Here is a 56,267-nt window from a genome sequence, read left to right as displayed (position 1 = left end):
TGCCGCTCGGCGTCGGTGAGCGCCCCGAGCGCCGCCGCGTAGCGCCGCAGCGACTCGTCGGGCCCGACCCCGCTCGCTCGCATCCCGGCCTCCAGGTCGGACATCAGTACGGACTCATTCCGTACGTAGCCGCCCACCAGCATCAGCACGGAGAGCTTCTCCTCCTCGCGCAACCCGGTGCCGTCCAGGCCCGCCAGCGCCGCTTCCATCCAGGCCAGGGAGTTGGGGCCGATGGGCGGTCCCGAGGTCGGGATGCGCAGCAGCCACAGGTTCTGCCGGAAGACCGCCCGCTGTGCCCGCGCCCACCACGCGAGGTACTCGCGCCACCCGGTACCGGCTGCCGGCGCCTCGGGCGGCGCGCCCACGGCCGCTTCCTGCATCAGCACATAGAGCTCGTCCTTGGCATCGACATAGCGGTAGAGCGACATGGGCGAGACGCCGAGCTCCTTGGCGACCCGCCCCATGGACACCGCGCCGAGCCCCTCGGCGGCCGCGACCCGGACGGCCGTGTCGACGATCCGGTCGAGGCTCAGTCCGGGCCGCGGCCCCTTCGCGGGGCGTTCGCGCAGCCCCCAGGCCACTTCGAGGCTGGCGGGCAGCCCCGTCCCGCTCTCCGTGTCTGCCACGTACGCCTCCCTCGCAGCCCCGGCCGGCACCCGGTCTCCCTCCCGGGCTTGACGCACATCCTATTTCTGCGTAACCCTTACACAGTAAAGCGTAAGGGTTACGCAGTTGATGAACGGAGATGAGGGGCGATGCCAGAGCACCCGTCCGCCGTGCCCCCGGCCATCGAGGCCACCGGCCTGGTCAAGTCCTACGGCGACCTACAGGTCCTGCGCGGTGTGGACCTCACTGTTCCGCGTGGCGCCGTACACGCGCTGCTCGGACCCAACGGCGCGGGCAAGACCACCGCCGTACGCATCCTGGCCACGCTCACGACCGCCGACGCGGGCACGGCCCGGGTGGCAGGCCACGACATCCGCACCGCGCGCTCCCTGGTCCGCCGGGCGATCAGCCTGACCGGCCAGTTCGCGGCGGTCGACGAGATGCAGACGGGTGCCGAGAACCTGCGCATGATGGCCCGCCTGGCGCGCCACGGCCGCGCGGCCGCACGCGTCAGAGCGGCGGAACTCCTCGACCGCTTCGACCTCACCGATGCGGCCGACCGCCTGGCGAAGACGTACTCCGGAGGCATGCGCCGCCGCCTGGACCTGGCCGCCTCCCTGGTCGGCGACCCCGAGGTGATCTTCCTCGACGAGCCGACCACGGGCCTGGACCCCCGCAGCCGCGCCGCCCTCTGGGACGTCGTACGCGAACTGTCCGCCCAAGGCGCCACGGTCTTCCTGACCACCCAGTACCTGGAAGAAGCCGACCGGTTGGCGGACCGCATCGCGGTACTGGACAAGGGCGCCCTGGTGGCCGAAGGCACCTCGGCCGAGCTGAAACGACGCGTCGCGGGCCACCGCCTCGATCTGGTCCTCGCCGACTCGGTGAGCTATCTGCGCCTGGTGCCCCGGGCGATCTGCGCCGACCCCGACACCCGCACCCTGGGCATCCCCACCGACGGCTCGGCCGCCCACATCCGCGCCCTGCTGGACGAGTTGGACCCCACCCGCACCACCATCTCGAGCTTCTCCGTCCACACGGCGACCCTCGACGACGTCTTCCTCGAGCTCACCCGATCCCCCGCCGCGGAGCCCACCCATGTCTGACGCCCTGATCATGACCGGCCGCTCACTGCGCCTGAGCCGCCGCAACGTCGACGCGCTCATCACCTCGCTGGCTCTTCCGGTGATGATCCTGCTGATCTTCGTCTACTTCTTCGGCGGCGCGATCGACACCGGGACCCAGTACGTCACTTACGTGGTCCCCGGCGTCCTCCTCCTCTGCGCGGGCTTCGGCTCGGCCAACACGGCGATGGCGGTGGCGGAGGACCTCAAGGGCGGCATCATCGACCGCTTCCGCTCCCTGGACATCGGCGGCACCCCGATCCTCACCAGCCACGTCCTGGCCTCGGCGGCCCGCAACTTGCTGGCCACCGTCCTGGTCCTCTGCCTCGCCTTCGCCATCGGCTTCCGTCCCTCGGCCACCCCCTCGGGCTGGCTGGCGGCAACCGCCGTCCTGCTGATCTACATCCTCGCCCTGTCCTGGTTCTCGGCCGCGATCGGCCTCTTCGTCAAGTCTCCCGAAGCGGCAGGCGGCTTCACCTTCTTCGTCAGCTTCCTCCCCTACCCCAGCAGTGCCTTCGTCCCCACCGGCACGATGCCCGGCTGGCTCCAGGGCTTCGCGGCCCATCAACCGGTGACCAAGGTGATCGAGGCGCTTCGAGGGCTACTGCTCGGGCAGCCGGTGGGAGCCACTCCGTGGGTGGCGCTGGCTTGGTGTGCGGGGATCCTGGTGGTTTCGGTGGGGGCTTCGGGAGTTCTGTTCCGGAGGCGGACGGTGTGAGAGGCGACACCTGCCGTGTGGCCGGGCGGATCCTGCCCAAGGGCTGACGCCCGACACAATGGCTGCCGTGAGCGATGTGAGACATGTGCTGGTGCTGCCCGACCGTGAGGCCGCGGAGGAGGTGGCGGAGGCGCTCGGGGAGAGCTTCGGTGTCGACGAGGAGCCGCGGCTCGTCCGGGACGCGCTGGCCGGTGAGGACGACGCCGAGGACGCCCAGTGGCTCGTCGTCCTGCGGGACGAGGGGCAGCGGCTGGACCCCGGTGAACTGGACGAGTTCGCAGCCCGGTGGGACGGCTGGCGGGAGGAGCCCTGACCCGGCGGCACCGTGATGCCGGGAACCGTCGCTGTCGGTGGTGCGTGGGATGCTTGTCGCGATGGCCAGGAAGACAGCTCAAGACGACCCTCTCGTCCCGGTGACGCTCGCCGTGGGCCAGGAGGACCTCCTGCTCGACCGTGCCGTGCGGGAGGTGGTGGCCGCCGCGAAGGCCGCCGACGCCGACACGGACGTACGGGACCTCACCCCGGACCAGCTCCAGCCCGGCACCCTCGCCGAGCTGACCAGTCCGTCGCTCTTCGCCGAGCGCAAGGTCGTGGTCGTACGCAACGCGCAGGACCTGTCGGCCGACACCGTCAAGGACGTGAAGGCGTATCTCGGGGCGCCCGCCGAGGAGATCACCCTGGTCCTGCTGCACGCGGGTGGTGCCAAGGGCAAGGGGCTGCTCGACGCGGCGCGCAAGGCGGGGGCGCGGGAGGTGGCCTGCCCGAAGATGACGAAGCCGGCCGACCGGCTGGCCTTCGTGCGGGGCGAGTTCCGGGCCGCCGGGAGATCGGCCACACCGGAGGCGTGCCAGTCGCTGGTCGACGCCATCGGCAGCGATCTGCGGGAACTGGCCTCGGCGGTGTCCCAGCTGACGGCGGACATCGAGGGGACGATCGACGAGGCGGTCGTCGGCCGGTACTACACCGGGCGGGCCGAGGCGTCGAGCTTCACGGTCGCCGACCGCGCGGTGGAGGGACGGGCGACGGAGGCGCTGGAGGCGCTGCGCTGGTCGCTGGCGACGGGGGTGGCGCCGGTGCTGATCACCAGCGCGCTGGCCCAGGGCGTGCGGGCGATCGGAAAGCTGTTGTCGGCGCGCGGCGGCAGACCGGCCGATCTGGCGCGGGAGCTGGGCATGCCGCCGTGGAAGATCGACCGGGTGCGGCAGCAGATGCGGGGCTGGACCCCTGACGGCGTGTCCGTCGCGCTGCGGGCCGTGGCCGAGGCGGACGCCGGGGTCAAGGGCGGCGGGGACGACCCGGAGTACGCCCTGGAGAAGGCGGTCGTCACCATCGCGCGCGCGGCGCGGTCGCGGGGACGGGCGTAGGGGGGCCCGCTGCCCCCGCCGGGAGCCCGGCCGTACAAGCCGAGGACCCCGTCCGTCCCCCGGGGAAGGGGGACGGACGGGGTCCTCGGTCGAAGCACGGAGCTCGTACCCGCGTGGCGAACGCAGGCCGCGTACGAGCTCGGGGTGCCGGTCGGGGGCGGAGAGAGAGGGCCCGCCCGGGTCCTTCCGGCGATCAGATCAAAGAGTGGTTCAGCCCTTGAGGGAAGCGACCTTCAGCGCCAGCGCCGACTTCTTGTTGGCGGCCTGGTTCTTGTGGATGACGCCCTTGGAGACGGCCTTGTCGAGCTGACGCGCGGCGACGCGCTGGTACTCGGTGGCCTTCTCGGCGTCACCCGCGGCGACGGCCTCGCGGGTCTTGCGGATCGCGGTCTTCAGAGAGGACTTGACGGCCTTGTTGCGCAGCCGGGCCTTCTCGTTGGTCTTGTTCCGCTTGATCTGGGACTTGATGTTCGCCACGAATGAGCCTCTACAGGTTCTGGCACGGGCCGCAGGGGTCCCGCACCGGTGATTGCTTTCCGACGTGCCCCGTACCGAGAGGGCAAGAGACACAACCCCCCACACTACCAGCGGCCCGATCAGCGGCCCAAACCCGTCCCGCGGACCCACCCGGAGGACGCCGCCCGGGGGAGCTCACCCCGCACCCGTGGGACGATGGAAGCTACGTAACGATCCGACCCGAGACCGCAGACACTGCGGACGCCTCAAGAATCAGGACCCTGCGTGCCCGCGACCCCCAGCCACGTGCCCGAGCCGAGCCGTACCGACCCGGCTCTGATCCGCAACTTCTGCATCATCGCGCACATCGACCACGGCAAGTCCACGCTCGCCGACCGGATGCTCCAGCTGACCGGTGTGGTCGAGCAGCGGCAGATGCGTGCCCAGTACCTCGACCGCATGGACATCGAGCGTGAGCGCGGCATCACGATCAAGTCCCAGGCGGTGAGGCTGCCGTGGGCGCCCACCGACGACAAGGGCAGCACGCACATCCTCAACATGATCGACACGCCGGGGCACGTCGACTTCACCTATGAGGTGTCGCGGTCGCTCGCCGCCTGCGAGGGCACGGTCCTGCTGGTGGACGCCGCCCAGGGCATCGAGGCGCAGACCCTCGCCAACCTGTACCTGGCGATGGAGAACGACCTCACGATCATCCCGGTGCTCAACAAGATCGACCTGCCGGCCGCGCAGCCCGAGAAGTTCGCCGAGGAGCTCGCCAACCTGGTCGGCTGCGAGCCCGACGACGTGCTGAAGGTGTCCGCCAAGACCGGGCTCGGCGTCGAGGCGCTGCTCGACCGGGTGGTCGCCGACATCCCCGCCCCGGTCGGCGTCAAGGACGCCCCGGCCCGCGCGATGATCTTCGACTCGGTGTACGACTCGTACCGCGGTGTGGTGACGTACGTCCGGGTCATCGACGGCCAGCTCAACAAGCGTGAGCGCATCCGGATGATGTCCACGGGCGCGACGCACGAGCTGCTGGAGATCGGTACGAACTCGCCGGAGATGCTGTCCTCCGACGGCCTCGGCGTCGGCGAGGTGGGCTACCTCATCACCGGCGTGAAGGACGTCCGTCAGTCCAAGGTCGGTGACACCGTCACCAGCCAGCACGGGGGAGCCGAGGAGGCGCTGGGCGGCTACAAGGAGCCCAAGCCCATGGTCTTCTCCGGCCTGTACCCGCTGGACGGCTCCGACTACCCCGAGCTGCGCGAGGCGCTGGACAAGCTCCAGCTCAACGACGCGGCCCTGGTCTACGAGCCGGAGACGTCCGCAGCCCTCGGATTCGGCTTCCGCGTCGGCTTCCTGGGCCTGCTGCACCTCGACGTGATCCGCGAGCGGCTGGAGCGCGAGTTCGGGCTCGACCTGATCGCCACCGCACCCAACGTGGTGTACCGCGTGATCATGGAGGACGGCACCGAGCACACCGTCACCAACCCGAGCGAGTTCCCCGAGGGGAAGATCGACGAGGTCTTCGAGCCGGTGGTGCGGGCCACGATCCTCGCGCCCACCGAGTTCATCGGCGCGATCATGGAGCTGTGCCAGACCCGGCGCGGCACCCTGCTCGGCATGGACTACCTCTCCGAGGACCGGGTCGAGATCCGCTACACGCTGCCGCTCGCGGAGATCGTCTTCGACTTCTTCGACCAGCTGAAGTCCAAGACCCGCGGCTACGCCTCGCTCGACTACGAGCCCACCGGCGAGCAGAGCAGCTCCCTCGTCAAGGTCGACATCCTGCTGCACGGCGACAAGGTGGACGCCTTCTCGGTGATCACCCACAAGGACCAGGCGTACGCGTACGGCGTGCGGCTCGTCGCCAAGCTGCGGGAGCTGATCCCGCGGCAGAACTTCGAGGTGCCCGTTCAGGCCGCCATCGGTTCCCGGGTGATCGCCCGCGAGACCATCCGCGCCATCCGCAAGGACGTCCTCGCCAAGTGCTACGGCGGTGACATCTCGCGTAAGCGCAAGCTGCTGGAGAAGCAGAAGGAGGGCAAGAAGCGGATGAAGATGGTGGGTGCCGTGGAGGTCCCGCAGGAGGCCTTCATCGCCGTCCTCTCCAGCGACGACAGCGCGGGGTCGGGCAAGGGCAAGAAGTAACCGGGGTCACCGGGGGTTGCCGGGGGCCAGCCCGTGAGCCGGAGGGAGAGGGGCCCGACGCGCGCAGGCGCGTCGGGCCCCCACGCGTCGGTCGTCACAGTGGATCAAAACCGCGGATCAAAGGGGCCTCTGTGCGAAGTGACAGGCCGTGGCCCCTTACGAAGCTGACGGTCGGCCTCTACTCTGTCCCTGCCCGACGGTTACTCATGAGTTAAACAAGGCCATGCGAGCGTAACCAGTCGATCACCAGCCGAAACCGAGCCGATACCCGACCGATCACCAGCCGCACACCAGTCACATCTGAGCCAGCCGCACCGTCGCGGGCCCCGGAGGATGTCTTGAGCGACACACTGACTTTGATCGAGAACCGGCCGCCGAGCGTGGCGACCCTCTTCCTGGAGCGTGTCGCCGCCACACCGGACGCCGAGGCGTACCGCTATCCCGTCCCGTCCGCCACCGGTGAGGGCCCCGACGACTGGAAGTCGTTGACCTGGGCCGAGGCCGCCCGGCGGGTCAGTGCCATCGCGGCCGGGCTGATCGAGCTGGGCGTACAGCCGGAGGAGCGGGTCGCCCTCGCGTCCGCCACCCGGGTCGAATGGATCCTCGCCGACCTCGGCATCATGTGCGCGGGCGCCGCCACCACCACGGTCTACCCGCAGACGAACCTCGACGAGTCCGCGTACATCCTGTCGGACTCCGGCAGCCGGGTGCTGATCGCGGAGAACGCCGAGCAGGTGGCCAAGGCGGTCGCGAAGCGCGCCGAGCTGCCCCGGCTCGACCACGTCGTGGTCATCGACGCGACCGGCGTCGAGACCGATGACTGGGTGATCAGCCTCGCCGAGCTGGAGCGCCGCGGCGCGGCCCGGCTGGAGAAGGACGCCGGGCTGGTCAAGGAGCGGGTCGCCGCGATCACCAAGGACCAGCTGGCCACCCTCATCTACACCTCCGGCACCACCGGCCGCCCCAAGGGCGTGCGCCTGCCGCACGACAACTGGTCGTACCTGGCGAAGGCGATCGCCGCCACCGGCCTGCTCGACGGCGACGACGTGCAGTACCTGTGGCTGCCGCTCGCGCACGTCTTCGGCAAGGTGCTGACCTCCGGCCACATCGAGGTCGGCCACATCACCGCGGTCGACGGCCGGGTCGACAAGATCATCGAGAACCTGCCGGTGGTGCGGCCGACCTACATGGCGGCCGTGCCCCGCATCTTCGAGAAGGTCTACAACGGGGTCGCCGCCAAGGCACGGGCGGGCGGCGGCGCCAAGTACAAGATCTTCCAGTGGGCCGCCGACGTCGCCCGCGAGTACGCCAAGGCCACGCAGGACAACTTCCGCCGCACCGGCACCGCCAGTGCCCCCTTCGGCCTCACCGCGAAGCACAACGTCGCCGACAAGCTGGTCTACGCCAAGATCCGCGAGGCATTCGGCGGCAACCTGCGCGCCTGCATCTCCGGTTCGGCGGCCCTGGCCCCGGACATCGGCTACTTCTTCGCCGGCGCCGGCATCCACATCCTGGAGGGCTACGGCCTCACCGAGTCCTCCGCGGCCTCCTTCGTCAACCCGGGCGAGGCCTACCGCACCGGCACCGTCGGCAAGCCGCTGCCCGGCACCGAGGTCCGCATCGCCGACGACGGCGAGATCCTGCTGCGCGGCCCCGGCATCATGGAGGGCTACCACGGGCTCCCCGAGAAGACCGCCGAGGTGCTGGAGTCCGACGGCTGGTTCCACACCGGCGACATCGGCGAGCTGTCGCCCGACGGCTATCTGCGCATCACCGACCGCAAGAAGGACCTCATCAAGACGTCCAGCGGCAAGTACATCGCGCCCGCCGAGGTCGAGGGACTGTTCAAGGCGGTGTGCCCGTACGTCTCCAACATCCTGGTGCACGGCGCCGACCGGAACTACTGCACCGCCCTCATCGCCCTCGACGAGGCCGCGATCACGGCCTGGGCCGCCGAGAACGGCCTGGGCGGCAAGCCGTACGCGGACATCGTCGCGGCGCCCGCGACGGTCGAGATGGTCGACGGCTACGTCAAGCAGCTCAACGAGGGCCTGCAGCGCTGGCAGACCATCAAGAAGTTCCGCCTCCTGCCGCGCGACCTCGACATCGAGCACGGCGAGATCACCCCGAGCCTGAAGCTGAAGCGCCCGGTCGTGGAGCGCGAGTACAAGCACCTCATCAACGAGATGTACACGGGCGCGCGGGAGGCGTGACCCGCAGGGGGCGACCCGTGGGGCGTGAGCCCGGAGCCGGGGTCACCGGACCGAACCGGTCGGGTGGCCTCGGGGCGGTCACACTGTGCGTTGCCGGGGCAGTTCGGCTCGCCGCACCGGGCCGGAGGCCAGGGCGATGGCGACGCCCAAGCCGGCGAAGGCGCCGCAGCCGATGAACACCGGGGCGGTGCCCCAGGCTCCGACGGCGGCGCCGACCAGCGGGTAGCCGAGGGGTGCGAGACCGACCATGGTGAGCATGACGACGGAGGTGACCCGGCCGAGGTAGGCGGGGTCTGCCGCGGTCTGTGTGAGGGTGCTGGCCAGACTGCCGAAGACGCCCGCGCTCAGTCCGATGACCACCGCCAGCACCACGGCGGTCCAAAGGGCCGGGACCAAGGCGATGGTGGCCGCTCCCGTGCAGGCCACGAGCAGGGTCCCGGCCAGCATCAGGCCGGCGCGGGGCAGCCAGCCGACGATGGCGAGCAACGCGGCGCCGGCCGCCGCTCCCGCGCCGAAACCGCCGACGATCCAGCCGTAGCCGGAAGGGCCCCAGCCGCGCTCGGCGTTGAGGAGCACCATGCCGACGTTGAGAGTGCCGACCAGGCCCAGCTCGCAGACGGCGCCGGTGATGACGAGCGGGCCGATGAGGCGGTGGCGGCGGATGTAGCGCAGGCCGTCGAGAAGGTCCTTCCACGCCGTGCCGGGTTCCGGCTGTTCCTCGCCGTGCTCCGCGAGGGGCCGTATCCGTATCGTCAGCAGGAGCGGCAGGGACAACGCGAAGAGGAAGCCCGCGACGGTGAAGGCGGCCGCCGCGCCGCCGAGTCCCATGGCCAGGCCGCCGATGGGCGGGCCCGCGACCTGGCTGAGGCGCATGGACAGGGAGCGCATGCCGGTGACCCGGGCGAGCTGGTCGGCGCTGGTGATCCGCGGCGGGAGGGCCCCGATCGCGGGTACGAACAGCGCGTCCACGGCGCCGAAGACGAGTGCCACCGCGACCAGGAGCCACAGGGTCGGCGCGGTCAGTGCGATCGCGGCGGCCACCGAGAGGACGAGGAGACAGCGCAGTGCGTCGCTGCCGAGAAGGACGCGGCGCGGGTCGAGACGATCGGCCAGCACACCTCCGCCCAGCATCAGTAACGCCCGTGGCAGTGCCGCGGCGGCCATGACGAGGCCGACCTCGGTGGGGCCGGCGGCCTTCTGGGCGGACCAGCCGAGGGCGACGAAGTACACGCTGTCACCGGCGAGGGAAGCGGTGTGGGCGGTGAGCCAGCGCAGCACATTGCCGTCGCGATAGGCCGGTCTGGTGGCGTGTTCGGGCAGGGCTGTCTCTGCGGTGACCATGTCGGGCTCCAGGAGTCGGGGACGGCCGTGTCAGGGCCGGAACGGGAAGCCGTAGAGGTGCACGGACACGTGCTCGCGGTCAGCTGTGTCGCCGGCCGCCCCGGCGGCCTTGCCGCGCTCCCGCCAGCGGCGGGCCAGCGCCTCGAGCTCGGCGCTCATCTCGGCGAGTTCGGCGGGGGTCAGGTCGAGCATCCATTCGGAGCTGAACGCGGCGTCGGTCCACGCCTTGCCCCAGGCGGCCGTCTGGTCCAGGTACGCGCGGTACTGGGCGGTGCGGGTGTCGAGGATGCCGCGGGTCACCGCGCCGACGGCAGTGGCCCCTTCGGGCGTGTCCGCGAAGTCCGAGTTGCGGAAGCCCCAGCCCTCCTCCGACGCCACCTGCCACCACCGCTCACGGCCGTCGGTGCTCCGGCCGCTCGCCTCGGTCACGAAGCCGTGCTCGGCGAGCTTGCGCAGGTGGTAACTGACCAGCGACGGCGCCTGGTCGACCTGCTCGGCGAGCTGGGACGCGGTCGCGGTGCCCGCGGCGTACAGCAGCCGGTAGAGCTGCATCCGCAGGGGGTTGGTGAACGCCTTCAGCCGGGACAGGTCGGTGATCCGCTCGTACTCGTGCTTCGGTCGCATGCCCTCACCGTAAGTGTGAAGCATAATTTGCGCAATATATATTTCGGATCTGTGGCGACAGGAAGCCCGGCTCCGTAGGGGGACTCGCCGGGGCATGCAACTGCCCGTCCCGGTGGCGACTCCATGGTCGACTGGCGAGCGGCCGGGGCCCGTTTCTTGCCGATCGGGCAGGCGACACCCATGGGGCGATGGGTTTCGCTGAGACCGGCGGCCGCCCATGGTGTGTTCGGACTGCACTGCCGGCGTGGCCGGTTGGGAGAGCTGCGATGAAGGCCGTGGCCGACCGTGCCCGAGACCCTGGAGGCCGCCCGGGCCGAGGTCCACCTCGCCACGGCCCTGGTGCAGTGGTCCGTCTCCGGAGCCGTGGTCCACACCCCCTGAGTACGGACATGCATCCGGCCGACGGACCCACCACCGGGGCCGCAGGGGGATTTCTGAACTTTCTCGGTCTCAGGCTGGTAGGGGTCCGTGATCGAGTGACCTGATTTCCCTGGCGCCGGGTTGATCCAGATCACTTTGCGTCGTCGGTGAGGCCGAAGTCCCCGGCGAACGCGTCCAAGAACTCTCGCCGCTCTGCCGACGGCTCGGCTGCCGCCAACTGTCGGACCATCTGGGCGAGCGAGCATCGCTGATCAGGCGTCAGCTGGTCGAAGGTGCCATGGTTTCTTGAAGATCCTCTGGAGACTGACCTTCTCGACATGGCTCAACCCACTCGCCCGCTCCAGGTCATCACGCGGCTCGTAGACGGCAGCATGAACCGCTCCGGGATCGGTGGAGGTAGCCTTCGGAGCGCCCCTCGCAGCGAGCGGAAAACCGTTCGACCGGCCGGGACCGGAGTCGTCATGATCCGCACTTGTGACGACTCCACAGCAGCTCCTGGTCCAAGCCGCCGCCCGCAACAACGCCGAGTGGTGCGCAGCGATGAGCCGATCGCACGGCTTGGCGGGCGAGTTCGGGACACAAGCTTGGGCCGCTCCGTCTCGCACGCCGCTCTACTACCCCGACGCGGTGACGCTGGTGCCGGGCGCCGACCGGATCGCGCTGGCGGCCCGGATCGACACCACCGCACCCGGCGCCTCCGTCAAGGACAGCTTCGCCGACCTCGACCTGACAGAGGTCGGTTTCCAGGTGCTGTTCGAGGCGCAGTGGATCTACCGCCCGGCGAGTACGCCCGCCCCCGCGTCGGATCTCGTCCGGACCGTGGCGGGCGACCCAGAGACGCTGCGGGTCTGGGCGCTCGCCTGGGACGACGGGGACGGCAACGCGGACCTCTTCCGGCCCGAACTGCTCGACGACACCGCCACCTTCGTGCTCGCCGGACAGTCCACCGACGGCCGAGTGGTCGCCGGCGCGGTGGCGAGCCGCGGCCACCAAGTGGTCGGAATCTCCAATGTCTTCGCACTGGACGGCGGCCCTGACGCGGCCTGGCCGGTCGTACTGGACGCGGTGAACTGGCTGTCCCCCACCCTGCCGGTGGTCGGCTACGAGCAGGGCGAGGGCCTGGGGGCAGCCATCCGGCATGGCTTCGAGCCAGTCGGTCCGCTGCGGATCTGGGCGCACTGCCTGTAATCAGACCGCTCCAGGGCCGCCCGAGTCCCTTTCGCGACCACCATGCCCATGGGAAAGTCTGACCGCCGACACCACTTGACCTGACCCGGAAACCGCCACTTTCGGTGAGAATCCTGGACGCAGGCATCTCACCGTCCCGGTACAACCCAGCTCAGAACGCATCAGCGTCGTCATGATCGACGAGACGCGCGCCCGGCATCGCCGACACGACTGCTGAAGCGTACCGACAGGCCCGGCAGAAATCCCACCCCTACCTGTCATACCCCAGGTCAACGGCCCCGCTTCTGCAAGATCTAATGAGACGGGACAGTTCACGTCGTACCGCGGGCAGCGGCACTTCACAGGCTGGTACTGGGCGGCGACGACGGAGTCGTTACTGGGGTTCGAGCCGTGGCTGGAGCGGGACCGGGTCATGCTCCTCGATCGCGACCGGAGGGTGGTGGGGCTGGCCTCGCAGCCGTTCCGGGTGACATGGCAGGGGGCGACGCGCCGGATCTCGCATACGCCGGACTACTTCGCGCGGCTGGAGGACGGCTCGGGCCTGGTCGTCGATGTCCGGCCGGCGGATCGGGTGGGGCCGGAGGACGCAATGAAGTTCTCGGGGACCAAGGCAATGTGCCAGGCGACGGACTGCCGGTCGTATGCGCTGGTGCACGAGCCGGAACTGGTGGAGATGACTAACGTCCGCTGAACGTCGGGCTATCGACATCCGCGCAACCGGGTCGACAACGCCGTGGGTCGGCTTACCGGGTTCCTTGCAGAAAGCCCCGGCGTTCACGCCGGGGATGAATGCATCTCAAGAGTGCTTTGACGCGCACTTCAGAGTGGACGTTTCTGCTGCTCGATGTACTGACGGACGATCGCCAACGGCGCCCCGCCGCACGACGCGGAGAAGTAGGAGGGTGACCACAGGTGTCCGTGCATGATGGCGCGGTTGATCCGACCGGTGAATTCCTGCCGTATCCGGCGAGCGGAGACGCCCTTGAGGCTGTTGACCAGCTTGGAGACGGCGACCTTCGGCGGGTAGTGCACCAGGAGGTGGACGTGATCGCGTTCGCCGTTGAACTCCTTCAGCTCCGCTTCGAAGTCCTCGCACACCTTGCGCATGATCTCTTCGCAGCGCGTCAGCATCTCGTCGTCGAACACTCCGCGCCGGTAATTTGTCAAGAAGACCAAGTGCACGTGCATCGCCGAAACTACGTGTCTGCCACGCCTGTATTCGTTCTGCTCATCCATGAGACCAATCGTAGTAGGATCCCGGTCATGCAGCTCCGCTACAACTACCGCGCCTACCCCGATACCGCCCAGCGCGGTGCGCTGGCGCGGGCCTTCGGGTGCGCCCGGGTGGTGTGGAACGACTGCCTGCGCGACCGCAAGGAGGCACACGCGGCGGGGCTGCCGTACGTGACGTCGGCGGAGCTGTCCCGGCTGCGCATCACGCAGGCCAAGCGCACCACGGAACGTGCCTGGCTCGCCGACGTCTCTGCGGTCGTCCTGCAGCAGTCCCTTCGGGACCTCGACACCGCCTACAAGAACTTCTTCGACTCGATCAAGGGCAGGCGGCAGGGCCGCAAGGCCGGCCCGCCCCGGTACAAGTCGAAGAAGGACACCCGGCAGTCGATCCGCCTCACCACCAACGCCTTCTCCCTGCAGGAGAACGGCACGGTATATGTGGCCAAGGTCGGAAACCTCAAGGTCAAATGGTCGCGCCGGCTGCCGGCCGCGCCCACGTCCCTGACCGTCACCCAGGACAGTGCGGGCCGGTACTTCCTCAGCTTCGTGGTGGACACCGAACCGGACCTCCTGCCCGAGGCGGGGACCGACACCGGGATCGACCTGGGCCTGTCCGCCTTCGCCGTCCTGTCCGACGGCCACAAGATCAACAGCCCGCGCTTCCTGCGCCGGGCGGAGAAGAAGCTCAAACGCCTTCAGCGGGAGTTGTCCCGCAAGGCCAAGGGATCGAAGAACCGGGCCAAGGCCCGCAGCAAGGTCGCACGCCGGCACGCCAAGGTGGCGGACCGGCGCCGGGACTTCCACCACAAGGCATCCACACAGATCATCCGCGACAACCAAGCGGTGTACGTGGAGGACCTCGCGGTGTCCGGTCTCGGCCGCACCCGGCTCGCCAAGTCCGTGCACGACGCGGGATGGTCCGTGTTCGTCGGAATGCTGCAGTACAAGGCGGCCCGGCACGGCCGCACCTTCGCCAGGGTGGGCCGGGCCTTCCCGTCCTCCCAGCTCTGCTCGGCCTGCGGATTCAGGGACGGACCGAAGCCTCTGCACGTCCGGGAATGGACGTGCGGGGCGTGCGGGACGGTGCACGACCGCGACCACAACGCGGCCCGCAACGTCCTGGTCGAGGGACGTCGTATCGTCGCCGCCGGACGGGCGGAGACGCAAAACGCCTGTGGAGCGCCGGTAAGACGGGCACACATGCCCGCGCAGCGCGGTGAAGCAGGAAGCCCCCGGAAGGGTCGGACGGCCCAGGCCGGAATCCCTGGACTTTAGGCCAGGGAGCACGTCAATCCCGTCAGTACGGACACGCAACCGTCAGCGGCGGTACCGGCGGCTGCCGTACCGATGGTTCCTCTGGTCAGCGTACGACCATTCGGACACGCTCTGTCACATGAAGTGTGAAATCGGTGACCGTCAGCTCGCGTTCCCCGCCACTTCCCCTCCCGCGCACTTCAGCCGGCAGCTCAGCTCGACGCGACGCGGGGCGCGCCTCGCACGCCTGCTCGCGGTCCAGCGGTTGGCGGACTGGGGGTGGGACAGGGGCAGCGAACCTCTGGAGTCCGCCGCGCTGGTCGTCGCCGAACTCGCCGCGAACGCGGTCACACACGGTGTCGTACCCGGGCGGGACTTCCTGCTCACGATGACCCTCACCCCGCTCCCGGGAAACTGCGTGGGCACCCTGCGGGTCGAGGTCGCCGACTGCCGGGGCGAGCGGCTGCCCGCCCCGGTGGAGACCTCGTGTCCGACCAGCGAGCACGGTCGGGGGCTGCTCCTCGTGAACGCACTCGCTGCCCGGTGGGGCGTCATGCCCCGCCTTCCCTCCGGCAAGACCATCTGGGCCGAACTGCAAGGCCCCGCCAGAGCGGACACCGCGCGAGCCCTGCCACCCCGAGCCTGATCCGTGCGCCTCGGCCCGGACGGCTACGCCGCCTCGTACGCCGACGACTGCACCGTCGCCACGAGTAACGCGGCAATCGAGTGCCCGGGTAATTCGACGGCGCGCGTCGCACGGGTTCCGCCCGCTGGCACCGTGGGAGAACTCAAGCACCGGATCCGCGCCCACTTCACCGACTCCACGGTCGTCGTCCACCAGGCGTACCCACCGGAGATCGGCCTGCCCACAGCCCGGGATGGCCGCTTCCCGGCGGCCTGGAAGCGGGACCGGATGACGTGGGTCATCAAGGCGTGTTCACAGACCTCATCCGTGCTGCTCGCATGACCGAGAGCGGCCGCCAGCGTGTACCTCGCCTCGCGGGTGGGACGGTCAGCAGCCCTGCGGTGGGAGCTTGTCCTCCGTTCCGGCGAGCCTGTGCTGCCATGTGCCCCCTGGGCGATGCCGGCCTCCCCCCTGCCCGGATTGCTGGTCAGGGACACAGGTGGGCCAGCAGTTCTTCGCTGGCGGGATATCTCTGTTCCCGGGGAAGCAGTCGTGTCGCGGAGGCCGTATCACCGCGACTGACGAGCGTGCGGATTTCGCGGGCGAGTGGTGTCACGTTCCTGATGGACAGGGTCCACTCGTCCGCGTAACGCGTCGCTGCCTCGCCCGAGAGACCGAGTTGCAGCGAGCGGTACGACAGGGGACGCAGGTTCAGGTCGCGTTCAGGATCCCATTGGACACGGGCCGGGGCGCGCTTGAGGTCGCGCTGCCAGGTGCTTCGATCAGCGTGCAGCCCGCGGACGTAGCTCGACAGACAGGCGTGGCGCAGCGCCCAGTCGAAGCCGTCGCGCGCGATCTCCACGGCAAGAACGGTCTCCTGTCCGGTGCTCGTGCCCCAGTTGGAGCGGTACATCATCCACAGGAAGCTGGGCTTGATCCACGTCATGCGATTTCGCAGCCACGCGGACGGAAAGCGGCCGTCGCGGGCGGCAGGCAGTCCGATTTCAGGGGCGTACGCCTGGTAGACGGTGATCGTGGATGCCGTGTGGAGCGCGCGGATCCCGCGGTGCGGTTCTTCCATGGCGTACAGCGTGGGGTCGACCAGCTCAGATGGCCACCGATTTTCGACCACTGCTCGCTGCAACGGAGCACGCCAGCCGCAGCACCGTGCGAGTTGCCGGTCTCAGAGGGCACGGCGGCAAAGCAGGAGCAGCCGGTGCGGCAGGGATGACGTCAGCCGTCGGCTGCCGACCCGGCTCCGACCGACTCCCGGCGGCGTGAGCACCGCCCGGGAATGGGAGAGCTGGGAGGGCAGCCTACGACGGTGTCACCAGGTGGGCCAGGGCTCGAGCGGAGCCTTCAGGGAAGGCGGCGCCCCATCTTTGCCGACTGCCGATTGTGGCCCTTCGTGTCCCACCACTCCTCCAGCAACGCACGCACGATGTGCACAAGTTGCTCAAGCCGGTCGGAGTCCGGGGCCGATGAGACGAGGACGTCAGTGAAGGAGCTGTCGTCCCAGAGAAGTGTGACCGCCCAGCGTTCGTCCTGTCGTCCCGGGCGTTCCACCGTGATCCGGTATTCCAGCACGGCGACACCGCCCGGACGGTGCTCCACCGACAGATCGGCGATATCGAACCTCACACTGCCGTCACCGGCCGTGTACGAACGGGCGAGTGCCTGTTCGGCTGGTGTCCTGGCCGTCACGCTCACTCCCTTCCCTTCCCTGCGCCGCGTGTATGGGATTCGACCCAGGATTCAGCACTTGGGGTCGACTACCGCCATGCTGGTTGCGTCGACCTTGTACGCCGTCAGCAGATCGGTCTTCCCGGCAGGGGTGCCGATGATGGTCCGGAACTTCTCGATGCGCGGACAGGACTTCGTGTAGGTGGAGTATCCACCCCGGCCGTTGGGGTCACCGGACCAGATGGCCGTGCTTATCTTTTTGTCCATGCTCGCGTTCCAGCCGTGGCGGGGAGATGTGCAAGGTCTTTGAACCCGGCTTGACGTGGATCAAGCCGTCCTTCCTCTGGATGATGTACCGCTGCGGGCGGGGGCCGAGGAAGGGCAGGAGGTCGTCCTCGCGGTCGAGATCACCCGCGAGGGCTTCGAGTGGGCGCTGGAGCACGCCTGCCTGTCGCACCACGAGCGCGGACTGCACGCCGGCCGGGCCACCTGGAAGCGGCAGGTGAAGCGGGCCCCGGCGCGGGTCCAGTGGGACTTCGAGCGCGATGTGCAGCTGCGGCCGCTCGCCCACCGCTCGCTGCGGCTCGGGCTCGCCGGTGAGGCGGCACGCCGTTACGCGGACGAGTGGACGGTCTCCGTCGCCGACGCCACCGCTCTGGCGCACGAGATCCACGGGCAGGTGCGGGGCGGCGGCCTGGAGGCCGCCCGGCGGCTTCTTCCCCACGAGCCGCCCCACCCCGCTCCCGACGGGCTCCTGGATCACCTGCGCCCATGAGGCATGAAGGCCGGGGCGTGCGCCGTGGCCCGGAGTCAAGGTGGCGTCGTGGGAACACCCGGGGGCGGGCCGGCGACTCCTTCGAGCTCGTTACGTCCGGCGCCACGGGGTACTCGTGGGGCGCTGCCGGTGGATGTGCGCGCAGCGGGCCACCTGTCCCCGATGTCGGAGCGATCGTGAAAGCACTCGTCGTCAACTGCACTCTCAAGCGGTCCCCCGAGCATTCCAACACCGAGGCGCTGGCCTCCGTGGTCGCGGAGCGGCTCTCGGAACAGAACGTGCAGGTCACGTCCGTGCGGGCGGTCGACCTCGACATCGCCCCCGGCGTGGTCACCGACGCCGGCGACGGCGACGAGTGGCCCCGGGTCCACTCGAAACTCCTGGAGTCCGAGATCCTGATCATCGCCTCGCCCACCTGGCTGGGCCGGCCGTCCTCAGTGGCGCAGCGCGTCCTCGAACGCATGGACGCGATGATGTCCGAGACCGACGACGAGGACCGCCCCGTCGCCTACAACCGTGTGGCCGGCGTGGTGGTCACCGGGAACGAGGACGGCGCGCACCATGTGATCAGCGAGATCTCGGGGGGCCTCGCCGACATCGGCTACACGATCCCCGGCCAGGCCTGGACGTACTGGCACCTCGGCCCCGGTCCGGGGCCCGACTACCTGGACGAGCAGCGGGGCCGCGAGTGGGCGCACAGCACCGGTCACGCCATGGCCGACAACCTCCTCGGTGTCGCGCGGGCCCTGTCGGCGCTGCCCTTGCGGGCAGGTGGCTGAGAGAGGCGCCCATGACAGCCCCCCTGCCGACCTCCGAGCAGGCCGGATCCCTCACCGCCGCCCCCCGTCTCCGCTGCTGGGCCCCCCGGGGCGTGTACACCCCGCAGACCGACACCGGGCTCCTGAGGCGGGCGTTGCGTCGCGAGCGGATCACAGGAGAGACGGACGTACTGGACCTCGGCACCGGAAGCGGCCTGCTCGCGGTGGAGGCGGCCCGGCTCGGCGGCCGGGTCACCGCGGTCGACATCTCGTGGAGGGCGCTCGCCACCACCTGGTGGAACGCCCGGCTGAACGGGCAGTCCCTGCGGGTGCGCCACGGCGACCTGGCGACGGCCGTGCCCGGCCGCCGCTTCGACCTGGTGATCACCAACCCGCCCTATGTGCCCGCTCCGAGCACCGCGCCGCCGCGGGGCCCCGCCCGGGCCTGGGACGCCGGATCGGACGGCCGCCTGCTGATCGACCGCATCTGCGACAGCGCGCCGACGGTCCTGCGGCCGACGGGGACGCTCCTGATCGTGCACTCGCACCTGTGCGGCGTGGACGCCTCCCTGACCCGTCTGGAGGAAGCCGGTCTGCGCCCGGAGGTGGTCGACCGGGCCCGGCTGCCCTTCGGCCGGGTGCTGCGCTCCCGGCTCGCCTGGCTGCGCGAGCAGGGTCTGACGGCCGACGGAACGACGGAGGAGCTGGTGGTCATCCGTGCCGAACACGCCTGAACGTCCTCGCCGCGTCCGCGTCCAGCGCGACGGGCCGCTGCTCATCGAGGGGCCGGTCGAAGTGGTCGACGAGCACGGCGAGGTGATGGTCTCCCAGCGCTTCACCGTGGCCGTCTGCACCTGTCGCCGGAGCCGTATCTTCCCCTGGTGCGACACCAGCCATCGGCGCCGCTGCAAACCCTCCGGCCCGGGCTCCCGTGGCGAACGACCCGATACGGAACCGGATCGCGTGAAGGAGAGCGAGGCCCCATGACCGGCTCCGCCGCCCGACGCCGGCTCCGGCTGCTGTCTCCGCCGCTGCCCGAGCCGCGCGGCCCGCTCTCCGCCGCCGTGACGGCCCTGCTGCGGGGATCGGACCCCGCAAGCGCGGACGCCGGGAGTGTGCCGTCTCCCGAGCGGTGTTCCGCCTACGGCGACGATCTGCAACTCGCCCTCTACGTCCTCTACGAACTGCACTACCAGGGGTTCCAGGGTGTCCCCGACAGCCTCGAGTGGGACAGCGGCCTGCTGGCCCGTCGCGGTGTGCTCGAGCGTCGCTTCCTGAGCGCGCTGCGCGAGGACGTGCCGGTGGACGACACGGACACGGCCCGGCAGGCGCTGGACGAACTCCAGCTCGAACCGGTCGGCGACGACGGCAGCGGCGTCTCCCACTTCCTCCGCGACGAGGGCAGCCTCGACCACTTGCGTGAGTACGCCGCGCTGCGCTCGCTGTACCACCTCAAGGAGGCGGATCCGCACGCCTGGGTCCTCCCGCGGCTCCACGGACGGGCCAAGGCCGCCATGGTCGCCGTCGAGTTCGACGAGTTCGGTGCGGGCCGCGCCGACGAGATCCACGCGGAGCTGTTCGCCGACCTCATGGAGGACCTGCGACTGGACACGGCGTACGGCCACTACGTCGACGCCGCGCCGGCCGAGGCGCTCGCCACCGTCAACCTGATGTCCCTGTTCGGCCTGCACCGCGCCCTGCGTGCGGCGCTCGTCGGGCACTTCGCCGCCGTCGAGACGACCTCGTCCCCGGGTTCGCGCCGCCTCGCCGAGGCGCTGCGCCGCGTGGGCGCGGGCCCGGCGGCCGTACGGTTCTACGCCGAGCACGTGGAGGCGGACGCGGTGCACGAGCAGGTCGTACGCCACGACGTCGTCGGCGGGCTCCTGGAGGGCGAACCGCACCTGGATGCCGAGGTGGTGTTCGGGATCCGCGCGACCGCCCATCTCGAGGACCGCCTGGCGGCCAGGCTGCTCGGCGCCTGGCGCGGGGGTGCCACGGCGCTGCGCGGGGACAGACCGCTGGAAGTCGGCGTCCGCTCTTCGGCCTAGCGGCCCGGCCCCTGCCCCAGGCCCAAGCTCAGGCTCAGGCTCAGGCTCGGAAAGGCGGTTCCTCTGATGCCTCGCACTCCTTTCGACGCCTCCGGCTCCGTGGTCCCCGGCGCCGAGGCGGCCCGGCTGGCGACGGCGCTCGGCGAGGAGGTGGACGCCGAGGTCAGGTTCGACGCGGGCAGCAGAGGCGCGTACAGCACCGACGGTTCGAACTACCGTCAGGTGCCGATCGGTGTCGGCATCGGCAACTGCCGCAGCCACTCCGGCGGCGTCATGTGCCCCTCCTACCGGGCCACCAGGGAGGAGGAGCACTCCACCCGCGGTCGTGCCCGGCTGCTGTTCGAGATGCTCGACGGCCACGCCGACTCGGCCGTCACGGACGGCTGGCGCTCCACGGAGGTACGCGACGCGCTGGACCTGTGCCTGGCCTGCAAGGGCTGCAAGTCGGACTGTCCGACCGGTGTCGACATGGCCACCCTCAAGGCGGAGTTCCTCTCCCACCACTACGAGGGCCGGATGCGTCCCGCGGTCCACTACTCGATGGGCCGGCTGCCCGTGTGGGCGCGCCTGTCCCGCCTCGCCCCCTCGCTGGTCAACTCGGCGCTCCACGCGCCCGGTCTCGCCCGCGCGGGCAAGCGGCTGGCCGGCGTCGACGCGGCCCGCTCGGCACCCGTGTTCGCCGAGCGGTCCTTCCTGCAGTGGTGGCGGGACCGCGCCGGCGAGGAACCCGACCCGGCCGACCCGCGCACCGTCGTGCTGTGGCCCGACACGTTCAGCACCTACTTCCACCCCGCCGTCGCCGTCTCGGCCGTACGCGTCCTGGAGGACGCCGGCTTCCGCGTCACCGTGCCCACCGAGCCGGTGTGCTGCGGCCTGACCTGGATCTCCACCGGCCAGCTCCCCGTCGCGCGGAAGGTGCTGCGCCGCACCCTCGGCGTCCTGCGGCCCCACCTCGAGGCGGGCACCCCGGTCATCGGTCTCGAACCGTCCTGCACCGCCGTCCTCCGCTCCGACGCCACCGAGTTGATGCCCGCCGACCAGGACGTACGGCGGCTGGCCGGACAGGTCCGCACCTTCGCCGAACACCTCGTCCACCACGCGCCCGACGACTGGCGGCCGCCCGGGCTCGCACGGCACGCGACCGTGCAGACCCACTGCCACCAGCACGCGATCACGAAGTTCGACGCCGACCGGGAGCTGATGCGCCGCGCCCACCTGGACGCCGACGTCCTGGACGAGGGCTGCTGCGGACTGGCCGGCGACTTCGGCTTCACCCGCGGCCACCACGAGGTCTCCATGGCGGTCGCGGAGCAGGGCGTCCTGCCCGCCGTCCGCACGGCGGCACCCGACCGCCTGCTGCTCGCCGACGGCTTCAGCTGCCGTACCCAGATCGAACAGGGCGGCACCGGGCGGCGGGCCCTGCACCTGGCCGAGGTCCTGGCCCTCGGTCTGGAGGGCACCCTCCCGAGCGAGCACCCCGAACGCCTGGCCGTGCGCCCCGAACCGCCCTCCTGCGCGGCCCGGTGGGCGACCGCCGTGGGCGCCGCCGCCCTCACCTCGGCCGCCGCGACGACGGCCGGCCGGGCCGCCCTGCGCTCGCTGCGCCGCACTTAGTCCTGGGCCTGGTCCTGGACCCGGTCCCGGTCCCGCTCCCGGTCCCGCTCCACACGCACTACGGAAAGGTCTTCGAACATGTCGCAGAAGGTCTCCGACCACATCCTCGAGCGCCTGCGCGAGTGGGGAGTGGAGCATGTCTTCGCCTACGCCGGCGACGGCATCAACGGTCTGCTCGCGGCCTGGGGCCGCGCCGACGACGATCCCCGGTTCATCCAGGCCCGCCACGAGGAGATGGCCGCCTTCGAAGCCGTCGGCTACGCCAAGTTCTCCGGCCGGGTCGGTGTGTGCGCCGCCACCTCCGGGCCGGGCGCGATCCACCTCCTCAACGGCCTGTACGACGCGAAGCTGGACCACGTGCCCGTCGTCGCGATCGTCGGCCAGACCAACCGCAGCGCGATGGGCGGCTCCTACCAGCAGGAGGTCGACCTCCTCAGCCTCTACAAGGACGTCGCCTCCGACTTCTGCGAGATGGTCACCGTCCCCGAGCAACTGCCCAACGTGCTGGACCGGGCGATGCGCACCGCCGTCGCCCGGCGCTCGGTGACCGCCGTGATCATCCCGGCCGACGTGCAGGAGCTGGACTACTCGCCGCCCGGCCACGCCTTCAAGATGGTCCCCTCCAGCCTCGGCACACCGCACTACGCGCCGGTGCCGAGCGACGACGACCTGCGACGCGCCGCCGACGTCCTCAACGCGGGCGAGAAGGTGGCGGTCCTCGTCGGGCAGGGAGCCCGCGGGGCCCGTCAGGAGGTCATGACGCTCGCCGACCGGCTCCACGCCGGAGTGGCCAAGGCGCTGCTGGGCAAGGACGCCCTCGACGACGACCTGCCGTATGTCACCGGCTCCATCGGCCTGCTCGGCACCCGGCCGTCGTACGAGCTGATGACCGGCTGCGACACCCTCCTCGTCATCGGCTCGTCCTTCCCCTACACCCAGTTCCTGCCGGAGTTCGGGCAGGCCCGGGCCGTGCAGATCGACATCGACCCGCACATGGTCGGCCTGCGCTACCCGTTCGAGGTCAACCTGGTCGGCGACGCCCGCGAGACCCTGACCCGGCTGCTGCCGCTGCTCGACGCGTCGAAGCACCGCGGCTGGCGCAAGAAGATCGAGAAGGACACCGCCCGCTGGTGGCAGGTGATGGAACGGCGCGCCGCGGTCGACGCCGACCCGGTCAATCCCGAGTACGTCGTCCACGCGCTGAACGACCTGCTGCCGGAGAACGTGATCCTGTCCTCCGACTCCGGCTCGGCCGCCAACTGGTACGCCCGGCACCTGAAGCTGCGCGGCGCCATGCGCGGCTCGCTCTCCGGCACGCTCGCCACCATGGGCCCCGGAGTCCCGTACGCCATCGGCGCGAAGTTCGCACACGGCGACCGCCCGGCCATCGCGCTCGTCGGCGACGGGGCGATGCAGATGAACGGCATGGCGGAGCTGATCACCGCCGCCAAGTACTACCGGGAGTGGGCCGACCCCCGGCTCGTCGTGGCGGTGCTGAACAACCAGGACCTCAACCAGGTCACCTGGGAGATGCGCGCCATGTCGGGCGCCCCGCAGTTCCTGCCCTCCCAGTCGATCCCCGACCTCCCCTACGCCGACATCGCCCGCCTGATGGGCCTGGAGGGCCTACGGGTCGAGAAGCCGGGCGAGGTCGTGGGCGCCTGGGAGGCCGCGCTGGCCGCCGACCGGCCCTGCGTACTGGACTTCGTCACCGACCCCGCCGTGCCGCCCATCCCGCCGCACGCCACCCTCGACCAGATAGAGGCCGCCGCGACCTCCGTCCTCAAGGGCGACGTCGACCGCGCGGGCATGGTCCGCCAGGGCTTCAAGGCCAAGGTGCAGGAGTTCCTGCCCGGTCACCGGGACCGCGAGGACCGGCCCGGTGCGAAGGACACCACCTGAGCGAGACCCCGGCCACGGACCGGAGACCGGGCGTGCCTTGGAGCCGGTGCGGCGGCCGAGGCATCGCCTGGAGCGTTCAGCGGCGCGGGGGGAGGACGAGCCGCCGCCCGGGGCCGTCCGGTCACAGGCTCGTCAGGATCTGTGGGGCGAGGGTCTTGATCAGGGTGTTGGTCCAGCGCATCTGCCGCAGGGTCTGCGGATGGCACTCGGAGACCACGGCGAGCAGCCCCTCGTCCTTGGTGGCCTGCGCGAGCTGCGCGAGCATCTCCCAGTGCAGGGAGTTCTCCGCGGCGCCCAGGTGCAGATCCCGGAGGTCCCGCAGGAGCAGCAGAGCGGGCTCGGGTCGGTGCCCCACCGCTTCGGCCGTCTTCTCCCTGAGCGCCGACAGCAGCCCCGGGAAGGGGGCCTTCGGAGCATCACCGAGGTTCAGGCCGTGGTCGTGGCCGATGCCGGTCAGGCGCCGGGCGTGTTCGCGGGACCAGTGGGCGAGGTCGGTGGCGACGTGGTGGACCTCGTGTTCGGTGCGGTGGCGTTCGGCCACGGTCGTCAGCTGCCCGGCGAGGCGTCGCTCGCCGTGGTGGAGCGTGCGGAGGGTGAGGGTGAGACCGTTCACCGGGCATCCTCCTCACGGTCCGGAAAAGCGTCGCCCGACTGGGTGACGAGGGCGGGCGTTCCGCCGGTGGTGGGCGGTACGGCGTCGGCGCGGGAGGCGGCCGAGGCGGTGGTGGTCGGTGCGGGGGCATGGTGACCGTCCGCGCGTTCCACCAGGCGCAGCGCGGCCGCGGCGGTCTTGAACAACGGCTGCTTCGACGCGGGGTCCCAGTCGGTGACCGTCGTCTCGTTCGCGGCGCGCCCGGGTGTCCTGCCGTCCGGGCCGTGCCCGGCCTCGGTGTCCCAGTAGCCGTAGTGGAAGGGGACGAACAGCAGCCCCGTACGGATGTCGGTCACCCGGAGCCGGCCCCGCAGGGCGCCACGGGGTGTGGTGACCTCGACCAGATCGCCTTCGCCGAGTCCGAGCGCGGCCGCGTCGGAGACGGACGCCTCCACCCACACCTCGGGTGCGGCGGCGTTCAGCTGGGGCGCACGCGCGGTCTTCGTCCGCGTGTGGAAGTGGTAGACGGTGCGGCCGGTGGTCAGCTGGAACGGGTGGTCCTCGTCGGGCGCCTCGTGGGGCGGCAGGTAGCCGGCCGCCTTGATCACGGCCTTGCCGTCCGGGTTGAGGGAGCGGTATTCGACGGCTTCGGCGGTCGCGCCCGTCAGCAGGTCCTTGCCGTAGCTCTCGCAGACGTCGGGGTGTGCCCAGCTGATTCCGTCGGTGTAGAGCCGTTGCGTGCCGTCGGGGGCCTGTTCGTCGCACGGCCACTGGATGCCGCTTCGACCGCGCAGCTTGTCGTAGGTGAGGCCGGTGTAGTCGCACGGCCGGCCGGCGCTGCAGCGTTTCCACGCCTCGAACGCGGACTCCGGGTCGTGCCAGGTGATCAGCGGGCCGCCGTCCTTGTCGCGGAAGTCCATCCGGGCCGCGTAGTCGAGGAAGATGTCCAGGTCCGGCCTGGCCTCGCCGGGCGGTTCGACCGCCTTGTCGGACAGGTGCACGGTGCGGTCGGCGTTGGTGAATGTCCCGGTCTTCTCGCCCCAGGTCGCGGCGGGCAGGACCACGTCGGCCAGCTGCGCGGTCTCGGTCAGGAACAGGTCCTGCACGACCGTGAAGAGCCGCTCCTGCGCCAGGATCGAGCGGACCCGGGACAGCTCGGGCAGCGACACCGCCGGGTTGGTGCCGCTGATCCACAGCATGTGGATCGAGCCCTGCTCGGCGTAGCGGAACATCTGCATGGCGTGCGTGGGCGGGGCGTAGTGCGGGATGGCCGACGGCTCGACGTTCCACACCCTCGCCAGGTCGGCGACATGAGCGTCGTTCTGCCAGTTGCGGAATCCCGGCAGGTCGCCGTTGGCTCCGCACTCGCGGGTGTTCTGGGCGGTGGGCTGCCCGTTCATCTGCAGCACGCCGGCGCCGGGCCGCCCGAGCATGCCGCGGATCAGGTGCAGGTTGTTGACCTGCACCGCGGCGGCGGTGGCCTGGTGGGACTGGTAGACGCCCTGCAGGACCGTGGACAGCAGCCGGTCGGCCGTGCCGAGGAGCTCAGCCGCCTCGCCGATCCGCGCGGCCGGTACGTCGCAGATCCCCGCCGCCCACCGCGGGGTGCACTCCTCCACCCGGGACGCCAGCTCCTCGAAGCCGACCGTGTGCGCCGCGATGTAGTCGTGGTCGACGCGGTCGGCACGGATGATCTCGTGGAGCAGCGCGTTGAGCAGGGCCACGTTGGTGCCGATCCGCGGAGCCAGGTGCACGGCCGCCCGGCGGGCCGCCGGTGTGGGGCGCGGGTCGACGCAGACCAGGCGGGGCGGGTCGGCGCCCTCCAGCCGGTCGAGGACGCGCATCCACTGCACGGGCTGCGTCTCGGCGATGTTGTGCCCGAACAGCCCGATCACGTCCGCGTGGTCGATGTCGTCGTAACAGCCCGGCTGCCCGTCGCAGCCGAAGGACTCCTTCAGCGCCTCGGCGGCGGTGGACGTGCACAGGCGGGTGTTCCCGTCCAGGTGGTTGGTGCCGATCCCGGCCCGTGCCAGCACGGCGAGCGTGTAGTACTCCTCCAGGTACAGCTGCCCGGAGGTGTAGAAACCGAGCGCCCCCGGACCGCGTTCCTCGAGCAGCTCCCGCGAGCGGGCGACGATCCGGCCCATCGCGGTGTCCCAGTCGCACTCCACCAGGCGCCCGCCCTCGCGGACCAGCGGCAGGGTGAGCCGGTCCGGTGAGGCGTTCGCCTGCCAGCCGAAGAGATCCTTCGGTCCCAGACGGCCGCGGTTGACGCGGTCGTCCGCCCGCCCACGCACCCCCACCATGCGCCCGTCCACGACCGCGATGTCCATCGCGTCCCCGTCGGAGTGGAGGATCGACGAGGCCTGCACCCATCGTTGCACCCGGCTCGCCTCGACACCCGGTTCGAGATACGTGTCCACGCGTACGGGCCACGGCTCGTCCGCACCATGGGGGGTACGGCTGCCCCAGGGGTGGGCGATCCGGTCCACCGAAGCCTCTGCAGCCTCCATGTACGCCTCCCAGCACACACCGACGGCGTCCGCCGTCTCGTCGTCCTCGGTACCCCTCGCCCCACTCCTGTAACGCCGTCAGGGACGTCTCGGGCGCTTCCCGGCTTCCCGGCAGGCCCAGCGGCGGTGAGCGCACCGCCGAACGCGACCCCGAGTCGGCTCCCGGCGACGTCAGCGCCGCGAAGCCCCGCCAGGAGTGCCGCCTCATTCATAAAAAGGTGCCCGGCGAGGCGAGTGTGTTCCGCCCCCCGCCGGGAGCCCGAGGGCATGGGGCCGGGCCGCGGGAACCCGGCTCCCCGCACGCCGCGCCCGCGCGCTGTTAGGCCTCGTCCCACCGGGTACTCGGCGGTACGTCCCCGATCGCCACACGCCTCACATGGGAGACGGGAGAGACGATGGCCGACTTCGGATACTTCCTGTCGTGCGAGGAGCACAGCCCGGCTGAACTCGTCGAGCAGGCCAGAATGGCCGAACAGGCCGGCTTCGACTCCCTCTGGATCTCGGACCACTACCATCCGTGGAACGACCGGCAGGGCCAGAGCCCGTTCGTGTGGACGGTGATCGGCGCCCTGTCACAGGCCGTCTCGCTGCCCGTCGAAACGGCGGTGACCTGCCCACTCGTACGGACCCATCCCGCGGTGATCGCCCAGGCGGCCGCCACCTCCGCCGCCCAGCTGGGTGGCCGTTTCCGACTGGGGGTGGGCACCGGCGAGGCTCTCAACGAGCACATCCTGGGCACACCCTGGCCCGAGGCGTCGGTACGCCTGGAAATGCTGGAGGAGGCAGTCCAGATCATCCGGCAGCTGTTCACCGGCGAGCAGACCAGCCACCGCGGCAAGCACTACACCGTGGAGAACGCCCGGCTGTACACCCTGCCCGACGAACCGGTGCCCATCGACGTCTCCGCCTTCGGCCCGCAGGCCGCCGAGGTCGCGGCACGCATCGGCGACGGCCTGATCACGACGGCGCCCGACGCCGCCATGGTCGAGCGCTTCCGCCGCGGTGGCGGCGGCACCAAGCCGGTGTACGGCGGACTGAAGGTGTGCTGGGGCGCGGACCGGCAGGAGGCGCTGCGCACCGCACACCGCCTGTGGGCCAACGAGCAACTGCCCGGGGAACTCCCGCAGATCCTGCCGACCCCACGCCACTTCGAGCAGGCGTCCGAGTTGGTCACCGAGGACCGGGTGGCGGCCGCCGTACCGTGCGGTGACCACCCGGACACGCACATCGAGGCCCTGTCGGCGTTCGTCGACGCGGGATTCGACACCGTGTACGTCAACCAGATCGGCAAGGACCAGCAGGGCTTCTTCGACTTCTACCGCACGAAGGTCCTGCCGCGACTGCGCGACTGACCCACACGAGGGACGGCGGTGGAGCCATGGACCGGCCCGCGGGCACGAAGAACCTCGCTCTCGTCGTGATCGACATGATCAACACCTACGAGCACGAGGACGCCGAGCTGCTCGTCCCGTCCGCCCGACGTGTCGTACCCGTCCTGGCGGAGCTGATCGGACGGGCCCGCGGGGCGGACGTGCCGGTGATCTACGCGAACGACAACTTCGGCCTGTGGCGCTCCCACCAGGGGGAACTCGTGGACACCGCGCTGGCCCGGCCCCATGCCGACCTGATCGAGCCGATAACGCCCGACGAGGAATCGCTCTTCGTGGTGAAGGCCCGCCATTCCGTCTTCTACGAGACACCCCTGCCCTACCTCCTGTGGCGGCTGGGCGTCGGACACGTGGTGCTGAGCGGCCAGGTCACCGAGCAGTGCGTCCTCTACTCCGCCCTGGACGCACACATCCGCCACCTGGAGGTCACCGTGCCCAGGGACGCCGTCGCCTCCATCCATCCCCATCTGGAGTCCGCCGCCCTGGAGATGATGGAGCGCAACATGGGCGCCCGGGTCACCACGGCGAAGGAGATCGACTTCTCGTGACGGGAACCGCACTTCCCTCCGCGCCCCGAGCTCCGGGACCGCCCGCCCCTCGACCACGGGGACCGGTCAGCCGAGGGTGCGGCAGTACAGCGCGTCCGGGGTCCGGAAGGAGCCGAAACGGCCGGTGTAGGCGATGCCGGCGGCGTACTCGCCGTCCGCGCACTGGCCCTTGTGGTGGCCGTGCGCGAAGTCGCCGCCGCCGGGGGCCGGGCCCCTGTTGTCGCCCCGGTCGAACCAGACCGTACGGCCGGTCGTGGCGGTGATCGCGCCGGGCCGGGCGGCCGCGCACAGGGCGGCCGAGACGGCGGAGCCGCGGACGCTGTAACCGGTGAGGAAGTACCCGCCGGGGCACTGGAGTTTGGTGTAGCCGGACGCCCAGTCGCCGCCCGGAGCGACGTGCCGCTCGTCGGTGACCACCTGGTGTCCGCGGGCCGGGTCCCACAAGGGCCCGGCGGTCACGTCGGAGCACAGGCCCCGGTTGCCCGTGTGGCTGAGGCCGAGGAGGCGCTGTCCGTCGGGGCAGACGGCCTTGCGGGCGCCGGAGTCCCAGTCGGGGAGCGCGCGCATGCGCCGCGAGGCGACGAAGTCGGCGTGGTCGGGGCTGAGCATCGACCAGTCGGCCACGGGGCTGATGCGGCCGGTGCGACCGGAGGCCTCGATGAGCCGGGTCCAGGCGGCGGCACGCCAGTCGTCGCCGTCGTAGAGGCCCATGCGGTGGCCCGCGGCATCCCAGTGCAGCAGCGCCCAGCCGTTGCCCGCGCGGTTGTCGTGCCGGCCGACGAGCGGCCAGTACGCGAAGTCGGCGTCGGTACGGATCAGGTGGTCGACGAAGTTCTCGAACCAGGCCCGCTGCCTGGCGCCCGTCTCACCACGGCCTCCGACACCGAACTCACTGATCCAGACGGGGGCGGTGAAGTGCCGGTCCTGTTCGGCCGACACGTAGAGGGCCTGGCGGTTCAGTACGTCGATCAGTTCGGCGGGGGCGAGGTCCTGATAGCGGGGGTCGGTGGTCTCGCCGATCCCGGTGGCACCGCTGTGGTGGGGGCCGGTGTAGCCGTAGAAGTGGGCGGAGTACACGAGCTTGCCGGAGTCGACGAGGGTGTGCGAGAGCCGGCGTACGGGCTCCAGCGTGGGGCGTCCGTGCGCGAAGCCGTCCACGGGGATGCCGGTCCAGTTGATGCCCTCGACGATGATGAGGAGGTCGGCGTTCGCCTCCGTCAGGATGCGGTCGCCCAGGCGCTGGGAGGCGGTGAACCAGTCGTGCTGGTCGCCCAGACCCCAGTTGGGGTCGTCCCAGACGGTGCGGCGGACCTCGTTGTACAGGTCGGCGCCCACGACTCGCTGGTTGTCCTTGTAGCGGCGGGCCATGAACAGCCAGTCGTTCTCCCACTTCTCGGTGGACTGGCTCGCGTTCCAGCGTTCGTTGCCGTCGACGCCGCAGCACCAACGGGTGGTGTTGGTGTGGTTGTTGAGGATCACCGCGAGTCCGGAGGCGGTGAGTTCGCGGACCACGACGTCGTACACCTGGAGCGGGGTCTTTCCGCGCAGGGCGGGGTTCGCGGCGACGGAGCCGTCCGTGACGGGACGGTCGTCGTGGATCATCTCGTTGGAGAAGGGCAGCCGGATGCTGTTGAGCCCGATCTCCTGGAAGCCGGCGATGATCTCGGCCATGGGGGCGCGGTCCAGGCCGAGGGGCATCCGGCCGGCGTTCTCCCCGGCGTGGTGCTGGGCGTCCTCGTCCCTGCTTCCCGAGCCGTTCCATGTGCCGCTGGCTCCGTGCCAGTTGCCGGAGCGCAGCTTGAAACGGTCACCGTCCGCGTCGACGATCCAGCGGCCCCGGGTGCTGAGGGGCGCCGTCCAGTCCTCGGCGGAGGCGGACGCCGGCCCGGGGGCGGGCCCCTGCGGCGCCGCGGTCGCGGCGGCGGGCGTCAGGGGCGCCAGGACGAGTACGGCGGCCAGAGCCGCCCTGCCGAAGAACCCGCGCACGGTCACCACCCCGAGAACCAAGTTGTCATGCCCATTCCCATGTTGCGACCATCATGAGGGCCGGCGCGGCATTGGTCCAGTCCTGCGTACGGCCGAGCCGGCGCACACCGGGGGCCGTGCTACCGTGAAGAGTTGCAGTTTCGGATACCAGAGACTTCGAATTCTTCGATTCTTCGGTCCTTCGACACGTCGAGCCATCGAGACGTCGAGTGAGACTTCGAGTGCTCTTCCGGCCTTCCGTCGACGAGCACTCTTTTTTGTTGCTGGAAAGCTTCGCGGCTCGCCAGGAATACGGCCGGGTGGTTCGTTGCTGCAACGACGGGCCCACAGGGTGTGGGCCCCGAGCACTGCTCTCAAGGGAGATTCAATATGGCATCTGGCACCGTGAAGTGGTTCAACGCGGAAAAGGGCTTCGGCTTCATCGAGCAGGACGGCGGCGGTCCCGACGTGTTCGCCCACTACTCGAACATCGCCACCTCCGGCTTCCGCGAGCTTCAGGAGGGCCAGAAGGTGACCTTCGACGTCACGCAGGGCCAGAAGGGCCCGCAGGCCGAGAACATCGTTCCCGCCTGACGTCGACGCCGACGCACGCCGCGTGGCCGGGACCCGCACTTCTGTGATGCGGGCCCCGGCCCACTGCGTTCTCCCTCTCCCCCCGGTCCTCGGCCCGGCAACGACGCCGGTGCCGTTCCCGCACCCACGGCGCGCCCCGCTCTCGCTCCTGCGATCCGACGCTCCCGGCCGCCGACCGATTCTTCGTCTCACTGTTGCTTCGGCTCATTCTTGCGAATCCTCATGCGGCCGCACAGGTCTCCGCCGGGAGGAATTCCTCGATACGTGCCGCATCGAGGAAGGTTCCGCATGAACCGCAACCACACAGCCCGTTCGAACAACAACTCCTCCCGCTCCCGTACGGACAAGGCCTCCACGGGCTCCGGCCGGGGCGGTCGCGTCCGCTCGCAGGGGGCGGGCCGCCAGGGCGCCGCTTCCCGTTCGGGCAAGGCCGGGCGCAACGGAGGCCGCGGCGGCCGTCCCGTCGCGTCCGGTGGGGAGTTCGCCCCGCCTGTCACCCTCACCCCGGCGCTGGAGCCGGTCGAGTCCTTCTCCGAACTCGACATGCCCGAGCGGCTGTTGACCGCCCTCGGAGCCGAGGGAGTGACCACCCCGTTCCCGATCCAGGCCGCGACGCTGCCGAACTCGCTGGCCGGCCGGGACGTGCTGGGCCGCGGGCGCACCGGCTCGGGCAAGACGCTCGCCTTCGGCCTCGCCCTGCTGGCCCGCACCGACGGGCAGCGGGCCGAGCCCCGGCAGCCGCTGGCCCTCGTCCTCGTACCCACCCGGGAACTCGCCCAGCAGGTCACCGACGCCCTCACCCCCTACGCACGCGCGCTGCGCCTGCGCATCGCCACCGTGGTCGGCGGGGTGTCGATCGGCCGGCAGGTGAGCGCCCTGCGCGCCGGGGCCGAGGTCGTCGTCGCGACACCCGGCCGGCTCAAGGACCTCATCGACCGGGACGACTGCCGCCTGGACCAGGTCGCCGTCACCGTCCTGGACGAGGCGGACCAGATGGCCGACATGGGCTTCATGCCGCAGGTGACCGCCCTGCTCGACCAGGTGCGCCCCGGGGGCCAGCGCATGCTGTTCTCCGCCACGCTGGACCGCAATGTCGACCGTCTGGTGCGCACCTACCTCCACGATCCCGTGGTCCACTCGGTCGACCCGTCCGCGGGCGCGGTCACCACGATGGAGCACCACCTGCTGCATGTGGACGACGACGACAAGCACGCCGCCACCACGGAGATCGCCGCCCGCGACGGACGCGTGATCATGTTCCTGGACACCAAGCACGCCGCCGACCGGCTGGCCAAGAAGCTCCTCGCCGTCGGGGTGCGCGCCTCGGCCCTGCACGGCGGGAAGTCCCAGTCCCAGCGCACCCGGACCCTGACCCAGTTCAAGGACGGCCACGTCACGGTCCTGGTGGCCACCAACGTCGCGGCCCGCGGCATCCACGTCGACAACCTGGACCTCGTCGTCAACGTCGACCCGCCCAGCGACCACAAGGACTATCTGCACCGTGGCGGGCGCACCGCCCGCGCCGGTGAGTCCGGCACCGTCGTCACCCTGGTCCTGCCGCACCAGCGCCGCGACATGACCCGTCTGATGAACGACGCCGGCATCACCCCGCAGACCACCCGGGTACGCCCCGGCGGGACCGAACTGAACCGCATCACCGGAGCCCAGGCGCCCTCGGGCGTACCCGTCGTCCTCGCTCCGCCGCCCGCCCAGAACAAGCCCGCGCGTTCCGGGTCCTCCTCCCGCGGCCGACGCGGCCGCCCCGGCCAGGGGCGCCGCCGCCCGTCCGCCAAGGGGTAGGACAGGCTCCGGTCGCGCGGGTCGGGCTTGGCCGGGATGCGCGACACGTACGTCTTGACGGTCTCGCGGCCGACGACCACCCGGTCGGCGGTCTCGGCGTTCGACAGGCCCTCGGCGACGGGTCTCAGCGCCTCGGTCTCGCGAGGCGCCAGGGCGGAGAGCGCCTCGGCGGCGACCGTACGGATGCCGTCGACCAGGTCGCGCGGCGGTGGGTCCCCGAGCAGCAACCCGCTCGTGCCGGCCCGCAGCGCCTCGTACACGTGGTCGTCGAGGTCGAAGGTGGTGACCACCGGGACCTTCATCGGCTCGGCGACACCTGGGCCGGCCGGGCAGGCGGGCCGCCTCCATTCCGTCCAGGACACGGATCGGGGCGCCGGAATCGGGGGCGGGGGCGGGGGCGGTCATCCGTGGCCTCCGGAAGGAATGCGGGCGGGCGCGTCGTACGGACGTGGCGTCAGGTCACCTGATTCCCACGGGTGGTGACACCACGCCGTCGGCCACGCGCCGAGCCCTGCGCCTGCGGACACATTGCCGAACCGTGACCCTCCGACTGCTACCACGAGTAACTTACCCCTAGGTAAGTTCAGTTCGAACCACCCCCCGAGCGGCGCGGAGGCCGCTTCCCGCCTGCTGCTTCACAGGAGGTTCGCCATGCCCCCACGCCCGCGCACCAGGCTTCTGGCCGCGACGGTCACCGCCGCCGCCTGCCTCGGCGCCCAAGCGGTCGCCGCCGCCCCCGCCGCGGCGACGGACGAGGTCGTGTCCCGGGGCGTCACCATCCCCGCGTTCTACCACCCGCCCGCCCACCTGCCCGCCGCCGACGGCACCCTCGTCCGCAGCGAACCCCTCCCGCTGGCCCTGAGCCTGCCCGGCCTCAAGGGTCGGCTGCCGGGAAGCGCGACCCGGCTGATGTACAAGTCCACCGACTCCAGCGGGCAACCGGTCGCCGTCACCGGCGCCTACCTCGAACCGGCCGCCCGCTGGAAGGGCCGCGGGCCCCGGCCCCTGGTCGCGGTGGCACCCGGCACCATGGGGCAGGGCGACCAGTGCGCCGCGTCCCTGGGGCTCGAGCGCCCGCTGACGCTCAACGGCCGGACGGTGTCCGTCGGTTACGAGAACCTGGTGATCCACCGCCTCCTCGCGAAGGGCGTCGCCGTGGTCGTCACCGACTACGCGGGCCTGGGCACGACCGACCGGCTGCACACCTACGTGAACCGGGTCGACGAGGCCCACGCGGTCCTGAACGCCGTCCGCGCCGCCCGCTCGGTGCGCGGGGCCTCGGTCACCGCCGACTCCCCGGTCGGGCTCTTCGGATACAGCCAGGGCGGCGGGGCGAGTGCGGCGGCCGCCGAACTCCAGCCCTCCTACGCCCCCGACGTCCCCCTCGCCGGGACGTACGCCGGAGCGCCGCCCGCCGATCTGACCTCGGTCACCAGGGCCATCGACGGCAGTGAACTGGCGGGTGCGCTGGGCTGGTCACTGAACGGCTTCCTCCAGTCCGACCCGTCCCTGAGACCCCTCGCCGAGGCACATCTGAACGCCGTCGGCAAGGCGGCGCTCACCGACCTGTCGACGATGTGCCTCGGCGACGCCCTCTTCGGCCACGGCTTCACCAAGAGCACCAGGTGGACCAACGACGGGCGCTCCATCAGCGACATCATCGCCGCCACGCCGGCCCTCCGGGCGTTCCTGGACAGCCAGCGCATCGGCACGCTGAAACCGTCCGGTCCCGTCCGCGTGGCGACGGGCGTCAGCGACGACCTCGTACCGCACGGACAGGCCCGCGGCCTCGCCGTCGACTGGTGCCGCAAGGGCGCCGACGTCACCTACAAGGCCGTCGTCCTGCCCGACCTCGGCAGCCCACTGCTCAACCACTTCGCACCGCTGCTGACCGACCAGGGCAACGCCATCGACTGGCTGACCGACCGGCTGTCCGGCAAGCGGGCCGCCTCCAACTGCCGGAGCATGCCCGTACAGCCCTGACGACGGCGATCGGTGCTGATCCGCGGCTCCCGGCAGCCCGGGCACCACCACCGCGAAGTGCCGCCACGTCGAAGTGATCCGGGCCGCCGGCCTCCCGCCGGGCCGGGGCTCGGCTACGCTCTTCGACCATGTCGCACCCTGACGATCTGCTCGTCGCCGTCGCCGCGATGGTCGAGGCGGACCGGGACAGCCAGATGTCGCTCACCGTGGTGGTCCCCGGCGCCGTCATCACCGGACGGTTGGCCCCCGAGGCCCTGTGGAGGGAGCGGGTGGCGGAGGTGCTGCGCGACTCCGCGCGGCTGACCCACTTCGCCGTCCCGTTCGAGGAGGCCGGCGGAGGCGGGAGCCCGTCACGTCCCTCCCACCTCCACTTCCACGTCGCCCGCATCCTCCAGGGGAGCTACGGCATCCCCGACACCGGGGGGATGTACCGCGTCGCCCTCGCCGAGGTGAGCGCCTGGACGGTGGGGGACATCGGCTACGCGGACCAGTTGACGTAGCGCGCGGACGGGGCCGGCCGGCCGGTGGGCCGGTCGTTCACGGGGTGAGGCCGATCGAGGCGCAGGCCGCCCGGTACTCGGCGGTGCAGATGTCCTTGACGTCGTAGACGTCGTCCCGGATCACCGTGTCCTCGATGTTGTCCCGCGTCAGGGCGACCACCGGTATCAGCATCGTCGGGATGTCCTTCCGCGTCGAGCTGTCGACGCGGTCGACGGTCAGCGAGTCGAACTGGATGTCCCGCCCCTGGACCCGGGCCACCGCGATCTCCGCGGCGCCGCCCGCCGCGAGCCGGAACGACTTGTACACCGTCATGTGCTGCGTGCCCTCGACGATCCGCTGCACGCCCTCCAGATCGGCGTCCTGCCCGGTCACCGGCGGGAGGTCGGAGACGCCCGCCTCCTCCAGCGCCTCGATGACGGCTCCGGCCATGCTGTCGTTCGCCGAGTAGACGGCGTCGACGTCGTCGGCTCCGATGGCGTCGATCGCCTTCTCCATGTTCGCCTTGGCGACCTCGGGTCTCCACTTCTCGGTGTCGTACGTCTTGACCATGTCCACGTTCCCGTTCAACTCGTTGAACGCGCCCTTCTTGAACAGGGCCGCGTTCGGGTCGGCGGGCGCGCCGTTCATCACGACGACCTTGCTGTCCTTCCCCTCGCTGCCGAGCGCGTCGACGATCGCACGGCCCTGCACCTCGCCGACGAGCTCGTTGTCGTGCGACACGTACGCGTCGATCGGGCCCTCGGCGAGCCGGTCGTAGGCGATGACGGGGATGCCCGCGGCCTTGGCCTTCCTCACGTCCGGTCCGACGGCCTCGGAGTCCACCGCGTTCACCAGGACCACGTCGACCTCGTCGTCGATCATCCGGCCGAACTGCCGGCTCTGCTCGGCCGCGTTCCCCCCGGCGTTGGCGTAGGCGACCCTGCCCTTCTTGCCGGTGAGAACGCCGACCCGCTCCTCGATGAGGGGGCGGTCGAACTTCTCGTAGCGCGCCGCGTCCTTGTCGGGCAGGAGGAGGCCGACCGTGATGTCGTTGCGCTCTCTCGGCGACGTGGAGTCACTGCTCCCGCCGGTGTCGCCGAGCGCACCGCACGCGGAGAGCGAGAGGAGCGAGAGGGCCGTGAGGCCGACCGTCACGGGAGTGGTGCGGGTGGTGCGAGAAGTGCAGGGGTTCACATCAGGTGCCTTCCGGGCGAGGGGGCAGCGTGGCGACCGGTGAGGGGCAGCCAACGCCGCGCGGCCCGGCAGCGTCAAGCCGTGCCCGTCACGCGGCCCCACCTGTCGGTTCCACCGCCTGAGCGGCTGTCACCGGTCCGATTCATGGCAGCGACGACCCAAATGGGCCGTGCGCTCCGCTCCAGAACCGCCGTTGCTCCAGGGGATTTTCGCTGAACATCATTCAGCCGGGAGCGCCCCGCGCACCGGGCGCCGCACATGCTCACGGCATTCACGCGAAGCGGGCAGAGAACGTGCGCAGGAGTGACACACGGACTGCACACAGCGGCTCGCGGGTGTCGTTAGCGTTGCTGTTCCTGCTCCACTCGCTCTCGCGTGCGAACGCGAACGGGCCGTCTCCGGCTCGGCGGGTGCGTGCATGTCGACTCAGGAAGACAACGGATGGACTACTGCTCCACGTGTCGCCGGCATCTGAACGGCGCCCTGGTGTGCCCCGGATGCGGCGCCTACGCTCCCGACATCGCGCCGAGCGCCATGGGCGGTCGCACGGCCACCGCCCCGGTGACGACGACCGCACCCCCGGGCGCGGAAGCCACCGGGGTCACCGAGGCCACGGAGCGTGTCGACGCGGGTGTCGGTACGTTCCATGACTCCGGCCCCGCCCCCGACCCCGCGGCGGCGCCCGCATCTGTGTCCGCGCTGTCTGCGATGGCCGCGCCCACGGGGCGGGCGGCGCGGCGACGGCAACTGGCACGGTGGAAGAAGACCCAGCGCCGCGCCCTGGTCGCCACGGCGGTGGCGCTCGTCGGCGGTGGTCTCACCGTCGCCTCGATGGACCGGGGTTCCGGCGACCGCACCCAGGCCGCGGCGGCACCCGAGGTCACCGGTATGGGTGGCGCGAAGGAGCCCGCGGAGCAGTACGGCGACCCCGCACCCGCGGTGCCCCCGCCCGGCACGCACCGGTCCTCCCCGGACCGGCCCCCGCAGTCGGCCTCGGACGACGCCCCGGACCCGCAGCCGACCGGCGCCACGTCGACACCCACCATCGCGTCGGACACCCGGTCGGGCGGCCTCACCGGCACGCCCACGGCGGCGACGCCCCCGCCGCGGACCACCTCGCCGTCCACCGGCTCGGGTGCGGAAGCCGGCTCCGTCGAGGGCAGCACCGGTGCCGATTCCGGCTCCGCCGCGGCGACCCGTCCGACGAGCCCGCCCGTGGCCGCCTCCGGCAACGGAGGCAACGGGGACGACAGCGGCGGCGGGAGCGGGAGGTCGGGAGGCGAGAGCGGCTCGCAGCCCGCCACGCAGGCTCCCTCGACGCCCTCGCCCGGCTCACCGAGCACGCCCCGCTCCGAGCTGTGCCTGCTGGTGATCTGCCTCGGCTGACCGCCCCCAGCACGTGTTCCGCGCCGTGCTGCGGAACAATCGGCACATGAGCATCGTCAAGATCAACGTACTCACGGTCCCGGAAGAGCAGCGGGAGACGCTGGAGCAGCGGTTCGCCGCGCGAGCGGGAGCGGTGGAGGGTTCGGACGGCTTCGAGTGGTTCGAGCTGCTGCGCCCGGTGGAGGGCATCGACACCTATCTCGTCTACACCCGCTGGCGGTCCGAGGAGGACTTCCAGCGCTGGATGGAGGGCCGCGCCCAGGCCGCGCACGGCGGTGAGGGCGCGCAGGGCGACCGCCCGAAGCCCGCGGCCACGGGGGCGACGCTGTGGTCCTTCGAGGTGGTCCAGCAGACCGGCCCCCAGCAGGCCTGACCCACCGCTGCGGCGCCTCCGCGTTCACCCGGACCGTACACGTCGGTCACCCGTCCGGCGGAGAAGCGCACGAGCCGACGAGCGGACACTCGACGGAAAGGGTCGGCCTCGATCCGCCGGCCCTTTCTTTCCCGGGCAGCGAAAATACGTGCAGGAGCCGGAGCCCGGAAAACACGGAGCAGGGGCCCCGCACCGATGTGCGGGGCCCCTGCTGAAATCCCTGCGTACTCGCGTACGTACGGGTCAGGCGGGAACGATGTTCTCGGCCTGCGGGCCCTTCTGGCCCTGCGTGACGTCGAAGGTCACCTTCTGGCCCTCCTGGAGCTCACGGAAGCCCGAGGTGGCGATGTTCGAGTAGTGGGCGAACACGTCGGCGCCGCCGCCGTCCTGCTCGATGAAGCCGAAGCCCTTTTCCGAGTTGAACCACTTGACCGTACCGGTGGCCATATCAAATCTCCTGAGACAGTGCTGGGAAAACGCACTTTACGAATTCCCTCATCGTCGCGATGATCACCTGCCCGGAGAACCGGTAGCAAACTGGCAACCACAACTGCAACTGATGTCAGCCTAGCACGGACCATATCCACGGCAAGCGAGGAAAATCACCGAGAAATAACGTCGGCAACGCGTTTAAGGAATAGATTTCCGTGACGGATACTGGATTTCTGTTCCGGCGGGAACAGATTTTCAGTGGTGCTGGTGCACGGCATCCGCGCCCCGTCGGCGCAGCTCCTCGTTGAGCCGCTCGACCTGCTCCAGCCGCTCCTCCAGGTCGATGATGCGACACGCGGCGTCGACCGGGGTCCCCTGGTCGACGAGCTCGCGGGCCCTGACGGCGAGCTTCAGCTGGTGGCGCGAGTAGCGGCGGTGACCGCCCTCCGAACGCATCGGGGTGATCAGTTCCGTCTCGCCCAGGGCGCGGAGGAAGGCGGGTGTCGCTCCGACCAGTTCGGCGGCCCTGCCCATGGTGTAGGCCGGGAAATGGTCGTCGTCGAGCCGGTCGGCGACGGGCAGCCGGGCGTCGTCCGGCTGCGAGGCGTCGGCATACGGCTGACTCTCCGGGGGCATGCGCACCTTCCTGCGGACCGCAGGGACACGGACCGCCACGGGGACGGGTTCCCCACACCGGAACTCTAATCGCCTCGGCGGAAAAACTGTCGCGGCACACACAGATGTCCGTGTCTGCCCCTGTTCCGCTTGCGGGGGAGACGGGAATTCCCCTCTCACGAGGGAGAGCACTCAGACGTGCCCGGGACCTCCACTGCCGAAGCCTCCGCTGGAGCCGGGCAGCCAGCGCCGCCGCTGCTGGTCCTTCCCGGTTCTGGTCGCGGAGTGATGGAGCTGGTAGGGCATGAGCCGTTCGCCGTCCCTGGACACCACCGGCACCTCGTCCGGCTCCCGCATCTCCCGCGTCTCGTGGACCGCGCCGGTCTCCGGCAGCCTCGGCTGCTCCTCGGGACTGGGGCGGCTTTCTTCTTGATCCATGACCTTCATGCCGACACGTACGGCCCAGATCAGCGCGCCGGCCACGACCAGCCCGCCGACGAAGGCCGCGAGCAGGCTCAGTACTTGCTGGCTCGCGGCCAGCAGTTCATACGGTGGCGTGTTCATGGTCCGATTATGGATGAGAAAGTGAGATAAAGCACCCGAATGCCCCACTTGTCCATTCGGGAGGTCCCGGTGGGCGCCCCGCGCTCATTCGGCCGCTCCGGCAGGCGGGGGCCTCCGTGCCATGACAAATTACCGACGGAGGGAAGGCCGGGACGGGCCGTCGCGTCCCCACGTGTGCAGCTCGGGGCCCGCCCCCGGCCTTCCCGCTCGCCCCACTCCGTCCCTCGAGACGGAAACAGGATCAGGAGACGGGCCGGGAGCTCGGGGCGGGGGGTGTTCCGGGGAGCAGCCATGCCGTGGTGTCCGGGCCCAGGCTGCCGTCGGTCAGGGGGGCGCTGGACAGCAGGACCTCGCCGACGGGGAGGGGGACCGGGTCGGGTGACAGGTTGGCCACACAGCGCCAGCCGTCGTTGCGGTCGAACCGCAGCACCCCGGCGGGGGTGTCCTCCGCCCAGGTCAGCGTCTCGCCCTCCTGGAGCTTGCGGCGCAGGCGCAGGGCCGCGCGGTACAGCTCCAGGGTCGAGCCCGGCACCCCCTCCCGCGCCTGCACCCCGTCCTGCGCCTCGACGGCGTACGCGCCGAAGTCCGGCGGCTGCGGCAGCCAGGCGCCACCCGCGCCGAAGCCGTACGACGGTCCGGTCGTCGTCCAGGGCAGCGGCACCCGGCAGCCGTCGCGGCCCTTGCGGACATGCCCCGTCTGCTCCCAGATCGGGTCCTGGAGGACCTCGGTGGGCAGGTCGGCGACCTCGGGCAGGCCGAGTTCCTCACCCTGGTAGACGTAGGCCGAGCCGGGCAGCGCCAGCATCAGCAGGGTCGCCGCGTGGGCCCGGCGCAGCCCGGCGGCGGCGTCGACGGCCGGGGCGTGTCCGCCGGACAGCAGCCAGGCGTCGTCGTCCGTGCCCGGCGGCAGCATCAGGCGCGAGGCGTGGCGTACGACGTCGTGGTTGGAGAGCACCCAGGTCGCCGGGGCCCCGGCCGCACGGGCGGTCGCGAGCGAGTCGGTGATGACCCGGCGGAGCGCCTCCGCGTCCCAGGGAGCCTGCAGGTACTCGAAGTTGAAGGCCTGGCCCAGTTCGTCCGGCCGGGCGTACAGGGCGCGCCGGGCGCCGGGGACCCAGGCCTCCGCGACGGCCGTGCGGGGCGGGGAGTAGGCGTCGAGGATCTTGCGCCAGTCGCGGTAGATCTCGTGCACCTCGTCCCGGTCGTAGAACGGGTGGGTGCCGGGCGGGAACTCGGCGAGGGCGGCCTCGCCGCCCGGTTCGGGGGTGCCTAGGTCGCGCAGCGGCTCGCTCAGGTCCTTGGCGAGGGCGTGCGCGACGTCGACGCGGAAACCGTCCACCCCCCGGTCGGCCCAGAACCGCAGGGTGGTGCGGAAGTCGGCGCGGACGTCCTCGTTCGCCCAGTTCAGGTCGGGCTGTTCGGCGGCGAAGAGGTGCAGGTACCCCTGTCCGTCGGGCACCCGCCGCCAGGCACTGCCGCCGAAGACGGACTGCCAGTCGGTGGGCGGGTGTTCGCCCCGCGGGCCGCGCCCGTCGCGGAAGACGTAGCGCTCGCGGGCCGGGGAGCCGGGGCCGGCGCGCAGCGCCTCCTGGAACCATACGTGCTGGTGGGAGGTGTGGTTGGGGACGATGTCGACGATCACCTTGAGGCCCAGGCGGTGTGCCTCGGCGACCAGCGCGCCGAAGTCGTCGAGGGTGCCGAGGCGCGGGTCGACGTCCCGTGGGTCGGCGACGTCGTAGCCGCCGTCGGCGAGTTCGGAGGGGTAGAACGGACTCAGCCAGAGGGCGTCCACGCCCAGGGCGGCGAGGTGGGTGAGGCGCCGGGTGACGCCGCGCAGGTCGCCGAGACCGTCGCCGTCGGCGTCGGCGAAGCTGCGCGGATAGACCTGGTAGACGACGGCCTGCCGCCACCAGTCGGGGTTGCGCGAGGAGAGGTCGGGGGCGGCGCCGGACAGAACGCCTGGGGCGGGTGGGACCGGGGCGGAGGCCGGCGGGGTCGGCCGGGGGGCGGGCGGATCGGTGCGGTCGGTCACGCGGTCTCCTCCGGGTGGGTGCGGGCGACAGCATGAATCTGTCCAGAAGGCCGCAAAAGTGAACACACGGGCGGAGCGGAGGCATTCCTTCCTTGTGTGACGGACGCGTGAAGAGCACGCAACTCCCCTTGCGTAGCCGCAGGTTGACAGGGTGAGGCGGCGCAGCCACCATGAAGGCGCACTGAGGCACATGTGACCAATGAGCCTCGTGTTTCTTCGACCACTCATGCCCGGGACGGCCGGCCGCCGCGTGCTGCCCTGCTGCCCTGCCGCCGTGCCCCGGTCTCCGGCACACGCCAAGAATGGGATCCGCATGTCCATAGCGAGACGTGTCCTCACCCGCCGCCTGCTGGGGACGGGCGCCGCGACCCTCGCCCTCTGCGCGGCCACCACCGTCGCCGCGACCTCCGCCTCCGCCCACGGCTCTCCCGGCGGGGACGGCTGGAAGTCGGGCGGCGACTACCGGCCGGGTACCGGTGCCGGCACGGTCACCGAGACCGACCGCTGCCAGTTCTCGCTCGACGGCAAGAACTTCTTCGACTCCGTCAAGGTCGACGACCAGAACCTGCGGCCCAGCGAGGACGGCAAGGTCCACATCGAGGTCCGCACCGCCGGTGACGCGTCCACCTGCACCGCCTCGCTCGCCTCCTACCTGGCGCACGGCGCCACCTTCGCCTCCTCCGGCGAGCAGGTCTTCGTCGACTTCGACACGGTGACGGTCAAGCCCGGCACGACCGATTCCCTCGACATCGCCGTCCCGGACAAGGGCTGCTTCGCGCAGATCGACCTCTACCGGGGCGCCGTGAAGTTCGACGGCAAGCTGGACGCGAACGACGGCTTCGAGCACGGTGAGCTGCCGAAGGGGCCGGACCGTCCGGTCATCAAGGACAAGCTGATCGCGGCCTGGAACGGCGGCACGAAGGACTGCACCGCCGACACCCCGGCCGAGGAGCCGGCCCCCGAGCCGTCCACCTCCGCACCGGAGCCGTCGAAGCCGTCGGAGCCGTCGGAGCCCGCCGAGGACACCACCGCGCCGGCCTCCGGGACGCCGGGCGAGCCGTCCACGACGCCCGGCACCGACGCGCCCGACCAGTCCCCCTCCGAGCCGGCCACCGAACCGGGTGTCTCGCCGAACGGCGGCAGCGACAACCTCGCGGAGACCGGCGCCGACGGCAACACCGGCCCGTTCGCGATCGGCGCGGCGGTTCTGCTGGCGGGCGGCGCGGCGCTCGTCGTGGTCACCCGCCGCAAGCGCACCGGCACCAGCACCAACGGCCAGTAACCGGTAGCACCCGCGTACACGCCCGGCCCGTCCCCCGCGGGCCGGGCGTTCGGGTCCGGGGCGGACGGCGGGCCTACCGCCGCGCTCCGGCCCCTCCTCCCTCCACGGTCGCCAGGTAGAGCCGCACGTAGCGCCGTACGTCCACGTCCAGCCCGACGTCCACCAGGCACTGCTCGCGCGTGCCCTCGTGCAGTTCGGACTCGCCGATCCGGGGGCGGCGGTCGACCACGGTCTGACCGCGGGCCGGGCCGGGGCCCAGGGAGACCTCGACGGGGAGCCGGTGGGTGGTCAGGCCCTCCGGATCGACGACCGCGCACAGCGCACCCGCGTCGCCGAGCCCGCCCGCTTCCTCGGTGGGGTCCTCGGGGGCGCTGCCGGGTGTCGCGGGCCGGTGGGCCAGCAGGTCACCGGCCAGCCGGGCGCCCGGTTCGGTGCTCGCGCGCAGCCTGCGCACCTCGACCGCCGGGACGACGACCCGGTGGAACACGTCCAGGCCGTACATCGTGATCGGCACCCCCGCGGTGAGCAGGATCGCGGCGGCCTCCGGATCGTGCCAGACGTTGAACTCGGCCACCGGGGTGGCGTTGCCGGCGCCCGCCGCGCCGCCCATGAACACGATCCGCTCGATGTTGCGGGTGACCTCGGGATGTGTCCGCAGCAGCAGCGCGATGTTGGTCTGCGGGGCGGTGGGCACCAGGGTGACCGGGCGCGGGGAGGCGAGGATCTCGCGGCGCAGCAGGGCCACCGCGTCCACGTCCGCCGGGAGGCGCCGCGGGGCGGGCAGGCCGAGGTCGCCCATCCCGTCGTGGCCGTGGACGTGCCGTGCGGAACGCGGCGCCTCGATCAGCGGGCGCTCGGCGCCCCGGGCGACCGGAATGCCGGGCGCGCCCGCCTGTTCCAGCACGGTGAGCGTGTTGCGGACGACGCCGTCCACGTCCGTGTTGCCGGCCACGCAGGTCACCGCGCGCAGGTCGATCCCCGGGTGGCGGACGGCGAACAGCAGCGCCAGGGCGTCGTCGACACCCGTGTCGCAGTCGATGATCACCGGGATGGGCAGACCGTTCGGCACGGCGCGGACTCCTTCGGGGCGGGGTCGGGGAAGAGCCAGGGACGGGAACCACGGGCGGGAACCACGGGCGGAAACCACGGACGGGAAGGGAACACAAAGGTGACACAGAGGAGCCGCGAAGGGGGCAGGGACGGTTTCCCCCGCGCGCTCACCCGGACGGACCGCCGCGCTGGTGGGGCGGGCGGCTCGGTGGTGCCGTAAGAGCACGTCCCGACCCTGGGCGAGCAGAACACCGCCGCAGCCCGGCTCCACCAGGAGGCACCCCGATGACGCACGCCCAGGCCGCCGCCCGCGCCCTCCTCGCCTCCGCTCTGTCGGTGTCCGCGCTGCTGGCCACGGCCGCCTGTTCCGTCGGCGGGCAGGACGGGCCCGGAACGGTGGTGCCGTCGTCCGTCTCCGCCCCGGCGTCCTCCGCCGCGCCGGCCGTCGAGCAGCCCTCCGCGTCACCGCCCGACGCCGGGCTGAGCGAGGAACAGGTCCGGGCCGCACTGATCACGGAGACGGACCTGGGACAGCCCTGGGTGCCGACGCGGGGCGCGGCGACCTGGCGGGACGGGCTGCTCAAGGCGAGCACGAAGGACGCCGACTGCCGGCGCCTGCTCGACGTCCTCTACACCGAGGAGCTGTTCGGCACGCCGACCGGACCGCGGGCCGTGGTCGCCCTGGACGACGCCTACAACGGCGCCCAACTGCGCTACCAGGTCGCCGCGTACCGGCCCGCCGACGTGGACCGCACACTGAAGTGGCTCGGCGGACTGCCGGACAAGTGCGGGAAGTTCAAGGCGACGACCAAGCGGGACGGCGTGCAGGAGACCGAGGTCGACGCGTTGCGGCTGCCGGAGGTCGGGGACGCGCGGCAGGCGTTGCGGGTCAGCATGACCGGCAAGGCGCCCGACGGGGAGTCGACGCATCTCACCCTGGACGTCGCGGTGGTCCGCATCGGGGAGGACACCATCACCCTCACCAACGGCGGATTCGGCGAGGTCCTGTCCGAACTCACCCAGGTGATCGCGGAGTTCGGGGCGGACCGGTTGACGGAGATCAGGAAGCAGGGGCGCGCGGAGGTCTGACCGCGGTTCCGGTCACCCGGCGCCGCTCAGCCCAGACGGTCCACGGCCTGCTTGGCCTCGGCCAGACCCGCTCCGGTGGCCTCGCGGTAGGCCTTGACCGCCTGGATCCTCTTGCCTTCCCGCACGAGCGCGACGATCTCCTCCCGGCGCGGGACCTCCTCGTGCAGGTCCAGGTGCTCGAGTACGAGGTCGAGCTTGCGTTCGAGACGGGCGGCACGGCGGTCGGCCCGGGAGATCTCGATCTTGATGGTGATGATGCCGAGGAACACGATGAGGAAGGGCACGGCTATGTCCATTCCGGCAGCTTAGGCGGCGGGGGCTGCGCTTCCGAAGGGTTTCGGCTTCGGGCTCGTGTTCAGACCGGTGGCTGGGCCGGGGCCGGTCCCAGGGTCGTGGTGCCCGGGGCCGTGCGGTGGCCGAGACCGGTGCGGTAGGCGTCCAGGGCGGCCTCGACGCGGCCGGTGCGGCGGAGCAGGTCGCCGAGGAGGCGGCACAGGTCGGCCAGGTCGCCGGCCGCCCCCGCCCGCTCCAGCAGGCTCATCGCGCGGACGTAGTGCTCCTCGGCCTGCTCGGGGTCGCGCACGTCCTCGGCGATGATGCCGAGCAGCCGGTGCGCCGCCGCCGCGTGCACCGCGCCCCGTTCGGGGGAGAGGCCGCCGAGCACGTCCCGCAGCAGGGCGGCCGCTTCCCGCGAACTTCCGCGCCGGTGCAGTACGTCGGCCAGCTCCACGGTGACCTGACTGCTGTAGAGGACGGCACGGGAGGCCGACAGCATCTCCAACGCCTGACGTAACTCCCCTTCCGCAAGCTCGAGTTCACCGTTCTGCGCATACACGTACCCGCGCATCCAGTGGCAGTTGGCGAGCTCCGTACGCAAGTGCAGCCCGCGGTACAGCTCGGCCGCCTTGGCCAGCGAGGCGTCGGCCTCGGCGATCCGGCCCTCGGCGAGCAGGGTGCGGGCCACCGACCGGTGCATGCGCGCCACCAGCGCCGGGTCACCGGCCTGCGGGGCGAGCGTCAGTGCGAGCTCCGCCGCCTGGGCGGCACGCGCGTGTGCGCCCATGTCCATGTACGGGCCGATCGCGCTGGCGTAGAGCAGCAGCAGCGCGTCCGGGTCGTGCAGCCCGGCCCGGTTCAGCTCGTCGATGGTGGACTCCAGCAGGTAGACCGCGTACCGGAGTTCGCCCGCGAGGTAGTGCGCGACGGCCCGTCCGCGCAGCGCCGGCACCCGGGCCGGCAGCGGGGCGTCGGCGAGACGTTTCTCCGCCCGTTCGAAGTACTCGCGGCCGGGCTCCAGTTCACCGGCCTCCAGTGCGCACTCGCCGAGCCCGAGCAGCGCGGCGGCCTGCTCCTCGGCGAGGCCCTGCGCCTCGGCCTCGGCGAGCAGCCCGGAGTACTGCCGCACCGCCGTCGCGGCCTCGCCGAGGGCGAGGGAGCGCTGGGCCTCGGTCAGCCGGAACCGTAACTCGGTGACGAGCCGCGCCGAACGCCCGGTCGCCAGTTCGTCGAACGTGACTCCGAGCCGGTCGGCGAGATGCCGCAGGGCGTCGTCGGAGGGCCGCACCCGTCCGGCCTCCAGCGTGGAGACGTAGGCAGGGGTGTACACCGGCTCGGCCAGCTGTTTCTGGGTCAGTCCGCGCTGCACGCGCAGCCGCTGCACCCGACGCCCGATGATGTCCGGATCGTCACGCTCCCCCACCACCAACTCCCCCTGTGCCTCTTGCCGTTCGAGACCGACAGCCCCTAGGTTAAACCGCGGATTAAACCCGCTTAACCCGTCGTTGTTGCGAGGTCGCCGTGCTGGAACGCATTCGCACCGCCAGGCGTTACGCCAGAGGCTTCGTCGCGGCCGTCGCCGCGGTCGCCGCACTGGTCCTGGCAGCCAACGCGGGCCCGGCCAAGACCACCCACGTCGAGGAGTCGGAGCAGCGCACCACGGCCCCGGTGGAGGCCGCGGTCCGCTAGGGCCTGGCCGACGGAGCAGGGCGCAGAAAATCGACGGCGCCTCATCAGCACGGGTGAGCGGGGCTATGGGGTGCCCCGCTCATGGGGGTGCCCCGCTCATGGGGTCCCCTGCTCATGGGGTCCCCCTGCTCGAAGGGCTTGGGGAAGGGCGTGCCGGACCCCGCGTCTGCGGCATGATCCGCCGGACCGGCCCCGGGGGCGCCCCGGGGCCGCTCGCTCCTCCGGCAGGAGCCGTCTCAGCCGTGCCTCACCACCGTGCGGGCTCTTCAGTTCTGCGTCTGCAGCTGGCTCAGCTGCCGCCGCACGTGGTCCAGGGCCCCCTGCTGCCGTCCGGGCACGCGGGCGCGCAACTCCGCCAGCCGCAGGCCGAGTTCACGAGCCCGTACCGGGTCTTCGATCCGGCCCCACTGGTGGTGCGCCCGGTCCACGGCCATTTCGACAACGGAGGCGTCCACCGCCTGGCCGGTGTTCAGCCGTGCGGCGGCCACCGTCAGCCAGGTACGGCAGCTGAGCGCCGCGTCCCCGGCCAGCATCGCCAGATCGGCACGGACCTCGGCCCAGTGCAGCGCCTCCTCGGAGGCGGGCCCGTACGCGAGGACGGCACTGTGCTCGTGCCGCGCGGCGAGCGCGTCGGCGTCCGCGTGGCGGCCGGACCGTACGGCCGCCGTGATGGCCGCGTGCGGGTCCCCCGGGGCGGGCCCGGACCCGCGCCGCGCCAGTACCAGACCGGGGTGCGCGCTCTCCGCGGCGACCCGGGTCAGCGCCTGCTGGTGCAGTTCCTCGTCCGACGGGCGCCGTCCGCTGCGCAGCAGCGTCGCGACCGCCTTCATGTACACCGGCACCGCGACCGTACGACGGGAGGGCGGCGGCGCGACACGGCCGTACACGGCGGTGTCACGGCCGGAGTCGAGTACAGGCGGCACCGGGTCCCGCGGGACGGACTGCTGGTGGGGCAGCAACCGGGGTGTCTGCGGGGAGCCCGGTGCCTGCGGGGAGCACAGTGCCTGCCAGGCCTCCGGGTCCGCGTACAGGTCGAGGATCAACGTCGTGGCGCCCGGGGGCCGCAGCCGCAACTCCTCCCGGAACCAGTGCCACGGGAACGCCGTGTAGCGCGCGGTCGACGCGGTGGTGCGGGCCAGTGCCAGATGGGGCAGGCGCTGGCGGCGGTCGAGCAGCAACTGTCCGGTGACGTACACGGTGAGCGGTCCGGGAGCGGTCGCGGCGGCGCGCAGCCGGGTCAGGACGGCCTGCGGCTCGAGCGGGTCGGCGAGTTCGACGACGTTCGCGGTGTCCGTGCCGGACAGCACGGCGGGCGGTACGGCCGCGAGGACGGGGAGCACCGACGCCGCGTCCACCAGCCGCCCCCGTCCCAGCGGCGAGGCCGCCAGCAGCAGCACGGTCCCGGGCGTGGTCCCTGACACGATTCCCTCCCTCTGTCGATCACCCTGTCGATCGGCCTGCGATCGGCCCGTCGATCACCCAGACCAGCACCGTAACCGCTATGGCTCCCGCCGGGGGGCTCAGATCCGTGAACGTCCCCCTTCGGGGCGTTCACCCCCGGGTGCGCGGATTCGACGGACGGCGAAGGCGGTCGTGTCGTCGGTCAGCCGGCCGCCGCTGTGCCGGAGTGTCCCCTCCCTCACGAAGGCGACCAGCCGGCCCGGTTCGGCGAGGCCCGGATCCCGCGTGACCGCCCGCGCCACCTCCTCGGCGAGCCGGTAGAACGCCCCGTGGGCATCCCGCGCCTCGGTCACCCCGTCGGTGACCACCAGCAGCGTCTCGTCGGCGGCCAGCGGCAGCCGGTGCACGCGCACCGGGGCGGGGTCCAGCTCGCGCAGACCCAGCGGAAGAGCACCGGTCACGGGCAGCGACCGTACGCTGCCGGGCCCCACGACCAGCGGCGGTTCGTGGCCGAAGACGACGGTCTCCACCGTGTCGGAGGAGGCCGCGGGGAAGCCCAGCAGCACGGCGGTGGCGAAGCGGTCGACCTCGGCCCGGCCGAGGGCCCTGGTGTAGTCCCGGTGAGACAGCATCCGCTCCTCCAGTCGCTCGGCGACGGTCGTCAGCCGCGGCTCGTGGCAGCCCGCCTCGCGGAACGTGCCGAGCAGCACCGACGCCGTCTCGACCGCGCCCAGCCCCTTGCCCTGGACGTCCCCGACGAGGACCCGGGTGCCGTACGGACCCGGCTGGATGTCGTAGAAGTCACCGCCGACCCGGGCACCGACCTCCGGGCTGAGGTAGACGCCCGCGTGCTCCAGGCCGCCCCAGAGCGGCGGCAGGGGGCGCAGCACCGTGCGGCGGACCGTGTCGGCCACGTCCCGCATGTACAGCGCGCGCCGCTCACCGCGCACCCGGACCGCGCACGCCAGCGTCGCCAGGACACCACCGACGGTGACGAGGATGAAATCGGGCAGCCCCGTCTGGAACTCGCGCGGCCAGGCGCTGTCGACGGCCGAGAAGGTGCCGATCGCGAGCGCCGCGAACACGGCCGTGCCCCACACCCCGCAGATCGCGGCGGCGATGCCCGGCACCAGCACGATCCAGGAGATGATCCGGAACTCTCCGCCGGTGTGGTAGTCGGCCACCGCGATGACGACCAGCAGCAGGAGCGGCGGCACCCAGGCGACACCGCGTCCCCGTACCCGCAGCAGTTCGTACCGGTGCACGGCATCCCCGCGACCGGCTCGGGAGTACCGGTCGTGTCCCCTGCTGCCCTGGCGCACCGCCCCAGCGAAGCACGCGGCCGCACAGCACGCATCCGGTCGGTACGCCGACTTGCCGACGGCCCCGTACCGGTGTGCTCTGGAGGAGGAAGCGAGGGGAAGCCCATTCAGGGGAAGCTGAGGAAGAGGAGCGCTCTCATGACTCATGCGGCACCCGGACCCAGGACCGCGAGCGGGCGGCCCGGCACGATCCGCCTCTTCAGCGAGCGTGCCCACGGCGTCGCCAGGCTGGCGGTGCCCGTCGTCCTCGGGCTCGTCTACGGCTACTGGGCGGCGGCCAACGCCCGCCACGGCGGGCCCGTCACCGGTGGGAACATCCTGTTCGGGTTCGTCACCGCGCTGGTGTTCGCCGTCCTGTGCGCGGCCCTGCTGAGCGTCGCGCCGAAGCTGCCCCGCGAAGTGCACGCGGCGCTGTGGGGCGCCTTCTCCGGCATCGCGGTCGGCTTCCTCGTCAACCAGTCCGACACGAGCGTGCTGCGGTCGGCGGCGCTGGGGGTGGCGGCCGCGGCGTTCGTCTTCGTGTTCGCGTTCTACCGCTACTACACGCACGAGGACGCGAAGGGCCACCGCATCGAGTGACGCGGCCTCCTCGTCCGCCCCGGCGGCCTCCTTCTCGGCGGCCGCCGGCCCCTCCGCCGCTGCCTCCGGTCCGGCATCGCGGGCGCCGGGCACGGGGCGGGTGATCCGAGCACTCCGGGCATCCGGGTACTCCGGATGCCCGCCCCGCGCTCGCGCGTCCGGCCCCCGGCACCTTGGCTGGAGAGATGCCTCCCGCCGCCGAAGCGCCCCGCCGCGAACCGAGCGCCGCACGCCTGCGCAACGCCCTGTCGGCGGCGCTCCTCGCCCTGGCGTGCCTGCTCGCGCCCTGCGGCGCGCTCGCGGCCTGGGCGGTGTACGGGCTGGCCGACACCGGACGGTACGTCGACACGATGGCGCCGCTGGCAGCCGACCCCGGCGTACGCGACGCGGTCGCCGGGGCCGTCGGGGACGAGGTCCTGCGGAAGCTGGACCCGGGGCCGGCGCGCAGCACGTTCGAGCCGTTCGTACGGGAGGCGGTCCGCTCGTTCACCCGCACCGAGGCGTTCGCCACGGCGTGGGAGGCGGGGAACCGGGCCGTCCACGACGCCGTCCTGCACGCCCTGCGCGACGAGCGGGCGGCCCCCGGCCCGGTCACCGTCGACCTCGCGCCCGTCACCGCCCGGGTGAAGCAGCGACTCGTCGCCGATCACATGCCGTGGGCCGAGCGCATCCCGGTCCGGCACACCGAGGTCGCGGTGGTGCCGGCGGGGGAGGTGGCCGGGCTCCGGCAGGGGTACCGCGTCCTGGCCGCCGCCGCCTTTTGGCTGCCGCCCGCGGCCGTCGTCCTGGCCGTCGCCGGGATCGCCGTCGCCGTCCGCCGCCGCCGCGCGGTCACCGCGACCGGGCTCGGCATCGCGCTGGGTGGTGGTCTGCTCGCCGTCGCCGTCGTCATCGGCCGTCACCTCACCCTGGCCGACCTGCCCGAGCGGGCCCACCGCCCCGCGGCGGGCGCGGTGTACGACGCCCTCACCGCCACGTTGCGCCCCGCGTCCTGGCTGTTGCTCGCGCTGGGCCTGGCGATGGCCCTCGCCGCCTGGCTGACCGGGCTCCGCGGTCGTCGCACCGCCCGGCACGGCAGCCGTGCCCCGCGGCTCCGCGGAACGACGGCACCTCCCACGGCCGCCCCGCCCCGGGCGCGGGTCTGAGCGCGGATCGCCGCAACCTCCCGTCGTGCGCCCTCGTCCTTGAGGGAGGATCTCCGTGCATCCCGGTGCATCCCACCCGCGAGCGGAAGGCCGGACGTTGGACACTGCGACTGCCGAGTGGGCGGCCACCGAGGACGGCGCCGGACGCCGCGGCGGCGGGCGGCGGTCCGGCGCGTGGTGCGCGGCGCTGCTCTTCGCCGGGGTGAGCGCCGTCGTCGGCTGCCGGACCGTCGGCACCGACGGCGTCACCCCGGTTCCCCAGCTGCTCGCGTTCCTGCCCTGGCTGCTCGTCCCCACCGCCGCCGGGCTGCTGTGCACCGTGCTCGCCCGGTGGTGGACCGGCGCGGTGTGGGGCGTCGCCCTGCTCGGGCTGCTGGCCTGGTTCATCGAGCCGTACGGGAAGACCGGCGCGCCCGCCGGGCCCCCCGTCGCCGAGCTGCGGGTCATGACCTCCAACGTCGAGTTCGGCCGGGCCGCCGAAGGGCTGGTCGACGCCGTGCTCCGGGAGAAACCCGACCTGGTGTTCGTCCAGGAGTGCGAGTACACCTGCGACGCGGTGCTGAAGCGGGAACTGGCGGCCGCCTATCCGCACCGGCGGGCCGTGGCGGGCGGCGGCTCCGAGGGCTCCGTCATCCTCAGCCGCTTCCCGCTCAAGGACACCGACGGCGTCCCCGGCACCATGGGCATGCCCGGCGCCGTCGCCGACGTCGACGGGCACGCGGTACGGCTCCAGCTCGCCCACCCCATGCCGCCGCTCCCCGGCCAGGTGGACGTCTGGCAGCGCGAGCTCGGCAGGCTGCGCGACGCGGCCGCCGCGGACCGGACGACCCCGACGGTGCTCGCCGGGGACTTCAACGCCTCCCAGGACCACGCCGCCTTCCGGCGCATCCTCGACACGGGTCTCAGCGACGCCGCCCGGCTGGACGGCTCGTACCGGATTCCGACCTGGCCGGCCAGGACCACTCCGACGTTCGGCGCCCAGATCGACCACGTGCTGGTGTCCGAGCGGTTCGCCGCGGACCGGGCCCGCTTCCTCGACCTCGCCGACACCGACCACCGCGCGCTGGTCGTCGACCTGACGCTGCACCGCGGCGGCTGACCCGGACCCGGCCCCACCGCGCCCGGAGACGGCCGGGGTGCGGGCTCCCGCGGGAGCCCGCACCCCGGCCGTGTGCGTACCGGTGTCCGCCGGCGCGATGTCCGCCGGCGTCGGCGTCAGACGCCGATGTCCTGCCCGTCGGCACGCCACACGGCGACCACGGACGGCCGGACGTACGTGCCGGGTCCGTCGGGCCAGGTGCTGCCCGGGTTGTCGACCGACGCCCCGTCCACCTCGCCCGGGTGCTGCACGGCGATCAGCACGCGCCGGTCCTGGATGATCGGGCCGCAGGTCTCCGCGCCCCTCGGCACGGTCAGGAACTGCTTCAGCTCACCGCGCCGGTCACCGCGCGTGGCGACGCCGAAGAGGCCGTCGTGCGAGCCGAGGGCGTTGCCGTCGGTGGAGATCCACAGGTTGCCGTGGGCGTCGAAGGCGACGTTGTCCGGGCAGGAGATGGGGCTGACGGATTCCTTGGGGAAACCGGCGAAGTACGTCGCCGGGTCCTGCGGGTCGCCCGCCACCAGGAACAGCGACCAGGCGAACTTCGTGCTCTCCGGCCGGTTCCAGCGCTCGGTCAGCTCCAGGATGTGGCCGTGCTTGTTGGCGTTGCGCGGGTTGGCCTCGTCCGCCTTGGGGTTGGCGTCGACACCGCGCCGGGAGTTGTTGGTGAGGGCCACGTACACCTTGCCGGTGACCGGGTTGGGCTCGATGTCCTCGGGCCGGTCCATCTTGGTGGCGCCCACCTTGTCGCCGGCGAGGCGCGTGAAGACGAAGACCTCCTCGGCGGTCATGCCCTCGACGTGCGAGACGGCACCGTCGGCGGTGGCGGTGGCCAGCGGGATCCACTGACCGCTGCCGTCGAACTCGCCGTCCTTCGGAAGCTTGCCGGTGCCGTCGATCTCGATGGCGGGGGAGTTACCGGTGAGCTTGGCGACGTACAGGGTGCCCTCGTCGAGCAGCGTGAGGTTGTGTTCGCGCGCGGAGCGGCTGTTGCCGTTCTTCATCGCCTTGCTGCCGACGAACTTGTAGAAGTAGTCGAACCGCTCGTCGTCACCGGAGTAGATGACCGGCCGACCGTCGTGCGTCAGCCGCACGGTCGCGGCCTCGTGCTTGAACCGGCCGAGCGCGGTGCGCTTGCGCGGGGTGGAGTCCGGGTCGTACGGGTCGAGTTCCACGACGTACCCGAAACGGTGCACCTCGTTGGGCTCCTGCGCGAGGTCGAAGCGCTTGTCGAAGCGCTCCCACTTGCGGTCGGTGGCGCCGGTGCCGATGCCGTACCGCTTGTCGGTGGCGCTGCTGCCGTTGGCGAAGTACTGGTTGAAGTTCTCCTCGGCGTGCAGCGTGGTGCCCCACGGGGTCGTGCCGCCGGCGCAGTTGTTGAGGGTGCCGAGCACCTTGGTGCCGCTCGGGTCGACGGAGGTCTTCACCAGGTCGGACCCGGCGACGGGGCCGGTCAGGCGGAACTCGGAGGTGACCGTGAGACGCCGGTTGAGGTGGTGCCGGGTGACGGGCGTCAGCTTGCCGCTCTTCTTGTCCTCCTCGACGACGACCGCCGCGAGCCCGTGCGCGGCCCAGGCGATCTCCACCTGCTCACGGGTGGGGTTCTCGGAGTCGTAGTCGCGGAACATGAGGATCTCGTCGGTGTACTCGTGGTTGGCCACGAGCACCTGCCGGCCGCGCTCACCCTTGAGGGGGAGCAGCGCGAGGAAGTCGACGTTGTATCCGAACTGCCCGGCCTGCGCCACGGCGGTCTGGTTCTCGGGATCGAAGGCGGGCGCTCCGCGCAGGATGGGCTCGCCCCAGCGGATGACGACGTTCTGGTCGTAGCCCGCCGGGACGGTGACGGTGTCGGCGGTGTTGGGCGGGACCGGCGTGAACCGCAGGCCGCGGGCGCCCTTCGCCTTGTTGTTGCCGTGGCCGTGACCGTGGCCCTTTCCGGCCGCGGGCACCGCCTGGGCCTCGGGGGCGCCGGCGAGGCTGACGGCGCCGGCACCGGCCGCGACGACCGTGACGGCGGCGGCGGCCCGCATCATCGAACGGCGGCTGAGGGCGTCGGAGATGACGTCACCGACGTACTCGTTGGAGCTGGTGTTGGGCACCTCGTGGAAGCAGGCGTCACCACACCGGAAACGACAGGTCATGGCGGACCGGCCGCCGGGGTGCGAACCGGACGGCGTTCCGATCAACGGCAGCAGCTTGCGCACGTGTTCTCTCCTTGGAAACCCGGGGTGTCAGCGTGACCATAGGGACACATATGTGCGACAGCCGGGCGCCGGAGTGAACGGAGAGTGAACCTGCGGCAGCATGAAGGGAGTTGCCGGAAGCGCAGCACGAGGGCCCGTGCGGGGCCGGATGCCGCCCTTGACAAGTGCGACGCCCGATACCCGACCCTACCCAAGATCACCCACAAGGGCCGCTAACCTTACGTGTCCGTCCTGGCCAGGGATTGACGGGCTACAACTCATGCGAAGGGTTGCGCACATGGGCATTCTCACTCTCCTGCGGAACGCGTTCGGTCGGTCACGCAGGGCGAGCACCGCAGAGGCGGAGGGTGCGACGCCGGTCGCCGAAACGGACGGTGCGGAACAGTCCGCCCGTGCGGACGAGGCGACCGCGGCCACCCCGACGCCGCCCGATCGGACCGACGAGCCTGCCGCGGCCACCTCAGCGGCCCCGAGGCTTCCGTCCCCCTCCCCCGAACCGACACCCGAGCCGACGCCGAAGGCCGAGGCCTCCGTCCCGGAACCCCGCACCGACGAACACGACCTCGTCTCAGCGGCCTTCGACAACGTAACGCCCCCGACCCCCACCACCC

Annotated in this window: 52 protein-coding genes and 4 pseudogenes (1 of these 56 running past the window's edge); 33 read left to right on the top strand and 23 right to left on the bottom strand. The window is 71.5% G+C overall.

Annotated elements, in window-relative coordinates:
- Positions 1-626, bottom strand: partial view of a TetR/AcrR family transcriptional regulator gene (locus DIZ27_RS15840; protein ID WP_258308394.1) — the 5' portion only. Its footprint begins 127 nt before the window's first position; 626 of the gene's 753 nt are visible here — the first part of the coding sequence; it begins with the start codon at positions 624-626; its stop codon lies beyond the left edge, outside the window.
- 129 nt (positions 627-755) lie between these two features.
- On the opposite strand from DIZ27_RS15840, the gene DIZ27_RS15835 reads away from it, so the two are divergent.
- From DIZ27_RS15835 to holA, 4 genes are all read left to right on the top strand, one after another.
- Positions 756-1,712: an ATP-binding cassette domain-containing protein gene (locus tag DIZ27_RS15835; protein WP_109379056.1), complete on the top strand. Its 957-nt coding sequence runs from the start codon at positions 756-758 to the stop codon at positions 1,710-1,712.
- Positions 1,705-2,448, top strand: a complete 744-nt coding sequence (locus tag DIZ27_RS15830; RefSeq protein ID WP_258308392.1) for an ABC transporter permease — start codon at positions 1,705-1,707, stop codon at positions 2,446-2,448. The genes DIZ27_RS15835 and DIZ27_RS15830 overlap by 8 nt, the downstream gene beginning before the upstream one ends.
- Positions 2,449-2,506: 58 nt before the next feature.
- Positions 2,507-2,761, top strand: a complete 255-nt coding sequence (locus tag DIZ27_RS15825) for a hypothetical protein (RefSeq protein ID WP_181383544.1) — start codon at positions 2,507-2,509, stop codon at positions 2,759-2,761.
- A 61-nt stretch (positions 2,762-2,822) separates the two neighbouring features.
- Positions 2,823-3,812, top strand: a complete 990-nt coding sequence (gene holA / locus DIZ27_RS15820; protein WP_181383543.1) for a DNA polymerase III subunit delta — start codon at positions 2,823-2,825, stop codon at positions 3,810-3,812.
- 210 nt (positions 3,813-4,022) lie between these two features.
- On the opposite strand, the gene rpsT is transcribed toward holA, so the two are convergent.
- Positions 4,023-4,289: a 30S ribosomal protein S20 gene (gene rpsT, locus DIZ27_RS15815; RefSeq protein ID WP_109379055.1), complete on the bottom strand. Its 267-nt coding sequence runs from the start codon at positions 4,287-4,289 to the stop codon at positions 4,023-4,025.
- A gap of 264 nt (positions 4,290-4,553) precedes the next feature.
- On the opposite strand from rpsT, the gene lepA reads away from it, so the two are divergent.
- Entirely contained in the window at positions 4,554-6,422 is a 1,869-nt protein-coding gene (gene lepA, locus DIZ27_RS15810; protein ID WP_109379054.1) for a translation elongation factor 4, read from the top strand.
- A gap of 338 nt (positions 6,423-6,760) precedes the next feature.
- Complete coding sequence (locus DIZ27_RS15805; RefSeq protein ID WP_181383542.1) at positions 6,761-8,635, top strand: long-chain fatty acid--CoA ligase; 1,875 nt, start codon at positions 6,761-6,763, stop codon at positions 8,633-8,635.
- A gap of 78 nt (positions 8,636-8,713) precedes the next feature.
- On the opposite strand, the gene DIZ27_RS15800 is transcribed toward DIZ27_RS15805, so the two are convergent.
- Both DIZ27_RS15800 and DIZ27_RS15795 read right to left on the bottom strand, forming a co-directional pair.
- Positions 8,714-9,976, bottom strand: coding sequence for an MFS transporter (locus DIZ27_RS15800; protein ID WP_109379052.1), 1,263 nt, complete (start codon positions 9,974-9,976; stop codon positions 8,714-8,716).
- 30 nt (positions 9,977-10,006) lie between these two features.
- The gene (locus DIZ27_RS15795) at positions 10,007-10,600 is read right to left on the bottom strand and encodes a helix-turn-helix domain-containing protein (protein ID WP_109379051.1); all 594 of its coding nucleotides are present in this window, start codon (positions 10,598-10,600) and stop codon (positions 10,007-10,009) included.
- 855 nt (positions 10,601-11,455) lie between these two features.
- Between DIZ27_RS15795 and DIZ27_RS15790 the strand changes: the two genes are divergently transcribed.
- Entirely contained in the window at positions 11,456-12,169 is a 714-nt protein-coding gene (locus tag DIZ27_RS15790) for a hypothetical protein (protein WP_109379050.1), read from the top strand.
- Between the two features lie 241 nt (positions 12,170-12,410).
- Complete coding sequence (locus DIZ27_RS15785) at positions 12,411-12,860, top strand: TnsA-like heteromeric transposase endonuclease subunit (RefSeq protein WP_109379049.1); 450 nt, start codon at positions 12,411-12,413, stop codon at positions 12,858-12,860.
- 128 nt (positions 12,861-12,988) lie between these two features.
- Here DIZ27_RS15785 and tnpA read toward each other — a convergent pair whose 3' ends face one another.
- Positions 12,989-13,405 carry an IS200/IS605 family transposase gene (tnpA, locus tag DIZ27_RS15780; protein ID WP_109379048.1) on the bottom strand — a complete coding sequence of 139 codons (417 nt, stop codon included), beginning with the start codon at positions 13,403-13,405 and terminating at the stop codon, positions 12,989-12,991.
- A gap of 27 nt (positions 13,406-13,432) precedes the next feature.
- Between tnpA and DIZ27_RS15775 the strand changes: the two genes are divergently transcribed.
- The 3 genes from DIZ27_RS15775 to DIZ27_RS15765 all read left to right on the top strand — a co-directional run bounded on the left by DIZ27_RS15775 (position 13,433) and on the right by DIZ27_RS15765 (position 15,623).
- Positions 13,433-14,677 carry an RNA-guided endonuclease TnpB family protein gene (locus DIZ27_RS15775; RefSeq protein ID WP_109379047.1) on the top strand — a complete coding sequence of 415 codons (1,245 nt, stop codon included), beginning with the start codon at positions 13,433-13,435 and terminating at the stop codon, positions 14,675-14,677.
- A 118-nt stretch (positions 14,678-14,795) separates the two neighbouring features.
- A complete protein-coding gene (locus DIZ27_RS15770; RefSeq protein ID WP_109379046.1) occupies positions 14,796-15,302 on the top strand; it encodes an ATP-binding protein in 507 nt (168 codons plus the stop codon).
- 132 nt (positions 15,303-15,434) lie between these two features.
- Positions 15,435-15,623, top strand: coding sequence for a DUF4291 family protein (locus DIZ27_RS15765; protein WP_109379163.1), 189 nt, complete (start codon positions 15,435-15,437; stop codon positions 15,621-15,623).
- A gap of 145 nt (positions 15,624-15,768) precedes the next feature.
- Here DIZ27_RS15765 and DIZ27_RS15760 read toward each other — a convergent pair whose 3' ends face one another.
- From DIZ27_RS15760 to DIZ27_RS15750, 3 genes are all read right to left on the bottom strand, one after another.
- A complete protein-coding gene (locus tag DIZ27_RS15760) occupies positions 15,769-16,362 on the bottom strand; it encodes a DUF4291 domain-containing protein (RefSeq protein ID WP_109379045.1) in 594 nt (197 codons plus the stop codon).
- A gap of 278 nt (positions 16,363-16,640) precedes the next feature.
- Positions 16,641-16,985 carry a hypothetical protein gene (locus DIZ27_RS15755; protein ID WP_146228952.1) on the bottom strand — a complete coding sequence of 115 codons (345 nt, stop codon included), beginning with the start codon at positions 16,983-16,985 and terminating at the stop codon, positions 16,641-16,643.
- Between the two features lie 51 nt (positions 16,986-17,036).
- Positions 17,037-17,231 (bottom strand): hypothetical protein, encoded by a 195-nt coding sequence (locus DIZ27_RS15750; RefSeq protein ID WP_109379043.1) that lies wholly within the window; start codon positions 17,229-17,231, stop codon positions 17,037-17,039.
- Between the two features lie 26 nt (positions 17,232-17,257).
- Here DIZ27_RS15750 and DIZ27_RS15745 point away from each other — a divergent pair.
- The 7 genes and pseudogenes from DIZ27_RS15745 (at position 17,258) to DIZ27_RS15715 (ending at position 24,061) form a co-directional block, all read left to right on the top strand.
- Positions 17,258-17,739 (top strand): annotated as a pseudogene (locus tag DIZ27_RS15745) (DUF4291 family protein).
- A 176-nt stretch (positions 17,740-17,915) separates the two neighbouring features.
- On the top strand, positions 17,916-18,518 hold the full coding sequence (locus tag DIZ27_RS15740) for a flavodoxin family protein (protein WP_109379042.1): 603 nt from the start codon (positions 17,916-17,918) through the stop codon (positions 18,516-18,518).
- An 11-nt stretch (positions 18,519-18,529) separates the two neighbouring features.
- On the top strand, positions 18,530-19,231 hold the full coding sequence (locus tag DIZ27_RS15735; protein WP_109379041.1) for a HemK2/MTQ2 family protein methyltransferase: 702 nt from the start codon (positions 18,530-18,532) through the stop codon (positions 19,229-19,231).
- Positions 19,215-19,484 carry a CDGSH iron-sulfur domain-containing protein gene (locus tag DIZ27_RS15730; protein WP_109379040.1) on the top strand — a complete coding sequence of 90 codons (270 nt, stop codon included), beginning with the start codon at positions 19,215-19,217 and terminating at the stop codon, positions 19,482-19,484. Before DIZ27_RS15735 ends, DIZ27_RS15730 begins: the two co-directional genes overlap by 17 nt.
- A complete protein-coding gene (locus DIZ27_RS15725) occupies positions 19,481-20,545 on the top strand; it encodes an iron-containing redox enzyme family protein (protein ID WP_109379039.1) in 1,065 nt (354 codons plus the stop codon). The genes DIZ27_RS15730 and DIZ27_RS15725 overlap by 4 nt, the downstream gene beginning before the upstream one ends.
- A gap of 222 nt (positions 20,546-20,767) precedes the next feature.
- Positions 20,768-22,159: pseudogene (locus tag DIZ27_RS15720) on the top strand ((Fe-S)-binding protein); the annotation flags it as partial.
- 78 nt (positions 22,160-22,237) lie between these two features.
- Positions 22,238-24,061, top strand: a complete 1,824-nt coding sequence (locus tag DIZ27_RS15715; protein ID WP_109379038.1) for a thiamine pyrophosphate-requiring protein — start codon at positions 22,238-22,240, stop codon at positions 24,059-24,061.
- 121 nt (positions 24,062-24,182) lie between these two features.
- Here the strand turns inward: DIZ27_RS15715 and DIZ27_RS15710 are convergent, their stop codons facing one another.
- Together DIZ27_RS15710 and DIZ27_RS15705 are read right to left on the bottom strand one after the other, a co-directional pair.
- Positions 24,183-24,674, bottom strand: a complete 492-nt coding sequence (locus DIZ27_RS15710) for a hypothetical protein (protein WP_109379037.1) — start codon at positions 24,672-24,674, stop codon at positions 24,183-24,185.
- Positions 24,671-27,166: a molybdopterin oxidoreductase family protein gene (locus DIZ27_RS15705; RefSeq protein ID WP_109379162.1), complete on the bottom strand. Its 2,496-nt coding sequence runs from the start codon at positions 27,164-27,166 to the stop codon at positions 24,671-24,673. Before DIZ27_RS15705 ends, DIZ27_RS15710 begins: the two co-directional genes overlap by 4 nt.
- A gap of 395 nt (positions 27,167-27,561) precedes the next feature.
- Between DIZ27_RS15705 and DIZ27_RS15700 the strand changes: the two genes are divergently transcribed.
- Together DIZ27_RS15700 and DIZ27_RS15695 are read left to right on the top strand one after the other, a co-directional pair.
- Positions 27,562-28,518 (top strand): LLM class F420-dependent oxidoreductase, encoded by a 957-nt coding sequence (locus DIZ27_RS15700; protein ID WP_109379036.1) that lies wholly within the window; start codon positions 27,562-27,564, stop codon positions 28,516-28,518.
- Between the two features lie 26 nt (positions 28,519-28,544).
- A complete protein-coding gene (locus DIZ27_RS15695) occupies positions 28,545-29,102 on the top strand; it encodes a cysteine hydrolase family protein (protein WP_109379035.1) in 558 nt (185 codons plus the stop codon).
- 66 nt (positions 29,103-29,168) lie between these two features.
- Here the strand turns inward: DIZ27_RS15695 and DIZ27_RS15690 are convergent, their stop codons facing one another.
- Entirely contained in the window at positions 29,169-31,088 is a 1,920-nt protein-coding gene (locus tag DIZ27_RS15690) for a glycoside hydrolase family 5 protein (RefSeq protein ID WP_375231974.1), read from the bottom strand.
- 369 nt (positions 31,089-31,457) lie between these two features.
- Here DIZ27_RS15690 and DIZ27_RS15685 point away from each other — a divergent pair, with 369 nt between their 5' ends.
- Together DIZ27_RS15685 and DIZ27_RS15680 are read left to right on the top strand one after the other, a co-directional pair.
- Complete coding sequence (locus DIZ27_RS15685; RefSeq protein WP_109379033.1) at positions 31,458-31,661, top strand: cold-shock protein; 204 nt, start codon at positions 31,458-31,460, stop codon at positions 31,659-31,661.
- A gap of 288 nt (positions 31,662-31,949) precedes the next feature.
- Positions 31,950-33,461, top strand: coding sequence for a DEAD/DEAH box helicase (locus DIZ27_RS15680; protein ID WP_109379032.1), 1,512 nt, complete (start codon positions 31,950-31,952; stop codon positions 33,459-33,461).
- Between the two features lie 8 nt (positions 33,462-33,469).
- Here the strand turns inward: DIZ27_RS15680 and DIZ27_RS15675 are convergent.
- Positions 33,470-33,821, bottom strand: a pseudogene (locus tag DIZ27_RS15675) (DNA-binding response regulator); the annotation flags it as partial.
- A 291-nt stretch (positions 33,822-34,112) separates the two neighbouring features.
- Here DIZ27_RS15675 and DIZ27_RS15670 point away from each other — a divergent pair.
- The gene (locus tag DIZ27_RS15670) at positions 34,113-35,444 is read left to right on the top strand and encodes a lipase family protein (RefSeq protein WP_109379031.1); all 1,332 of its coding nucleotides are present in this window, start codon (positions 34,113-34,115) and stop codon (positions 35,442-35,444) included.
- 128 nt (positions 35,445-35,572) lie between these two features.
- Positions 35,573-35,944: a hypothetical protein gene (locus DIZ27_RS15665; RefSeq protein WP_109379030.1), complete on the top strand. Its 372-nt coding sequence runs from the start codon at positions 35,573-35,575 to the stop codon at positions 35,942-35,944.
- Positions 35,945-35,981: 37 nt separating this feature from the next.
- On the opposite strand, the gene DIZ27_RS15660 is transcribed toward DIZ27_RS15665, so the two are convergent.
- The gene (locus tag DIZ27_RS15660; RefSeq protein WP_258308391.1) at positions 35,982-37,079 is read right to left on the bottom strand and encodes a sugar ABC transporter substrate-binding protein; all 1,098 of its coding nucleotides are present in this window, start codon (positions 37,077-37,079) and stop codon (positions 35,982-35,984) included.
- A gap of 480 nt (positions 37,080-37,559) precedes the next feature.
- On the opposite strand from DIZ27_RS15660, the gene DIZ27_RS15655 reads away from it, so the two are divergent.
- Together DIZ27_RS15655 and DIZ27_RS15650 are read left to right on the top strand one after the other, a co-directional pair.
- Positions 37,560-38,504: a hypothetical protein gene (locus DIZ27_RS15655; RefSeq protein WP_109379028.1), complete on the top strand. Its 945-nt coding sequence runs from the start codon at positions 37,560-37,562 to the stop codon at positions 38,502-38,504.
- Positions 38,505-38,550: 46 nt separating this feature from the next.
- A complete protein-coding gene (locus DIZ27_RS15650) occupies positions 38,551-38,877 on the top strand; it encodes an antibiotic biosynthesis monooxygenase (RefSeq protein ID WP_109379161.1) in 327 nt (108 codons plus the stop codon).
- A 243-nt stretch (positions 38,878-39,120) separates the two neighbouring features.
- Here the strand turns inward: DIZ27_RS15650 and DIZ27_RS15645 are convergent, their stop codons facing one another.
- The 4 genes from DIZ27_RS15645 to DIZ27_RS15630 form a co-directional block, all read right to left on the bottom strand.
- A complete protein-coding gene (locus DIZ27_RS15645) occupies positions 39,121-39,324 on the bottom strand; it encodes a cold-shock protein (protein ID WP_004985680.1) in 204 nt (67 codons plus the stop codon).
- A 240-nt stretch (positions 39,325-39,564) separates the two neighbouring features.
- Entirely contained in the window at positions 39,565-39,945 is a 381-nt protein-coding gene (locus DIZ27_RS15640) for a MerR family transcriptional regulator (protein ID WP_109379027.1), read from the bottom strand.
- A gap of 171 nt (positions 39,946-40,116) precedes the next feature.
- Positions 40,117-40,488: a DUF6479 family protein gene (locus tag DIZ27_RS15635; protein WP_109379026.1), complete on the bottom strand. Its 372-nt coding sequence runs from the start codon at positions 40,486-40,488 to the stop codon at positions 40,117-40,119.
- Positions 40,489-40,729: 241 nt separating this feature from the next.
- Positions 40,730-42,520 (bottom strand): glycoside hydrolase family 13 protein, encoded by a 1,791-nt coding sequence (locus DIZ27_RS15630; protein WP_109379025.1) that lies wholly within the window; start codon positions 42,518-42,520, stop codon positions 40,730-40,732.
- A 313-nt stretch (positions 42,521-42,833) separates the two neighbouring features.
- Between DIZ27_RS15630 and DIZ27_RS15625 the strand changes: the two genes are divergently transcribed.
- Positions 42,834-43,802 (top strand): LAETG motif-containing sortase-dependent surface protein, encoded by a 969-nt coding sequence (locus tag DIZ27_RS15625; RefSeq protein ID WP_109379024.1) that lies wholly within the window; start codon positions 42,834-42,836, stop codon positions 43,800-43,802.
- 73 nt (positions 43,803-43,875) lie between these two features.
- On the opposite strand, the gene DIZ27_RS15620 is transcribed toward DIZ27_RS15625, so the two are convergent.
- Positions 43,876-44,871, bottom strand: coding sequence for a nucleoside hydrolase (locus DIZ27_RS15620; protein WP_109379023.1), 996 nt, complete (start codon positions 44,869-44,871; stop codon positions 43,876-43,878).
- Positions 44,872-45,137: 266 nt separating this feature from the next.
- On the opposite strand from DIZ27_RS15620, the gene DIZ27_RS15615 reads away from it, so the two are divergent.
- On the top strand, positions 45,138-45,941 hold the full coding sequence (locus DIZ27_RS15615; RefSeq protein ID WP_109379022.1) for a hypothetical protein: 804 nt from the start codon (positions 45,138-45,140) through the stop codon (positions 45,939-45,941).
- Between the two features lie 26 nt (positions 45,942-45,967).
- Here the strand turns inward: DIZ27_RS15615 and DIZ27_RS15610 are convergent, their stop codons facing one another.
- Both DIZ27_RS15610 and DIZ27_RS15605 read right to left on the bottom strand, forming a co-directional pair.
- Complete coding sequence (locus DIZ27_RS15610) at positions 45,968-46,237, bottom strand: hypothetical protein (RefSeq protein ID WP_109379021.1); 270 nt, start codon at positions 46,235-46,237, stop codon at positions 45,968-45,970.
- 59 nt (positions 46,238-46,296) lie between these two features.
- Positions 46,297-47,640: a helix-turn-helix transcriptional regulator gene (locus tag DIZ27_RS15605; RefSeq protein ID WP_109379020.1), complete on the bottom strand. Its 1,344-nt coding sequence runs from the start codon at positions 47,638-47,640 to the stop codon at positions 46,297-46,299.
- A gap of 98 nt (positions 47,641-47,738) precedes the next feature.
- On the opposite strand from DIZ27_RS15605, the gene DIZ27_RS45745 reads away from it, so the two are divergent.
- Positions 47,739-47,906 (top strand): hypothetical protein, encoded by a 168-nt coding sequence (locus DIZ27_RS45745; protein WP_181383541.1) that lies wholly within the window; start codon positions 47,739-47,741, stop codon positions 47,904-47,906.
- Between the two features lie 266 nt (positions 47,907-48,172).
- Here the strand turns inward: DIZ27_RS45745 and DIZ27_RS15600 are convergent, their stop codons facing one another.
- Positions 48,173-49,327, bottom strand: coding sequence for a hypothetical protein (locus DIZ27_RS15600; protein ID WP_109379019.1), 1,155 nt, complete (start codon positions 49,325-49,327; stop codon positions 48,173-48,175).
- A 99-nt stretch (positions 49,328-49,426) separates the two neighbouring features.
- Positions 49,427-50,629, bottom strand: a complete 1,203-nt coding sequence (locus DIZ27_RS15595) for a PP2C family protein-serine/threonine phosphatase (RefSeq protein WP_258308389.1) — start codon at positions 50,627-50,629, stop codon at positions 49,427-49,429.
- 138 nt (positions 50,630-50,767) lie between these two features.
- On the opposite strand from DIZ27_RS15595, the gene DIZ27_RS15590 reads away from it, so the two are divergent.
- The 3 genes from DIZ27_RS15590 to DIZ27_RS15580 all read left to right on the top strand — a co-directional run bounded on the left by DIZ27_RS15590 (position 50,768) and on the right by DIZ27_RS15580 (position 53,452).
- Positions 50,768-51,208 carry a hypothetical protein gene (locus DIZ27_RS15590; RefSeq protein ID WP_109379017.1) on the top strand — a complete coding sequence of 147 codons (441 nt, stop codon included), beginning with the start codon at positions 50,768-50,770 and terminating at the stop codon, positions 51,206-51,208.
- A 185-nt stretch (positions 51,209-51,393) separates the two neighbouring features.
- Positions 51,394-52,353, top strand: coding sequence for a hypothetical protein (locus tag DIZ27_RS15585; protein WP_258308388.1), 960 nt, complete (start codon positions 51,394-51,396; stop codon positions 52,351-52,353).
- A 97-nt stretch (positions 52,354-52,450) separates the two neighbouring features.
- Entirely contained in the window at positions 52,451-53,452 is a 1,002-nt protein-coding gene (locus tag DIZ27_RS15580; protein WP_109379016.1) for an endonuclease/exonuclease/phosphatase family protein, read from the top strand.
- Positions 53,453-53,568: 116 nt separating this feature from the next.
- Here the strand turns inward: DIZ27_RS15580 and DIZ27_RS15575 are convergent, their stop codons facing one another.
- Positions 53,569-55,656 (bottom strand): PhoX family phosphatase, encoded by a 2,088-nt coding sequence (locus DIZ27_RS15575; RefSeq protein WP_109379015.1) that lies wholly within the window; start codon positions 55,654-55,656, stop codon positions 53,569-53,571.
- 277 nt (positions 55,657-55,933) lie between these two features.
- On the opposite strand from DIZ27_RS15575, the pseudogene DIZ27_RS46500 reads away from it, so the two are divergent.
- A pseudogene (locus tag DIZ27_RS46500) lies at positions 55,934-56,267 on the top strand (Toxic cation resistance protein); the annotation flags it as partial.

The organism is Streptomyces sp. NWU339 (assembly GCF_003143855.1).
Classification (GTDB): Bacteria; Actinomycetota; Actinomycetes; order Streptomycetales; family Streptomycetaceae; genus Streptomyces.
Note: the sequence above shows the minus strand (reverse complement) of the source record. Positions and strands in the feature narration are given on the sequence as shown.

Excerpts from the sequence above, each read along its gene's own strand:
- DIZ27_RS15825 (WP_181383544.1), top strand. The coding sequence starts at position 2,507 with ATGGCTGCCGTGAGCGATGTGAGACATGTGCTGGTGCTGCCCGACCGT.
- DIZ27_RS15590 (WP_109379017.1), top strand. The coding sequence starts at position 50,768 with ATGACTCATGCGGCACCCGGACCCAGGACCGCGAGCGGGCGGCCCGGC.
- DIZ27_RS15665 (WP_109379030.1), top strand. The coding sequence starts at position 35,573 with ATGTCGCACCCTGACGATCTGCTCGTCGCCGTCGCCGCGATGGTCGAG.
- DIZ27_RS15685 (WP_109379033.1), top strand. The coding sequence starts at position 31,458 with ATGGCATCTGGCACCGTGAAGTGGTTCAACGCGGAAAAGGGCTTCGGC.
- DIZ27_RS15750 (WP_109379043.1), bottom strand. The coding sequence starts at position 17,231 with ATGGACAAAAAGATAAGCACGGCCATCTGGTCCGGTGACCCCAACGGC.
- DIZ27_RS15625 (WP_109379024.1), top strand. The coding sequence starts at position 42,834 with ATGTCCATAGCGAGACGTGTCCTCACCCGCCGCCTGCTGGGGACGGGC.
- DIZ27_RS15670 (WP_109379031.1), top strand. The coding sequence starts at position 34,113 with ATGCCCCCACGCCCGCGCACCAGGCTTCTGGCCGCGACGGTCACCGCC.
- DIZ27_RS15775 (WP_109379047.1), top strand. The coding sequence starts at position 13,433 with ATGCAGCTCCGCTACAACTACCGCGCCTACCCCGATACCGCCCAGCGC.
- DIZ27_RS15640 (WP_109379027.1), bottom strand. The coding sequence starts at position 39,945 with ATGCCCCCGGAGAGTCAGCCGTATGCCGACGCCTCGCAGCCGGACGAC.
- DIZ27_RS15635 (WP_109379026.1), bottom strand. The coding sequence starts at position 40,488 with ATGAACACGCCACCGTATGAACTGCTGGCCGCGAGCCAGCAAGTACTG.
- DIZ27_RS15650 (WP_109379161.1), top strand. The coding sequence starts at position 38,551 with ATGAGCATCGTCAAGATCAACGTACTCACGGTCCCGGAAGAGCAGCGG.
- DIZ27_RS15725 (WP_109379039.1), top strand. The coding sequence starts at position 19,481 with ATGACCGGCTCCGCCGCCCGACGCCGGCTCCGGCTGCTGTCTCCGCCG.
- DIZ27_RS15700 (WP_109379036.1), top strand. The coding sequence starts at position 27,562 with ATGGCCGACTTCGGATACTTCCTGTCGTGCGAGGAGCACAGCCCGGCT.
- DIZ27_RS15835 (WP_109379056.1), top strand. The coding sequence starts at position 756 with ATGCCAGAGCACCCGTCCGCCGTGCCCCCGGCCATCGAGGCCACCGGC.
- DIZ27_RS15795 (WP_109379051.1), bottom strand. The coding sequence starts at position 10,600 with ATGCGACCGAAGCACGAGTACGAGCGGATCACCGACCTGTCCCGGCTG.
- DIZ27_RS15655 (WP_109379028.1), top strand. The coding sequence starts at position 37,560 with ATGGACTACTGCTCCACGTGTCGCCGGCATCTGAACGGCGCCCTGGTG.
- DIZ27_RS15705 (WP_109379162.1), bottom strand. The coding sequence starts at position 27,166 with ATGGAGGCTGCAGAGGCTTCGGTGGACCGGATCGCCCACCCCTGGGGC.
- DIZ27_RS15770 (WP_109379046.1), top strand. The coding sequence starts at position 14,796 with ATGAAGTGTGAAATCGGTGACCGTCAGCTCGCGTTCCCCGCCACTTCC.
- DIZ27_RS15800 (WP_109379052.1), bottom strand. The coding sequence starts at position 9,976 with ATGGTCACCGCAGAGACAGCCCTGCCCGAACACGCCACCAGACCGGCC.
- DIZ27_RS15830 (WP_258308392.1), top strand. The coding sequence starts at position 1,705 with ATGTCTGACGCCCTGATCATGACCGGCCGCTCACTGCGCCTGAGCCGC.
- DIZ27_RS15615 (WP_109379022.1), top strand. The coding sequence starts at position 45,138 with ATGACGCACGCCCAGGCCGCCGCCCGCGCCCTCCTCGCCTCCGCTCTG.
- DIZ27_RS15735 (WP_109379041.1), top strand. The coding sequence starts at position 18,530 with ATGACAGCCCCCCTGCCGACCTCCGAGCAGGCCGGATCCCTCACCGCC.
- DIZ27_RS15610 (WP_109379021.1), bottom strand. The coding sequence starts at position 46,237 with ATGGACATAGCCGTGCCCTTCCTCATCGTGTTCCTCGGCATCATCACC.
- DIZ27_RS15715 (WP_109379038.1), top strand. The coding sequence starts at position 22,238 with ATGTCGCAGAAGGTCTCCGACCACATCCTCGAGCGCCTGCGCGAGTGG.
- DIZ27_RS15695 (WP_109379035.1), top strand. The coding sequence starts at position 28,545 with ATGGACCGGCCCGCGGGCACGAAGAACCTCGCTCTCGTCGTGATCGAC.
- tnpA (WP_109379048.1), bottom strand. The coding sequence starts at position 13,405 with ATGGATGAGCAGAACGAATACAGGCGTGGCAGACACGTAGTTTCGGCG.
- holA (WP_181383543.1), top strand. The coding sequence starts at position 2,823 with ATGGCCAGGAAGACAGCTCAAGACGACCCTCTCGTCCCGGTGACGCTC.
- DIZ27_RS15645 (WP_004985680.1), bottom strand. The coding sequence starts at position 39,324 with ATGGCCACCGGTACGGTCAAGTGGTTCAACTCGGAAAAGGGCTTCGGC.
- DIZ27_RS15760 (WP_109379045.1), bottom strand. The coding sequence starts at position 16,362 with ATGGAAGAACCGCACCGCGGGATCCGCGCGCTCCACACGGCATCCACG.
- DIZ27_RS15585 (WP_258308388.1), top strand. The coding sequence starts at position 51,394 with ATGCCTCCCGCCGCCGAAGCGCCCCGCCGCGAACCGAGCGCCGCACGC.
- DIZ27_RS15680 (WP_109379032.1), top strand. The coding sequence starts at position 31,950 with ATGAACCGCAACCACACAGCCCGTTCGAACAACAACTCCTCCCGCTCC.